The following is a 57,671-nucleotide window of genomic DNA, read 5'->3' on the forward strand; positions in this document are numbered from 1 at the left end:
GAGATCGTCGGGACCGCGGGTGAGCGGCGCCCCGCCACGGGCGCCGCTCACCCCCGCCCGGCACGTCGAGAACTCACCTCACGAGGGGAGCCCTCGCACGAGCGGGCGGCAGGGTCACGTCAGGAGACGGCGGGCCGTCACGGCATGAGGTGGTAGTCCGGGAAGTTGCCGGGCAGCCGCTCCCCCGCGGGTCCCTGCGTGACCGCGCGCACCAGCAGTTCGCCGCCCACGAACGCGCCGCGCCATGACGCCCCGAATCCGCCGAACAGCTCGTCCCGGTCACCGCGCGAGCGCGGCTTGCTCTGCCCGACCTTGAAGGCCCGGACCTGCGGCGCGAGCCGTTCGTACGTCGCCTCGTCGTCCGTCGACAGGGTGGCGACGAGCGCGCCGTTGGAGGCGTTCATGGCGGCGAGGAGTTCGGCCTCGGTGTCCACGAGGACGATGGTGTCGACCGGTCCGAAGGGCTCCGCGTGGTGCAGCGGCGAGGACGGCGGCGGGTTGAGGAGCGTGACCGGCTGGACATACGCCGAGGTGTCCTGGCCGGGCAGGAAGCGGGCGTCGGACAGGCTGCCGCGGTGCAGCGGGACGGCTCCCCGGTCGATGGCCTCGGCGACCTGGTCGTCGAGCTCCTTGGCCTTCGCCGCGTTGATGACGGGGCCGAAGTCCAGGGTGGGGTACGGGTCGTCGCGCTGCGCGACGGCGAGCGGGTGACCGACCCGCAGGGTACGGACGGCCGGCAGGTACGCGGCGAGGAACTCGTCGAACAGGGCGCGCTGGACGACGAAGCGCGGGTAGGCGGTGCAGCGCTGCTTGCCGTAGTCGAAGAGTTTGGGGACCACGGCCGCCAGCGCGTCCCAGTCGGTGTAGTTCCAGATTCCCCAGGTGTTGAGTCCTTCCTGTTCGAGCACGTGCCGCTTGCCGAGGTCGGCGACGGCGGTGGCCACGGCGGCGCCGGTGTCCCGGCCGCCGACGAAGGAGACGCAGCCGATCTCGGGTGCCCGCACCAGCGCCTCGGACAGCTCGCCTCCGCTGCCGCTGACGAGGATGACGGGGATCCCCTCCCGTGCCGCGAGCGCGCAGGCCAGGGTGAGGCAGGCGACACCGCCGTCGGTCGGGGTCTTGGCGATGACCGCGTTGCCCGCCAGTGCCTGCACCAGCATGGCGTGGACGAGCACGCTCATCGGGTAGTTCCAGCTGGCGATGTTGGAGACGGGGCCTTCGAGCGGGGCGCGGCCGGCCACCATGGGCTCGATGCCGTCGACGTACCAGCGCACGCCGTCGATCGCCCGGTCCACGTCCGCCTGGGCGAGCCGCCAGGGCTTGCCGATCTCCCAGACGAGCAGGAGGGCGAGCAGTTCCCGGTGTTCGGTGAGCGCGTCGAGGGTCGCCGCGACGCGGGCGCTCCGCTCGGCGAGCGGCACATGGCGCCAGGCGCGGTGCTGGTCGAGGGCGGCGCGCACCGCTCGCTGAGCCGTGGCGCCGTCCAGTCGCGGCGGGCCCGCGATGGGGCTCTGGTCCACGGGGCTGGAGGCGGGCAGCGCGCGGCCGTCCGCCTGCCATGCCGCGTTCCAGAGGTTGAGCACCCGGTCGTCGCGGAACGCCTCGGGGGCGACGGCGAGGCATCGCTGCCACGCGTCGGTCCAGGAGGTGCCGGACTTGAGGGTGAGGGTCTGGGGCGGGGAGGTGTCGTGGTGGATTGCCATGGGGTGTCTCCGCTCTCGGTGCACAGTCGGGGGCGGGGGGCGTGGCCGGCCCGGCGGGGCCGAAGAGGGTGGCTCGGCCCGTGGGTCGTGCCGGTCGGCGTACCGGACGGGCGCGCGTGGCTGTCGGTTCCGACGGTCCGGGTGGTCGCGCGGGCCGGTGCCGTACGGGCGATCGGTGACGCTCGTTGTTGTCGCGCGGGCGGGTGGTGACGCTCGTCGATGTCTTACGGACGTGTGGTCGTGGTCTTACGGACGTGTGGTCGTGTGCGTCGGCGCCGGACGGTTGTCGCCGTCGCGCGGGCCGGCGCCGGACGGTCGTCGTCGCGCGGTCGCGCGGGCCGACGTCCTGCGGGCCCGCGGTCGCGCACGACGACGACGTGCCCGGCTCGTTGTCGCACGGGGCGACGACGTACCTGGAGGTCGGTCACGCACGTCGCCCCGTACCGACGGTGGTCGGGTGCGCCGAGCCGTACGGGACGGTGGTCCCGTGCTCCGGCTCCGTGCGGGACGGTGGCCGCATGTCTGGTCGGGAGGGCGTGGTCGCGTACTTCTTCAGGACAGTAGATGAGACCGTCTGCTTCAGGACGGTAGTGACGCCGCCCCGTTTCCGACAGTCACCTCGCGTCGACTATGAGTGACGTCACGCGCTCTTCCAGGCGCGCCAGCACCAGGCGGGCGGTCTCGGTGGGTGTGCCCCCCACGCGCACCCCGGCCGCCTCCAGTGCCTCCTTCTTCGCCTGCGCGGTGCCCGACGAGCCGGACACGATCGCTCCCGCGTGGCCCATCGTCTTGCCCTCGGGCGCGGTGAATCCGGCGATGTAGCCGATGACGGGCTTGGTCACGTGGTCGCGGATGTACGCGGCGGCCCGTTCCTCGGCGTCGCCGCCGATCTCGCCGATGAGGACGACGAGTTCGGTGTCGGGGTCGTCCTGGAAGGCGGCGAGGCAGTCGATGTGGGTGGTGCCGACGACGGGATCGCCCCCGATGCCGACGCAGGTCGAGAACCCGATGTCGCGGAGCTCGTACATGAGCTGGTAGGTGAGGGTGCCCGACTTGGAGACCAGGCCGATCCGGCCGGGCTTGGTGATGTCGGAGGGGATGATGCCCGCGTTGGCCTGCCCCGGGGTGATCAGGCCGGGGCAGTTGGGGCCGACGACGCGGGTGCCGCGTACGGTGGCGTAGGCGTGGAAGGCCACGGAGTCGTGGACCGGGATGCCCTCGGTGATCACGACGGCGAGTCCGATGCCCGCGTCGGCCGCCTCCATGACGGCGGCCTTGGCGAAGGCGGGGGGCACGAAGACGACGCTGACGTCGGCGCCGGTCGCCTCGATGCCCTCGGACACCGAGCCGAAGACCGGTACGGCACGGCCGTCGAAGTCGACGGTCCGGCCCGCCTTGCGAGGGTTGACACCGCCGACCACGTCCGTGCCGGCCGCGAGCATCCGCCGGGTGTGCTTCATGCCCTCGCCGCCGGTCATGCCCTGGACGAGGACCTTGGACTCCTTGGTGAGAAAGATGGCCATGTCCGGCTCCTTCAGCTGGCGACGGCGAGTTGGGCGGCTCGGCGCGCGGCGCCGTCCATGGTGGTGGCCTGTTCGACCAGGGGATGTGCGCGTTCGTCGAGGACGGCCCTGCCGCGTACGGCGTTGTTGCCGTCGAGCCGCACCACGAGCGGTTTGGTCAACCGCACGCTCTCCAGGGCCTGCACGATGCCGTCGGCGACGGCGTCGCAGGCGGTGATGCCGCCGAAGACGTTGACGAAGACGGATTTCACCGAGGGGTCGGAGAGGACGACGGACAGGCCGTCCGCCATGACCCGGGCGGAGGCTCCGCCGCCGATGTCGAGGAAGTTGGCGGGACGGGCTCCGCAGCCGGCGACGACGTCCAGCGTCGACATGACCAGTCCCGCGCCGTTGCCGATGATGCCGACCTCGCCGTCCAGCTTCACGTAGTTGAGGCCCTTGGCTGCGGCTGCCGCCTCCAGCGGGTCGTCGTGCGCGGTGTCCTGCTCGCCCCAACGCGACTGCCTAAAGCGGGCGTTGTCGTCCAGCGTGACCTTGCCGTCCAGTGCGAGGATCTGTCCCTGGGCGGTCCGCACGAGCGGGTTGACCTCCACCAGGACGGCGTCCTCACGGGTGAGCACCTCCCAGAGCCGCACGAGGACGTCCACCGTCTGCGGTGGCAGACCGGCCGCCTGCGCGATGTGGGCGGCCTTGGCCGAGGTGACGCCCTCGGCGGGATCGATCGCGACGCGGGCCACGGCCTCGGGCCTGGTCGCGGCGACCTCCTCGATCTCCATGCCGCCCTCGGCGGAGGCGATCGCGAGGAAGCGCCCGGCGGCGCGGTCGAGGACGTAGCCGACGTAGAACTCGGTCTCGATGTCGACGGGTTGGGCCAGCATCACCTTGCGGACGGTGTGGCCCTTGATGTCCATGCCGAGGATCTGGCGTGCCGTCAGTTCGGCGGCCGCGGGGTCCGCGGCGAGTTTCACGCCGCCCGCCTTGCCGCGTCCTCCGGTCTTCACCTGAGCCTTGACGACCACGCGGCCGCCGAGCCTGCGGGCGATCTCGCGCGCCTCCTTGGGCGAGTCCGTGACCTCGGCCCTCGGTACCAAGATGCCGTATTCCTCGAAGAGTTCCCTTGCCTGGTGCTCGTACAGGTCCATTCCCGGCTCCTGTCTGCTGAGTCATCTGGGGAGCGACCCCCAGGCCTTCGAAAAGTGCCGCACGCCCCCTGGACACCACCCACCGGATGCGGGATAACAAGCTTCATACAGTATTCGTCGACTGTATGCAATGTACCGCGAGAGCGTTCCAACCCCCTACGAAGGGACAGGACTTCGCCATGCCCGACGGCAGCAGCGACACCAACACGACCTTCATCTCCGGTGGGCACCTGGTCGCCAAGGCACTCAAAGCCGAGGGTGTGGAGGTCATCTACACCCTCTGCGGCGGCCACATCATCGACATCTACGACGGCTGCGTCGACGAGGGCATCGAGGTCGTCGACGTACGCCACGAGCAGGTCGCCGCCCACGCCGCCGACGGTTACGCGCGCATCACCGGCAAGCCGGGATGCGCCGTGGTCACGGCGGGTCCCGGGACCACCGACGCGGTGACCGGCGTCGCCAACGCCTTCCGCGCCGAGTCCCCGATGCTCCTGATCGGCGGTCAGGGAGCCCACACCCAGCACAAGATGGGGTCCCTCCAGGACCTGCCGCACGTCGACATGATGACGCCGATCACCAAGTTCGCCGCGACGGTGCCGGACACCGCGCGCGCCGCCGACATGGTGTCGATGGCGTTCCGTGAGTGCTACCACGGGGCGCCCGGCCCTTCCTTCCTGGAGATCCCACGGGACGTCCTGGACGCGAAGGTGCCCCTGGAGAAGGCCCGTATCCCCGCGGCCGGCCGCTACCGTGCCTCGACCCGCTCGGCCGGCGAGCCCGAGGCGATCGAGAAGCTCGCCGATCTGCTCGTGCACGCCGAGAAGCCGGCGATCCTGCTGGGCGGTCAGGTCTGGACGACCCGCGGCACCGAGTCCGCGATCGACCTCGTGCGCACCCTGAACATCCCCGCCTACATGAACGGCGCCGGCCGCGGCACGCTGCCGCCCGGCGACCCGCACCACTTCCAGCTCTCCCGCCGCTACGCGTTCTCCAACGCCGACGTCATCGTCATCGTCGGCACGCCCTTCGACTTCCGCATGGGCTACGGCAAGCGGCTGTCGCCGGACGCGACCGTCGTGCAGATCGACCTCGACTACCGGACCGTCGGCAAGAACCGCGACGTCGACCTGGGCATCGTCGGCGACGCCGGACTGATCCTGAAGTCGGTGACCGAAGCGGCCTCCGGCCGGATCAACGGCGGGGCGTCCAAGCGCAAGGAGTGGCTGGACGAACTGCGGGCCGCCGAGCAGACCGCGATCGAGAAGCGGCTGCCCAGCCTGAAGTCCGACGCCTCACCCATCCACCCGTACCGGCTGGTGAGCGAGATCAACGACTTCCTCACCGAGGACTCGATCTACATCGGCGACGGCGGCGACATCGTCACCTTCTCCGGGCAGGTCGTACAGCCCAAGTCGCCGGGCCACTGGATGGATCCGGGACCGCTCGGCACGCTCGGCGTCGGCATCCCCTTCGTGCTCGCGGCCAAGAAGGCCCGGCCCGACAAGGAGGTCGTCGCCCTCTTCGGCGACGGCGCCTTCTCCCTGACCGGCTGGGACTTCGAGACCCTCGTCCGCTACGACCTCCCGTTCGTCGGCATCGTCGGCAACAACTCCTCGATGAACCAGATCCGCTACGGCCAGGCCCAGAAGTACGGCCTGGAGCGCGAACGGGTCGGCAACACCCTCGGCGACGTCCAGTACGACAAGTTCGCCCAGATGCTGGGCGGTCACGGCGAGGAGGTCCGCGACCCCGCCGACATCGGCCCCGCCCTGCGGCGCGCCCGCGAGTCGGGCAAGCCGTCGCTGATCAACGTCTGGGTCGACCCGGACGCGTACGCCCCCGGAACCATGAACCAGACGATGTACAAGTGAGGTGACCCGGCCATGACCAAGGCTCTCGAAGGCATCCGAGTCCTCGACATGACGCACGTCCAGTCCGGGCCCTCCGCGACCCAGCTCCTGGCCTGGCTGGGCGCGGACGTCGTCAAGCTGGAGGCGCCGACCGGCGACATCACGCGCAAACAGCTGCGCGACCTCCCGGACGTCGACTCCCTCTACTTCACGATGCTCAACTGCAACAAGCGGAGCATCACCCTCAACACCAAGACCGAGCGCGGCAAGGAGATCCTCACCGAACTGATCCGGCGCTCCGACGTCATGGTCGAGAACTTCGGCCCCGGCGCGGTCGACCGCATGGGCTTCACCTGGGACCGCATCCAGGAGATCAATCCCCGTATCGTCTATGCCTCCATCAAGGGGTTCGGGGACGGTCCGTACACCAACTTCAAGGCGTACGAGGTCGTCGCGCAGGCCATGGGCGGGTCGATGTCGACCACCGGTTTCGAGGACGGACCGCCGCTGGCGACGGGGGCCCAGATCGGTGACTCGGGCACGGGCGTCCACGCCGTGGCGGGGATTCTCGCGGCGCTGTTCCAGCGGGAGAACACCGGGCGTGGCCAGCGGGTCAACGTCGCCATGCAGCATGCCGTGCTCAACCTCTGCCGGGTGAAGCTGCGCGATCAGCAGCGCCTGACGCACGGCCCGCTCGCCGAATATCCCAACGAGGACTTCGGCGACGAGGTTCCCCGGTCCGGGAACGCGTCGGGCGGCGGGCAGCCGGGCTGGGCCGTCAAGTGCGCGCCGGGCGGGCCCAACGACTACGTGTACGTCATCGTGCAGCCCGTCGGCTGGAAGCCGATCAGCGAACTCATCGGACGCCCCGAGCTGGCGGACGACCCCGAGTGGGCCACCCCCGAGGCCCGGCTGCCCCAGCTGAACAAGATGTTCCAGCTCATCGAGGAGTGGTCGTCCACCCTCCCCAAGTGGGAGGTGCTGGAGAAGCTGAACGCCCACAACATCCCCTGCGGTCCGATCCTGTCGACCAGGGAGATCATCGAGGACGAGTCGCTGGTCGCCAACGAGATGGTCGTGACGGTGCCGCACCCGCAGCGCGGCGAGTTCACCACGGTGGGCAGCCCGCTGAAGCTCTCCGACTCCCCCGTGGACGTGACCAGTTCACCGCTGCTCGGCGAGCACAACGAAGAGGTCTACATCGGCGAGCTCGGTCTCGGCGACGAGGAACTGCGCCTGCTCAAGTCGAACGGAGTGATCTGATTGATGGCCGAAGACCGGGTGCTGAGGGTGCGCACGCTCCTCGACGCCGTGCGGGCCGAGGGCAGGAACGCGCTCACCGCGCCCGAGGGAAAGGTGATCGCCGACGCGTACGCGATCGCCGTCCCCGGCGAGGAGCTCGCGACGGACGTCGACGAGGCGGTGGCCTGCGCGGCGCGCTTCGGCGGGCCCGTCGTGATGAAGATCGTCTCCCCCGACATCCTGCACAAGACCGACGCCGGCGGCGTGATCGTCGGCGTGCAGGGCGCGGCGGACGTACGGGCGGCCTTCCACAGGATCGTCGAGAACGCGCGGGCGTACGACCCGCAGGCCCGTATCGACGGTGTCCAGGTGCAGGAACTGCTCCCGAAGGGCCAGGAGGTCATCGTCGGCGCGGTCACCGACCCGACGTTCGGGAAGGTCGTCGCCTTCGGGCTGGGCGGAGTGCTGGTCGAGGTCCTCAAGGACGTGACCTTCCGCCTCGCCCCCGTGGACGCCGACGAGGCGCTGTCGATGCTCGACTCCATCCGCTCGGCGGAGATCCTGCGCGGGGTGCGCGGCGCCCCGGCGGTGGACCGGTGGGCGATCGCGGAGCAGATCCGCCGGGTCTCCGAACTCGTGGCGGACTTCCCGGAGATAGCCGAGGTGGACCTCAACCCGGTGATCGCCACTCCGGAGGGTGCCGTCGCCGCGGACATCCGCGTGATCCTCGCGGACGGGGCTCCCAAGGAGCGCCGCAAGTACGGCCGCGAGGAGATCCTCACCTCGATGCGCCGGCTGATGCAGCCGTCGTCGGTCGCCGTGATCGGCGCCTCCAACGAACAAGGCAAGATCGGCAATTCGGTCATGCGCAACCTCGTCGACGGCGGCTTCTCCGGGGAGATCCATCCGGTGAACCCCAAGGCCGATGACATTCTGGGCCGCAAGGCGTACAAGAGTGTCACGGACGTTCCCGGTGAGGTGGATGTGGCGGTCTTCGCGATCCCCGCCAAGTTCGTGGCCTCGGCCCTGGAGGAGGTGGGACGCAAGGGGATCCCCAACGCCGTACTGATCCCCTCGGGCTTCGCGGAGACCGGCGAGCAGGAGCTCCAGGACGAGATCGTAGCCATCGCCGAACGGCACGGCATCCGGCTCCTCGGCCCCAACATCTACGGCTACTACTCGACGTGGCAGGACCTGTGCGCCACGTTCTGCACCCCCTACGACGTGAAGGGCGGCGTCGCGCTCACCTCGCAGTCCGGCGGCATCGGCATGGCCATCCTCGGGTTCGCCCGCACGACGAAGACCGGCGTCTCCGCGATCGTCGGGCTCGGCAACAAGTCGGACCTGGACGAGGACGACCTGCTCACCTGGTTCGGCGAGGATCCGCACACCGAGTGCATCGCGATGCACCTGGAGGACCTCAAGGACGGACGTGCCTTCGTGGAGGCCGCCCGCGCGACGGTCCCGAAGAAGCCGGTCGTGGTGCTCAAGGCGGGCCGTACCGCGGCCGGGGCGAAGGCGGCGGGCTCGCACACCGGGGCACTCGCCGGCGACGACGCCGTGTACGACGACATCCTGCGGCAGGCCGGCGTCATCCGGGCGCCCGGCCTGAACGACATGCTGGAGTACGCGCGCGCGTTGCCGGTGCTCCCCGCCCCCAAGGGCGACAACGTCGTGATCATCACCGGCGCGGGCGGCAGCGGTGTGCTGCTCTCGGACGCCGTCACCGACAACGGCCTGTCCCTGATGGAGATCCCGTCGGACCTCGACGCGGCGTTCCGGAAGTTCATCCCGCCGTTCGGAGCCGCGGGCAACCCCGTCGACATCACGGGCGGCGAGCCGCCGTCGACGTACGAGGCGACGATCCGCCTGGGCCTGGAGGACCCGCGCATCCACGCGCTCGTCCTCGGCTACTGGCACACCATCGTGACCCCGCCCATGGTGTTCGCCGAGCTCACCGCGCGCGTGGTGGCCGAATTCCGCGAGCGGGGCATCGAGAAGCCCGTCGTCGCGTCGCTCGCGGGCGACGTCGAGGTGGAGGAGGCCTGCCAGTACCTCTACGAGCGCGGGGTGGTGGCCTACCCGTACACGACCGAGAGGCCGGTGGCCGTCCTCGGCGCGAAGTACCGCTGGGCGCGCTCGGCGGGGCTGTTGGGGGGCGGTTCATGAGGTGACCGAGCGCGGGGGCGGTCGACGGTGCGCGTCGGCCGCCCCCAGGACCCGTGCGCACACGAAAGGCATTTGGACAGGGGGCGCTGGCCAGATCTTTCGACGCAAGGGGTGCTGATCCGACATGACTACCGCCGACCTATCTACGTCCGTCCCCTACAGGGAGGTGACGGATCGCAACGGCCGCCTTTACCGCATCGGTGAGACCGACCGCGACATCATGGGGCGACCACGCTGGACCATGGTGCTCTTCCCCTGGATGGGGATGCTGGGCATCAGTTCCTCGGAGTACGCGTTCACATCCGCCGAGGACACCCTGCACGACGCCCATCTGTGGAGCAGTGGGCACATCTTCTGGCTGATGGGCGTCTGGGTCTTCTTCCAGGCCGCCGTCGCCTTCCCCGCCGGGCAACTGCGCGAGAGCGGGCGGCTGCCCGCGCGGTACGCCATGTTCCTCGGCGCGCTCGGCACGATCCTGGGATATCTCTCGCTCGCGTTCGCACCGCATGTCACCGTCGCCTACATCGGCTTCGGCATGTTCAGCGGCATCGGCGCCGGCTTCGTCTACGCGACCTGCGTGAACATGGTCGGCAAGTGGTACCCGGAGCGCAAGGGCGGCAAGACCGGCCTGGTCAACGGCGGTTTCGCCTACGGCTCGGTGCCGTTCGTCTTCCTGTTCACCTCCTACATGGACCTCAGCAACTACCAGGGCGTCCTCATCTCGGTCGGCCTGATCTGCTGCGCCGTGGTCGCCTTCGCGGGCTGGTTCTTCAAGGATCCGCCCAAGGGCTGGTGGCCGCCGCACGTGGACCCGCTCAAGGTGTCCGACGACCCGAAGATCCGGCGGGCACTGGAGAAGAACCCGCCGGCCGTCAAGCAGTACACCCCGAGGGAGGCCGCCCGTACCCCCGTTCTGTGGATGATGTGGTTCTGTCTGCTGTGCACCGCGGGGATCAACATCTTCGGCATCGCCTTCCAGGTGCCGTTCGGCAAGGACATGGGTTTCGCCGGAGGGATCGTCGCCACGGCGATGTCCCTGAAGGCCATCGTCAACGGAACCGGTCGCGGCGTGATCGGCTGGATCTCCGACCGCTTCGGGCGCCGCAACACACTGATCATCGTGTGTCTGGTGCTCGGCTCCGCGCAGTTCGGTGTGCTCGTCTCCGGCCAGATGGGCAGCATGCCGTTCTTCCTGTTCTGCTCCATGGTCTCCGGCTTCGGCGGCGGGGCGATCTTCCCGCTGTTCGCGGCCATGACGGCGGACTACTTCGGCGAGAACAACAACGCCTCCAACTACGGCATGGTCTACAGCTCGAAGCTGATCTCGGGCCTCGTCGGCTCGGGCATGGGCGCGGTCGTCGTGGGCGCCTGGGACTACCACGGCGCGTTCGTGCTCGCGGGCTCCATCGGCCTGGCCTCCGCCGTGCTGGCGCTCTTCCTGAAGTCCCCGGGCCGCCCCAGGGCCCGCGGCATCGTCCCCAACCCGCAACCGCTCGGCGAGGAGATGGCGTGACATGACGACGGAACGCATCGCCGCACAGGGCTCACCGGCCGACGCCGGCGCCTCGAACCGCTCGTACCGTGAAGTCACCGACGCCCGGGGCCGCGTCTACCGGATCGGCGAGACGGACCGGGACATCCTCGGACACTCCCGCAAGTTCATGGTGTACCTCCCGTGGGTCGCCATGATGGCCATCAGCGTCTTCGAGTACGCGTACGGCTCCGCCGAGGACACCCTGTCCCACGCGCACGGCTGGACGCAGAGCAACACCTTCTGGATCCTCAGCGTCTGGGTCTTCTTCCAGGCGGGCGTCGCCTTCCCCGCGGGCTGGATGCGGGAGAAGGGGATCCTCACCGCCCGCAAGGCGATGTACCTCGGCGCCGGCATGTGCGTGATCGGCTTCCTCGCCCTCTCGCACCTGAGCAACGTCCTCCTGGCGATCCTCGGTTTCGGTGTCATCGGTGGCATCGGCTCCGGCCTCGTCTACGCGACCTGCATCAACATGGTCGGCAAGTGGTTCCCGGAGCGCCGGGGCGCCCGGACAGGCTTCGTCAACGGCGGATTCGCCTACGGCTCCCTGCCGTTCATCTTCATCTTCAACTACGCGTTCGACACCGGGAACTACCACCGCGTCCTGGACCTCATCGGGTGCTACGTGATGATCGTCGTGCTGTCCTGCGCGTTCTTCTTCAAGGACCCGCCGAAGAACTGGTGGCCCGACGACATCGACCCGCTGACCCACGGCGGCGACGCCAAGTCGGCCGCCAGCCTGGCCAAGAACCCTCCCGCGGTGAAGCAGTACACACCCAAGGAGGCCGTCAGGTCGGGGGTGCTCCCCTTGATGTGGATCACCCTGGTCATGACCGCGGGTGTGTCGATCTTCGGGATCTCCTTCCAGGTCGACTTCGCCAAGGAGGTCGGCTTCGGTCCACTGGTCGCGGCGTCCTCCATGGGCATCATGGCCGTCATCAACGGCATCGGGCGGGCCGTCGTGGGCTGGCTGTCCGACACCTGGGGCCGCAAGATGACCCTGGTGTTCGTCATCGTGGTCCTGGGGCTCGCGCAGTTCGGAGTGATCTGGGCGGGCGACGTCAAGAGCGAGTGGCTGTTCCTGTTCTTCGCCTTCCTCTCCGGTTTCGGCGGCGGCGCCTTCTACCCGATGTTCGCGGCGCTGACGCCGGACTACTTCGGCGAGAACTACAACGCCACCAACTACGGGCTGGTGTACAGCGGCAAGCTGATCAGCGGCCTGTTCGGCGGCGGGCTCGGCTCGATGGTGGTCGCCGCCTGGGGCTACAACGGCGCGTACGCGCTGGCCGGCGGCATCTCGATGGTGGCGGCGGCGATCGCGCTGCTGCTGAGGCAGCCCGGACGCGACAGCGACGTCCTGACGCCGACACCGCAGCCGGCGGGCTGACGGACCGTCTCCCGGCCGGCCTCGCCGGCGGGCGGGAGACGAGCACGGCAGCCGGTACCGATCAGGCGGCCCTCCCCACATGGTGCGTCGTGGGGAGGGCCGCCTGATGCGCTGCTCCTGGCTCAGTGGCGCCCGTCGCCGGGACGCCGGTGCGTCAGCGGCACTTGCGCAGGGCCGCGATGTTGTCGTACCCGATCTTCGCGTGGTTCAGCGACTGGGCCGGGTCGGTGCCGCTCGGGGCGTTGTCCTGCTCGACCATCGGGTTGTGGTAGTTGCGGGCCCCGACGCGTGAGAAGAACGTGGTGTAGTCGATGACGCCGGTGCCGAAGGGCACCATGTCGTAGCCCATGCCGTTCGTGGTGTTGACCGTGCCGTCCTTCGCGTGGAAGAGCGGGTAGCGCTTGTTGTTGCGCACGACGAGTCCCGCCGGGTCGAAGACCTTCTCCCTGGTGGAGCCGTCGAGGGCGGTGTAGGTGTGGAACTTGTACTGGGCGACGTGCGCCCAGAAGATGTCCATCTCCAGCCAGACCACCTTCGGGTCGGTGATCTTCAGGAAGTACTCCAGCTTGCGGATGCCGGAACTGCGGGTCGGGCGGCCCTGGGCGTCCAGCGGGCCCCCGTCGAGCAGGAAGCCGTAGGCCGCGTCGTGGTTGTGGGTGTACAGCTTGAGGCCGGCGCGGCGGGCGATCTCGCCGAGCGCGTTCCACTTGTCCGCGGCCACGTCCCAGTCTGCGCGGTAGGCGCTGCCGGTGGGGTCGCCGCCGGTGCCCATGTGGTCCATGCCGAGGATGTTGGCGATTTCCAGGTGCTTCTTGAAGGTGTCCAGGTCGGGCGTGGTGAAGGGCCAGGACGACGGTATGAAGCCGTGGTTGCCCTGGGCCCGCAGTCCGTACTCGTCGAGCCAGGAGCGCAGCAGCTTCGCGCCCTCCACGGACTCCAGGTTGGCGCCGCCGGGGGCGTTGGCGTGCTGGCCGTATCCGGCGAACTCCACCTGCCGGTAGCCGAAGCGCGAGAGCTGCGCGAAGACCTCGCGGAAGCCCGAGGGCAGGTCGGTGGAGAGCGGGTCGCGGCCCGTCGCGTCACGGACGGTGTAGAGGATGATGCCCCGCTTGTCCGCGGGCACGAGGACGTCGCCGCCCCGGTCTCCGCCTCTGCCCCGCTCCTGGGCGAGGGCCGGCGAGGCGCCGAGGACGGGGGCGGCGATCGCCGCGGTCGCGGCGGCGGTGCAGGTGCTGAGGAAGCGGCGGCGGCTGACGCCGAGGGTGCGGCGCAGGGCCTCGCCGGTTCCGGTTTCGTCGTTGAACGCGGTCACGGTGTCTCTCTTTCGGGTCGGTGTTCAGCTGGGTCGGGTGCCGGAGGTCTGCTGCTCGTGCGCGTGATCGCCGCGTTCCGCGGGCAGGGCGTGCCTGACGCACGGCGGTCGTGCGTCAGGAGTGCGCGGGACGCGTTGTCAGTGGCGCGTGGTTCACTTTCTGTAGTCGCTCGTCACGGCTCGTGAGGCCTCGTCAGGTGAGGCCGGCCAGGTCGAGCAGCAGGGATTTCACTTCGGTGGCCGCGACGCGGCCGGTGACTGCGCGGGGGGTGGAGCAGAGGATGAGCGGACCTTCGTCGTCGCTCAGGGGGAGGCGGCCGTGGCTGCCGCGAATAGGTGAGGGGTCCAGCGGCACGACCGCCATGCGGTAGCGCATGCCGAGCTTCTTGCGTGCCAGCGCCGTGGCCGCCTTCACCTTGACGTAGGGGTCGAGGGGATCCATGAAGAGCTCGACCGGGTCGTATCCGGGTTTGCGGTGGATCTCGACGAGCTGCGCGAAGTCGGGCGCGCGGGCGTCGTCGAGCCAGTAGTAGTACGTGAACCAGGCGTCCGGTTCCGCGACGGCGACGAGTTCCCCGGAGCGCGGATGGTCGAGGTGGTGGGCCTTCTTGCCCTCGTCGTCGAGGAGTCGCTCGATGCCGGGCAGACCGTCCAGCGCCGCCTTCGTGGCCTCCATGTCCTCTGGGCGCCGCACGTAGACATGGGCGATCTGGTGGTCGGCGACCGCGAAGGCACGGGATGCCATCGGGTCGAGGTACTCCATGCCGTCCTGGGTGTGCACTTCGAGGAGCCCTGCCCGGCGCAGGGCGCGGTTGATGTCGACGGGGCGGTCCGCGCGCGTGATCCCGTACTCGGAGAGCGCGACGACGGTGCGGCCCTCGGCCCTCGCGTCGTCGAGCAGGGGGGCCACGGCCGCGTCGAGGTCGGCGGCGGCCTTCAGGGAGCGCGGGTCGTCGGGTCCGAAGCGTTGCAGGTCGTAGTCGAGATGAGGGAGGTAGCACAGGGTCAGGTCCGGCCGCCGGGTGCGGTTGACGTGACGGGTCGCGTCGATGATCCAGCGGCTGGAGACGAGGTCGGCGCCGGGCCCCCAGAAGTGGAAGAGGGGAAAGGTGCCCAGTCGCTCGGTGAGTTCGTCGTGCAGGGCGGCCGGCCGGGTGTAGCAGTCGGGTTCCTTGCGGCCGTCGGCGTAGTAGACGGGACGGGGGGTGACGGTGATGTCGGTGTCGGCGCCCATGGCGTACCACCAGCAGATGTTGGCGACGGTGTAGCCGGGGTGTGCGCGCCGGGCGGCGTCCCACAGTTTGTCCCCGGACACCAGGCCGTTGTGCTGACGCCACAGGAGTACGTCGCCGAGCTCGCGGAAGTACCAGCCGTTGCCGACGATGCCGTGCTCGCTGGGATGGGCGCCGGTGAGGAAGGTGGACTGGGCCGCGCAGGTCACGGCGGGCAGCACGGTGCCCAGGTGGGCGCGGGAGCCGGACTGGCCGAGGGCCTTGAGGTGCGGCATGTGGTCGAGGAGACGGGGGGTGAGGCCCACGACGTCGAGGACGAGCAGCGGGGTGGGACGGGGCTGCTCGGCCACGTGCTCGGGCTGCGGTGTCGGTACCGACGGCTGGGTCACGGCAGCTCCTTGAGGCCGAGGTCCGTCAACAGATCGCGGGCGAGGGTGAGTTCGGCGGCGATGCCGTCGGCGAGCTGGGCGCGGGCACGGGGCCGCAGCTCGGGCGGGAGGGCCTGCCAGGTGTAGGTCTCGACCTCCAGGTGGTGGGTGAGTGGGTGCGGGCCGCCGACGAGGCGGGTCAGCGCGGCCCGGAGCACGGGGAGGGTGGAGGTGAGGGGTGCGGCGGGGGCCGCGTGCAGCGGGACGTGGAAGTGGGCGCGCCAGGGTGCGGCGTCGGGCAGGGCCTCGCCCGTCAGGGCTTCTCCGAGGTCGTCGGTGCCGCGCAGGCCGGCCGCCGTCCGCGTGCGGGTCTGGTGCAGGAAGCGGGGTTCGTCGAAGGCGGCGAGGGCGTTGCGGACTTCGGGGAGGTGGGGGTGTTCGGCGTGCAGGGCGGCCGAGAGCTGGGACTTGACGACGCGGACGCCGGCTCGGGCCAGCGTGTCCAGGGCGGTGTCCGGGTCTTCGAAGGAGGTGGCGAGGTGGCAGGTGTCGACGCAGATGCCGATGCGGTCGTGGCCGATCGCGGTGAGCGGGGCCACGGCGTCGGCGGTGGTCTCGACGGTGCAGCCCGGTTCGGGCTCCAGGCCGACGCGGATGGAGCGGCCGGTGAGTTCGTGCAGCGCGTCGAGGCGTTCGGCGAGCGTGGTGAGCGCGGTGCGGGCGGCCTGTGCGCGTTCGTCGTCGTACACGGTGCGCCAGGCGAGCGGCAGGGTGGAGACGCTGCCCTCGGTGACGTCGTCGGGCAGCAGCTGGGCGAGGACGCGGGCCAGGTCGGTGGTGTGGACCAGGCGCTCGGGGTCGGCCCAGTCCGGCCGGTAGACGCGGTACTTGACCTCCTCGGCGCCGAAGCCCTCGTACGGGAAGCCGTTGAGGGTGACGACCTCGAGGCCCCGGCGGTCGAGTTCGGTGCGCAGGCCGCGCAGTGCGGACGGGTCGGTGACCAGGGTGCGGGCGGCGTCCCTGGCCAGCCACAGGCCGATGCCGAGGCGGTCCCGGCCCAGGCGGCGGCGCACCGGCTCGCAGTGGTCGCGCAGCTGTGTCAGGACGCCGTCGAGGGTTTCGGCGGGGTGGACGTTGGTGCAGTAGGCGAGGTGGACGGTGGTGCCGTCCGGGTGGCGGAAGCGCATCGGTCACTCCCCGCCGCGGAGGATGGAGTTGCCTTCGTGGGTGGCGTCCGCGGCGGTCACGTCGAGGGACAGCCGCCCGCTGAGCCCGTAGAAGGCGACCGGGTTGCGCCACAGCACGCGGTCCACGTCGTCGTCGTCGAATCCGGCCCACAGCAGGGCCTCGCCGACCCGGCGGGTCTTGAGGGGATCGCTTCTCCCCCAGTCCGCGGCCGAGTTGACGAGCACCTTCTCCGGGCCGTAGGCGCGCAGGACGGCGACCATCCGTTCCTCGTCCATCTTGGTGTCGGGATAGACGGAGAAGCCCAGCCAGCAGCCGCTGTCCTTGGCCTCCTTGACGGTGGTCTCGTTGAGGTGGTCGACGAGGACCCGGTCCACCGGCAGGGCGGACTCGCGGACGGCGTCCAGGGTGCGGCGCAGGCCGGCCAGCTTGTCGCGGTGCGGGGTGTGGACGAGTGCGGGCAGCTCGTGGTCGGCGGCGAGCTGGAGCTGTGCCGCGAGCGCGGTGTCCTCCGCCGGGGTCATCGAGTCGTAGCCGATCTCGCCCACGGCCACGACCTGGTCCTTGACGAGATAGCGGGGCAGTTCGTCGAGGACGGGGACGCAGCGGGGATCGTTCGCCTCCTTGGGGTTGAGGGCGATGGTGCAGTGGTGGGCGATGCCGTACTGGGCCGCGCGGAAGGGCTCCCAGCCGAGGAGCGAGTCGAAGTAGTCGAGGAAGGAGGCCGGTGAGGTGCGGGGCTGGCCGAGCCAGAAGGCGGGCTCGACCACGGCGCGGACACCCGCCGCGTGCATCGCCTCGTAGTCGTCGGTGGTCCGTGACGTCATGTGGATGTGGGGGTCGAAGATGCGCATCAGGACTCCTTGCCGGACGTGCCGGTCGCACCGGAGGCGCCGGGGCCTCGGGACGTGCCGGTGGGGGTTGCCGTGGGCTCGGTCAGGGCCAGGACGCGGTACAGGTCTTCGGGCACGGGACGGCCCGCGGCGGTGCGTTCGTCGGCGTAGTCGCCGAGCATGCGGGCCAGTTCGGTGTCGGCGCGGGCACGCCGGGCCAGGTCCGCGACCTCGTCGACGGGTACGCCGGTGAACAGGCACTTGAGGACGGCATGGCGCCAGTGGTGTGCGGGCAGATGCCGTGCTGCGTACGGGCCGACGGCCGCCGCGAGCAGCCGGGTGTCGTTGGTGCGCAGGGCGTCCTCGACGAGGGGCAGCGTGTCGGGGCCGTCCACGAGATGGGGCAGCACGTGCAGGACGGCGAGGCGTTCGGCGGCGGTGCCCTGCCGGTAGACGCGCGTGAGGGCGTCCGGGTCGGCGCGGGCCGCGTACAGCAGGAGCACGCGGGCGTCGTCCGAGTGCTCGGGCCCGCACCGGCGTCCGGCCTCGGCTATCCGCAGCTCCCAGGTGGAGATGGGGCCGTGGGTGCCGGGGTGGTCCGCGGCTTCGCCGAGGGCACGGTCGAACCAGGCGCGGGCGTCCGGGCGCAGGCGGCTGTCGAGGCGGGCGTGCAGGGCGGTCAGGGCGGCGGGGGCGCCTCGCCCCGGGCGGGTGTCCCGGGCGTGCGGGCCGGACCGGCCGTCCTGGGTGCGGTTCGGGTGGTTCACGGAGTTCTCCCTTCGGGGCTCTCGGGGATCGCCCGGGCCGCGCGGTGGAGGAACGGGAGGGACTGCGCGGCGAAGTGCGGGCCCGCGTGGGAGTGGCGGGGCAGTTCGACGACGGTCAGGCCTTGGTAGCCGGTGGCGGCCAGTGCTTCGAGCACGGTCGGGAAGTCGATCTCCCCGTCTCCGAAGGGGAGGTGTTCATGGACGCCGCGGCGCATGTCCTCGATCTGGACGTGGCGCAGCCACGGGGCTGCGGCGCGCACGCAGTCGGCGGGTGGGAGGGGTTCGAGGCACTGGCAGTGGCCGATGTCGAGGGTGAGTCCGAGGGCGGCCGGGTCGCCGAGCGCGTCGCGCAGCCGGTGGAAGTCGGTGAGGGAGGAGAGCAGATGACCGGGTTCGGGTTCGACGGCGAGCGGCACACCCGCGCGGCCGGCCGTCTCGACGACTGGGGCGAGTGCTTCGGCGAGGCGCTTCCAGGCGGTGTCCTCGTCCGTGCCGGACGGGGTGACGCCGCTGAAGCAGTGCACGGCGTGGGCGCCGAGGTCGGCGGCGACGCGCACCGCCCGCAGGAGCAGGTCGACCCGGCGTGCGCGGTCGTCCGGGTCCGGATCGAGGAGCGAGGGCCCGTGTTTGCGCCGTGGGTCGAGGACGTAGCGCGCGCCGGTCTCGACGGTGACGGACAGGCCGTGCGCCGCGAGGGTGCGGGCCACGCGCGCGGTGCGGGCGGCCAGGTCCGGGGCGAGCGGGTCGAGATGCATGTGGTCGAGGGTCAGGCCCACGCCGTCGTAGCCCAGGTCGGCGAGGAGTGCGAGGGCGTCGTCGAGACGGAGGTCGGCGAGGCCGTTGGTGCCGTAGCCGAAGCGGAGGGCGGGGGCGGCGGGGGTGCCGGCCGGGCCGGGGCTCGATGTCATGTGACGCTCACCTTCCTCGCGAACCTGCGGGCCGCCGGTGCGAGGGCCGCGGTCAGCAGCGCGGTGACGGGCGCGCCCGCGCGGGCGGCGAGGGTGGCCTGGAGCGGGATCATGGCGCGGATGCCCCCGCCGACGGCTCGTTGGACGAGCGGGGGTGAAGGGTTCAGGGCGGCGTGGAGGAGAGGGCGGGCCGACGTCGCCGCGTAGGCGAGGGCGAGGGCCGTGCGCAGGGTGTCCGTCGGGGCGGACACCGCTCCGGCGGGCCACGGCGTCGCCCCCGCCGGGCCCTGGCCACCGCCTGCTCGTCCCGTTCCGGGAGCCGGGCGGCTCGTCAGGCTCCAGGCCAGCGCGCCCGTCGTGGCCAACGCGGCGAGCGGTGCCACCGGCGAACCCCCTTGTGTCTCCCCGCGGGACACCGTCGTCACGGCGAACGTGTGGGTGGCCAGGGCGAGGGCGGAGGGGACGGCGCGACGGGCCGCGGTGGAGCGGCGGCCGACGGCGCCGCGCGTGACGCCGGGCGTCCGGCCGGGCAGTGCGCCTCCTCGGGTCCCGCGGTCGGCCGGGCCGACGGGACCGGACGGTCCGGATCGTCCGGCGGGTCCGGCGAGTCCCGCCAGTTTGCTCAGTCCGGCCAGTCCCGTCAGTCCCGTCAGTCCGGTTCGTGTGGCGTGTCCGGTCGGTCCGACGGGTCCGACGGGTCCGGCGAGTCCGGTGAGTCCGGCGAGTCCGGCGTGTCCGGCGGGTCCGACAAGTTGGCTCAGCCCGGCCAGCCCGGCCAGTCCCGTTCGTCCAGCGGGTCCGGCAGGTCCGGCGGTTCTGGCCGGTTTCCCCGGTCCGGCCGGTCCCGCCGTCGCGGTTCGTCGGGCGGGGCCGGTCGGTCCGGCGGATTCGGCCGGTCCGGCGGTCGCCGACGCCCCGAGGAGGACGTCCAGTCCGCGGGCGGCGGCCATCGCTGCGGGCCCGGCGGGGGTGCGTTTGAGGAAGAGGTCGTAGGCCCAGACGGTGGCCGCGAGAGGAGCGGCGACCGCGAGGGAGGGACGGCCCGCGCGGGACGCCAGGGCGAGCCCCGCGGCCGTCAGGACTCCTGCCGCGGCGAGTGCCGCGGCCGGGCGTACGCGGCCGGAGGGCAGCGGGCGGTGCGGGCGTTCCACGGCGTCCTCGGCGCGGTCGGCCCAGTCGTTGAGGGCCATGCCCGCCTCGTACAGGCAGACGGAGGACCCGATGGCGAGCAGGGTGCGGGAGTTCGGGCGGGCGCCGATGGCGGCGGCGCCCGCGAGGGCGTCGCCGGGCACGGTGAACAGGGCGGGCAGACGCAGCAGTTCGGCCCAGGCACGCACCCGCGCGCGCCCGCTCGGCCGCGCCTGGTCGGGCCCCTCCGGCCGGGCTCCGCCGGGCCGCGTGCCCGCCCGTTCCTGTCGGCCGTCGCCGGCCCCTCGGCCATCGCCGGCCTCTCGGGCGCGGGCGGCCTCTCGGCCATCCCCCGCCTCCGGGTCATCCTCTGCCGAGCGGCTCCGCCCGGCCGACCGGGACTCGCCCGCTGACCGGGAGGCCTCTCCCGTCCGGGACTCACCTGCCGACGGCGACCGGCCTGCCGACTGGAACCCTTCGCCCCGCTGAGCCGTCTCGGCCGGCCCATGGCATCGGGGCGACCGCCGTGTTCCGAGTGCGCGGAGGTTCACCGGGTCTCCTCGGGGAGCGGGCGGAGGCGGGTGGCGAGGTCGGCCAGGGCCGCGTACTGCTCGCCCAGGGACGAAGGGCCGTCGCCGACCGGGTCCTTGAAGTAGAAGCCGAGTTCGCTCAGCGGGCCGGAGAGGCCGGCCTCGTGCGCGCGGGCCGTGATGCGGGCCAGGTCGAGGACCAGGGGCGCCGCGAGCGCCGAGTCGCAGCCCTGCCAGGTGGTCTGGAGGACCATCCGGGTGCCGAGGAAGCCGTCGAAGGCGATGTGGTCCCAGGCGGTCTTCCAGTCACCGAGGACGGGGACGTCGTCGATGTGGGTCTCGCCGTCGGGGGCCGCACCGAGGGTGTCCGCGAGCACCCGCTCCTTGCCGGCGTTCTTGGCCGCGGCGGCGGCCGGGTCGGCGAGGGCCGCTCCGTCGCCTCCGCCCAGGAGGTTCGTGCCGGACCAGGCACGGACCGACAGCGCGCGCTGGGCGAACATCGGGCCGAGCACCGAGCGCAGCAGCGTCTGGCCGGTCTTGCCGTCACGGCCCGCGTACGGCAGTCCGCTGGACTCGGCCGGCGCCGTCAGCTCCGGGTGGTGCAGGCCGGTGGAGGGGGTGAAGTTCACGTACGGGCAGCCGGCCCGCAGGGCTGCCGCCGCGTACAGCGAGCTCGGCGGCATGGCACCCGGTCGTACGGGCTCCGTGGAGGCCACGTTCACCACCACCGCCCGGTCCAGGCCGCGGCGGCGCACGAAGTCCCGCAGGTCCGCGGCGAAGGCGTCGATGAGCTCGTCCGGTGCGCGGGTGTCGCCGGGGGTGGGGCCGCCCGGGCGGATCTCCCGGTCGGCCGCCTCCAGTTCGGCGGCGATCGCCGAGGGCAGGCCGTGCGGGAGCACACCTCCGGCGGCGAGGGCCTCCGCCCGCTTCGGGAGCGGACAGTCCACCGTGTCGTGGCCGCCGAACACGAGGGACGACAGGGCGGGCAGGCCGCTGCCGGTGAAGACGTCGGTCTCGGTGACCATGCCCGTGGGGGCGTGCAGGCCGGCGGTCACGGCGGCGCAGCCCGCGATGACGGTGGTGGCGACGGAGCCGCGAGCTCCGACCAGCCACACCCCCACCCGTGGGGCGGAAAGGGACGCGGACATGGGCAGCCTCCTTGTCGTACGTCAGCCGGAAGAAGCCGGAGATCCCGGGAACGGACAGGGCCGGGAGGACCGGTAGAAGCCGATGGGGGACGGCGGGCGGGAGTACGGCGTCTCCCGCCCGCCGCCGCTCAGTCGCCCGGCGAAGCCCCTTGTGCGGAGGACTTCGTGGGCAGTTCCTTGATCCGTACGTCACGGAAGGACACCTGGTCGTCGGCTCCGTGGTTCTGGATGCCGACGTGCCCGTCGCGCAGGCTCCGTACCGGATCGGTGTTGGTGAAATCGTTGATCTTGACGCCGTTGAGCCAGACCCGGAGCCGTTCGCCCTCGACGCGGATCTCGTACGTGTTCCACTCCCCCGGCGGGTTCAGCGCGCGGTCGCGCTTGCCGAGATCGGCGGACTGGAAGCTGTACACGGCCCCGGTGGTGCGGTCGGGGGCGTCGGTCGCGTCGATCTGGACCTCGTAGCCGTTGTCGACGGCGGACCACGGGTCGTCGGAGGCCGGGAAGCCCACGAAGACACCGGAGTTGTCGTCCCCGGCCACCTTCCAGTCCAGTTTCAGCGAGTAGGACCGGAACGCGGACCCGGCGTACCAGAGCATCCCCAGCCCTCCGGACGACGTGAGTGTGCCGTCGTCCGAGAGGGAGAAGGAGCCCGGTCCCGCCTGTTTCCACGCCGACAGGGAGTCGGCCGTGCCGTCGAAGAGCGGCCGGTAGCCGTTCTCCGGGCGGCAGTCGGCCTGTGCGGCCCCGATGGCGTAGCGGATTCCGCCCAGCAGGTGGTGGCGGAAGGCGGGTTCGGCGTACGACTCCTTGGTGTGACCGCCGCCGGTGTAGAAGGCGCGGCCGCCCTGGTACTCCTGGCACCAGGCGATCGGATGGTCGCCGTTCATCGTGCCGCCGGTGTACGACGACTCGTCGAGCGAGGCCAGGATGTGCGCCCGGTCGCGCGGATCGGAGCGGTAGTTGTACCACTCGTCGGTGCGGTCCCAGGCCTGCGGCAGCTCCGAGGTGGCCGGGTGCGCCCGGTCCTCGACGTTCACCGTCGCCGGCTGGATCGCCGGGTGCGACTGGAAGTAGGCGCCCGCGAGGCCGCCGTAGAAGGCCCAGTCGTACTCGGTGTCGGCGGCCGCGTGGATGCCCACGTAACCGCCGCCCTTCTTGATGTACTTCTCGAAGGCGCTCTGCTGGGGGCCGTCGAGGACGTCGCCCGTCGTGGACAGGAACACCACGGCGTCGTACCGGGCGAGGTTGCGGGCGGTGAAGGCTCCCGCGTCCTCGGTGGCGTCGACGGCGAAGCCGCCCTCCGTGCCCAGTTCGCGTACGGCCGCGATCCCCTCGGGGATCGAGTCGTGCCGGAAGCCCGCCGTCTTGGAGAAGACGAGGACTCGTTTCGCGTCCGCGCCCTTGGACGCGGCGGGTCCCGACACACAGCCGAGCAGCAGGGCGGCAGCGGCGCCCGCGGTCAGCATCCGTGCGGATGCGCGCATGACCGTCACCCCTTCCGTCAGCTCGTCGTGAAGGTGAAGTCGTCCACGTCGTAGAGCGCGCCGGTGCCGCTCCCCTTGAAGACGAGGTACAGCGTGGTGGTGCCGCGTGGTGCGCCCGCGAGGTTCGCGGTGACGTCCTGGAAGGTGTCCCAGCTGCCGGTCACGGGCACGGTCGCGCTGCCCAGGAGCCGGCCGGTCGGGGAGCCCGCGCGGACCTGCAGGGTGCCGCCCGATCCGGCGGACGAGACACGTGCCGTGATCTTGGTGGCGTTGTCGAGGACGTACGGGGTGAAGGAGATCCAGTCGCCGTTGTTGATGTCGCCGACCGTGCGACCGCCGTGGGCGCTGGTCTTCGACTGGAGGGTGACACCGGAGAAGTCGTTGTAGTGCTCGGCCTGACGGTGCCTGGGCTGGAGCACGTTGCGGTCGTGGGTGGTCAGCGGGGCCTGGCCGCCGCCTCCTCCGTCGGTGTACTCGGCGTCGAGGACTCCGAAGATGTTGGCGTCCTCGTCATGGCCGCCGTCGGCGCTGGTCTGGAGGGTGCCGGAGCAGCCGTTCGCCGAGGTGAGCGGGTGACCGTGGCTGTCGTGGCCGAGGATGAAGGTGACCTTCACCTTGGAGCAGTCGATCGTGGTGCCGTCCTCGGGGTCGGTGACCTTCACCTTGAACGGCACGGGGTCGCCGAAGCTGAACAGCTGGCCGTCGCGCGGCAGTTCCACCGTCACCTTGGGCGCGGTGTTGCCGACGACGATCTGCACGCTCGCGCTTCCGGTGCGTCCGCCCGGGTCCTTGGCGGTCACGGTCGCCGTGTAGGTGCCGTTCTTCGTGTACTTGTGCGTCGGGTTCGCGGCGGTGGACTTGCCGCCGTCGCCGAAGTCCCAGCTGTAGGTGAGGGCGTCGCCGTCGGCGTCCGTCGAACCGGCCGAGGAGAAGCTCACCTTGAGCTTGGCCTGGCCGGAGGTGCGGTCGGCCGCGGCCTGCGCCACGGGCGAGTGTCCGTCGGTGGCGTTCTCTATGCGGTAGAGGCCGGAGTTCTCGTCGCCGCCGAACCAGGCGGTGCCGTAGTCCAGGACGTACAGGGCGCCGTCGGGTCCGAACGCCATGTCCATCACCTGGGTGCCGGTCCACGGCACGTCGTTGATGGACTGCACGGTGCCGTTGCCGTCCTCGACGATCCGCTTGATCCAGCGGCGGCCGAACTCACCGGCGAAGAAGTTGCCGTCGTAGGCCTCGGGGAACTTCACGGGCGAGTCGAGCGAGGCGTCGTAGTGGTAGACCGGGCCGCCCATCGGGGACTCCGAGCCGCTGCCGAACTCCGGGACGGACGCGCCGTCGTACGGGATCCAGGCGGGCTGCGCCGGGGGCAGGTCGGTGAGGCCGGTGTTGTGGGGCGAGTTGTTCTTCGGTGCGGCGCAGTCGAACGCAGCGCCGGAGGCCTTGGTCCCGAAGTCGTAGTCGACGTAGGCGTCGTTCTTGCCGGTGCAGTAGGGCCAGCCGAAGTTGCCGGCCTCGGTGACCCGTGCGAACTCGACCTGTCCGCCGGGTCCGCGCGCCGGGTCGGCCGCGCCCGCGTCCGGGCCGTAGTCACCGACGTAGACGATGCCCGTCTTCTTGTCGACGCTGAAGCGGAACGGGTTGCGGAAGCCCATCGCGTAGATCTCGGGGCGCGTCTTGTCCGTGCCCGGCGCGAAGAGATTGCCCTCGGGGATGGAGTAGGAGCCGTCGGCGTTCACCTTGATGCGCAGGATCTTGCCGCGCAGGTCGTTGGTGTTGCCGGCCGAGCGCTGGGCGTCGAACGCGGGGTTGCGGTCGGCACGCTCGTCGATGGGCGTGAAGCCGTCCGACTGGAAGGGGTTGGAGTCGTCGCCGGTCGACAGGTAGAGGTTGCCGGCCGCGTCGAAGTCGATGTCGCCGCCGACGTGGCAGCAGATGCCGCGGGAGGTCTGGACGTCGAGGATCTTCTTCTCGCTGGCCGAGTCGAGGGTTCCGTCGGTCTTGAGGACGAAGCGCGAGAGACGGTTGACGCCGTCGAAGGGGGCGAAGTCCGCGGCCGTGCCGGTCTCCGGGGCGTCGCCGGCGGGCGTGTCCAGGGGCGGGGCGTAGTAGAGGTAGATGAAGCGGTTGTCGCTGAAGCCGGGGTCGATGCCGACGCCCTGGAGGCCTTCCTCGTCGTGGCTGTACACGTCGAGCTTGCCCGCGATCTTGGTGTTGCCCGCCGCGTCGGTGAGGCGGAGTTCGCCGTCGCGCGAGGTGTGCAGGACGGAGCGGTCCGGGAGGACGGCGAGGGACATCGGTTCGCCGACCTCGGGCTCGCCCTTGGCGAGGGTGACTTGCTGGAAGTCCTCGGCGGCGGTCCCCGCGTCGGCGACGGCTGCGCCGGCCGGGGGTGTCGTGAGCGTGAGGGAGGCGGCGGCGAGGAGCGCGCCGCTCAGCAGGGCGAGCGTCCCGCGCAGTCTGGGACGCCTTGAGTGGCTCTTGTTCGCTCTGGTGCGTGTGTTCTTCCTGTTTCGGACGTTCGGGTGCACGAAATGCCTCCATGAAGGGGCCGGTCGTACGGGTGTGTGCGGGACGCCGGGGTGCGCCGTCACCCCGGAACTCTCTGGGCGGCCCCGTGCGGGGCCGGTCGGCCCGCAGCCGGACCGTCCGGGTCCGGGCCGGGCCTGGCGCTCCGGTCCCTGGCGGGGCCGGAACGGCCTGCTCTTCTCCGGTCCGCGCGGGGCCGGTGCGGCCGTTCGCTCCGGCCCGTGCGGGCCGGAATGCCTGGCCGTTCCCGGCCGGTCCGGGCCCGGGACGAGCCTGCTCACCTCGGCCCGTGCGGGCCGGTGCGATGCGGCCGGGTCGACCCGTGGCGGGCCGGTGCGGGCCTGGTCGTACCGTCCGCTGTGGGCCGGTGCGGGCCTGGTCACACCGTCCGCCGTGGGCCGTGCGGCCTGGTCGTTCACACCGGTCCGCCGTGGGCCGGTGCGAACCGGTCACGTCGGCCCGTGACGGGCCGGTGCGGCCTGGTCGTACCGGCCCCGCGCGGGCCGGCGCGGCTAGTCGTTGCCGCCGAACGCCGCGTCGAACGAGGCCGACGGCGGCTCGAAGTCGTACGCCTTGAGGCGCGCCAGGGCTTCGGGTGCGCCCTGGAGCCGGTCCATTCCGGCGTCCTCCCACTCGACCGAGACGGGGCCGGCGTAGTCGATGGAGCGCAGCATCCGGAAGACGTCCTCCCAGGGGACGTCCCCGTGCCCGGCGGACACGAAGTCCCAGCCGCGCCGCGGGTCTCCCCAGGGCAGGTGCGAGCCGAGACGGCCGTTGCGTCCGTCGAGCCGTTTGCGGGCCTCCTTGCAGTCGACGTGGTAGATCCGGTCGCGGAAGTCGTAGAGGAAGCCGACCGGGTCGAGGTCCTGCCACACGAAGTGGGAGGGATCGAAGTTCAGGCCGAAGGCCGGCCGGTTGCCGACGGCGGCCAGGGCCTTGTGGGTGGTCCAGTAGTCGTAGGCGATCTCGCTGGGGTGGACCTCGTGCGCGAACCGCACGCCCTGTGCGTCGAACACGTCGAGGATGGGGTTCCAGCGGGTCGCGAAGTCCTCGTAGCCGCGCTCGATCATCGACTCGGGTGCGGGCGGGAACATGGCGACGAGATGCCAGATCGCGGAGCCGGTGAAGCCGATCACGGTGTCGACGCCGAAGGCGGAGGCCGCCCGGGCGGTGTCGGCCATCTCGGCCGCGGCCCGCTGCCGCACACCCTCGGGTTCACCGTCGCCCCAGATCCGGGCGGGCAGGATGGCCTGGTGGCGTTCGTCGATGATGGCGTCGCAGACGGCCTGGCCCACCAGGTGGTTGGAGATCGCCCAGCACTTCAGGCCGTACTTGTCGAGGAGCGCGTGCCGGGAGTCGATGTACGCCGGGTCCGCGAGGGCCTTGTCGACCTCGAAGTGGTCTCCCCAGCAGGCGAGTTCGAGACCGTCGTAGCCGAACTCGCGGGCGAGGCGGCAGACCTCCTCGAGGGGCAGGTCCGCCCACTGGCCGGTGAAGAGCGTGAACGTGCGCGGCATGACCGGGGGCCTCCTCAGACCGCGATGGGTGTGTAGACGGAGTTCTTCTCGGCGCTCTCCTCCACCGCCGCGAGCACACGCTGCACCTGCAGCCCGTCGGCGAAGGACGGGGCCGGGGGGCGGCCCGCGGCGATGGCGTGCACGAGGTCGCGGGCCTGGTGCACGAACGTGTGCTCGTAGCCGAGGCCGTGGCCGGGCGGCCACCAGGCGTCCAGGTAGGGGTGTTCGGGTTCGGTGACGAGGATGCGGCGGAAGCCCGCGTGGGTGCCGGGTTCGGTGTGGTCGTGGTACGAGAGTTCGTTCAGCCGTTCCAGGTCGAAGGCCAGCGAGCCGTGTTCGCCGTTGAGTTCGATGCGCAGGGAGTTCTTGCGCCCGGTGGCGAAGCGGGAGGCCTCGAAGGAGGCGAGGGCACCGGAGGCGAAGCGCGCGGTGAACAGGGCGGCGTCGTCGACGGTGACGGTGCCGACGCCGCCCGTCTCCGTGACGGCGGCCAGCCCGCTGGAGGCCGCGGCCGGCAGCGGGCGCTGCCGTACGAAGGTCTCGGTGAGCGCGGAGACCCCGACGAGCGGCTCCCCCGCGAGGTACTGGGCGAGGTCCACGATGTGCGCGCCCAGGTCGCCGAGCGCCCCCGAACCGGCGTACTCCTTGCGCAGTCGCCAGGTGAGTGGGAACTGCGGGTCCACGAGCCAGTCCTGAAGGTACGTCACCCGGACGTGCCGCAGGGTGCCGAGCCGTCCCTCCGCGACCATCGAGCGGGCCAGCGAAGTGGCGGGCACCCGGCGGTAGTTGAAGCCGACCATGGACATCTGGCCGCGCTCGCGGGCCTCGGCCGCGGCGGCGGCCATCGTCTCGGCCTCCTCGACGGTGTTGGCGAGGGGCTTCTCGCAGAGCACGTGCTTACCGGCGGCGAGTGCGGCGACGGCGATCTCGGCGTGGCTGTCGCCGGGGGTGCAGATGTCGACGAGGTCGACGTCGTCCCGGGCGATCAGGGCGCGCCAGTCGGTCTCGGCCGCCGCCCAGCCGTGCCGGTCCGCCATGGCCCGCACGGCCTGCTCGTCACGGCCGCAGACGGCGGCGAGGACCGGGCGGCGCGGCAGGTCGAAGACACGGCCCACGGTGCGCCAGCCCTGTGAGTGGGCTGCGCCCATGAACGCGTATCCGACCATGCCGACGCCCAGGGCCGGTTTTCCGGACCCGGTCCCTGCCTCGTCGGGCTCGTGCGGCTGTCCCATGCGGATGTCCTCCTCGTCGTCGTGGCGCGGTGGGGGGTGGGGGCCCGGCCCGGGGGCCGGGCCCGTGGTGCTGGGCGCCTCACTTGAAGCCGGTGGCCATGTACTGCTTGACGTTGTCCTTGTCGACGACGGCCGAGTAGAGCGCGAGCGAGGCGGGGATCTCGAACTCGGCGAGTCCGCCGATGCCCTTGCCCTGGCCGAGCGCGCGGGCGAGGTCGATCGCGGAGGCGGCCATGGTCGGCGGGTACAGGACGGTGGCCTTCAGCACGCTGTCGTCGGCGTCGATGGCCTGGAAGGCGGAGAGCGCCCCGGCTCCGCCGACCATGAGGAAGTCGTCGCGTCCGGCCTGCTTGATGGCGCGCAGCGCGCCCACGCCCTGGTCGTCGTCGTGGTTCCACAGGGCGTCGAACTTGGACTGGGCCTGGAGGAGCTGGGCCATCTTGGCCTGCCCGGACTCGACGGTGAACTCGGCGGCCTGCCGGGCGACCTTCTTGATGTTCGGGTAGTTCTTGAGGGCGGCGTCGAAGCCCTGGGTGCGCTGTTTGGTCAGTTCCAGGTTGTCGAGCCCGGCGAGCTCGATGACGCGGGCGTCCTTCTTGTCCTTGAGCTTCTCGCCGATGTAGTGGCCGGCGTTGAGGCCCATGCCGTAGTTGTCGCCGCCGATCCAGCAGCGGTACGCCTGCGGGGAGTTGAAGATCCGGTCGAGGTTGATGACGGGGATGCCCGCCCGCATCGCCTTGAGGCCGACCTGGGTGAGGGCCTTGCCGTCGGCGGGCAGGACGACCAGGACGTCGACCTTCTTGTTGATCAATGTCTCGATCTGGCCGATCTGCGCGGCGGTGTCGTTGGAGCCCTCGGTGATCTCCAGGGTGACGTCCGAGTACTTCTTCGCCCGGCTCTTGGCGTTGTCGTTGATGGCGTTGAGCCAGCCGTGGTCGGCCTGCGGGCCGGCGAAGCCGACGGTGACGTGCTTGCCGGGCTTGTCGTCGGCGGCCGGCTGGCTGTTCGCGGCGGGCTTCTCGTCCTTGGTGTCGTTGCTGGTGCAACCGACGAGGAGGGCACCGGCCGAGGCGGCGGCGGTCCCGAAGAGAAGTCCTCTGCGGCTGGTGTGCCGGGTGGGTTCTGGCATGGCGGTGGACCCTTCTCGTGTCAGGTCGTGCTGGCTGTGCGCCGCTGGACCAGGACCGCGGCGACGATGATCGCGCCCTTGGCGATCTGCTGGACGTCGCTCTGGAGGTTGTTCAGCGCGAAGATGTTGGTGATCGTCGTGAAGATCAGCACGCCGAGCACGGAGCCGGTGATGGTGCCGCGGCCTCCGCTGAGCAGCGTGCCGCCGATGATCGCGGCCGCGATGGCGTCGAGTTCGTAGAGGTTGCCGTTGGTGTTCTGGCCGGACCCGGACAGGATGATCAGCAGGAACGCGGCGATGCCGCAGCACAGTCCGGACAGCAGGTAGAGGTACAGGCGCTGGCGTCGTACGTCGATGCCGGCGAGCCGTGCCGCCTCCGCGTTGCCGCCGACGGCGACCGTGCGGCGCCCGAAGGTGGTGCGGTTGAGGATCAGCCAGCCGATGACGGTGACCACGGCGAAGACCAGTACCAGCGGCGGTATGCCGAGCACGTACGAGTCGCGCTCGCCGAGTTTCAGGATCCCGTCGATGGTGACGATCTGCGTCTTGCCGTCCGTGATCTGGAGGGCCAGACCGCGTGCCGAGGCGAGCATGGCGAGCGTCGCGATGAAGGGGACCATCGCGCCGTAGGCGATGAGCAGTCCGTTGACCAGACCGCAGCCGACGCCGACGAGCACCGCGGTGAACAGGACGCCGGCGAAGCCGTACTCCTGGGTGGCGACGGTCGTCGCCCAGACCGAGGAGAGCGCGACGATCGCGCCGACCGACAGGTCGATGCCGCCGGAGGTGATCACGAAGGTCATGCCGACGGTGACGACGCCGATCACGGAGGCCTGGGTGAGGACGAGTTGGAGATTGCGGGTGTCGAGGAACTCGTCGGGCTTGGTGATGCCGCCGATGACGATCAGGGCGGCGAGCACTCCGAGGAGCGAGAGGGTGCGGACGTCGGCGCGGGCCGCGAGGGTCCGCCATGATGCGATGCCGTCGGGCGGCGATGTCTTCAGGGTTTCACCGGGCCGGGGCGGTGACGCGGGCTGCGTCATGATGTCCCTTCCATGACGAGGTCGAGTACGCGGTGTTCGTCGAGCTCCTGGGCGGGCGCCGTGTGCACGACGCGTCCCTCGCGGAGCACCAGCACACGGTCGGCGAGTCCCAGGACCTCGGGTACTTCGCTGGAGACCAGCAGGACGGCGAGGCCTTCGTCGGCGAGCCGGCGGATGACCGCGTACAGCTCGGCGCGGGCTCCGACGTCGACTCCCCGGGTGGGTTCGTCCAGCAGCAGCACGCGGCAGCCGCGCAGCAGCCAGCGCGCCAGGACCGCCTTCTGCTGGTTGCCGCCGGAGAGGGTCCGCACCGGCACCGAGGGGTTGTCGGGACGTAGCGACAGTTCGCGGGTCGCCGCCCGGGCCGCGCCGCGCTCGGCACGCCGGTCGATCCAGCCGCCGTGTGCGAAGCGGGACATGGAGGAGACCGAGACGTTGCGGGTGACGGACTCCAGCATCAGCAGGGCCTGTGCCTTGCGCTCCTCGGGGGCGAGACCGAGTCCGGCCCGGACGGCCGCGCGCACGCTGCCGGGACGCAGGGGCCGTCCGTCGACGCTGATCCGGCCGGCCGTCGGCTTGCGGGCTCCGTAGATCGTCTCCAGGATCTCGGAGCGTCCGGAGCCGACGAGTCCGGCCAGGCCGACGATCTCGCCTGGGCGCAGATCGAGGTCGAGCGATTCGAACTCCCCCTCGCGGGCGAGCCCTTGGACGGTGAGGACCGGGTCGCCGGGGGGCCGCGTGGAGGGCCGGTCGGGGAAGACGTACTCGACGTTGCGGCCCGTCATCAGGGCCACGACCTCGCTGGTCGGGGTCGACTTGGCGGGCAGTCCGCCGGCCACGGCACGTCCGTCCTTCAGGACGGTCACGCGGTCGCCGATGCGGCGGATCTCCTCCAGACGGTGCGAGATGTAGACGACGGCGACGCCTTCCGCGGTCAGGTCGCCGACGATGCGGAAGAGGTTGTCGACCTCGTCGGGGTCGAGCGCGGCGGACGGTTCGTCCATGACGATGAGCCGTACGTCGTGGGACAGGGCCCGGGCCATGGAGACGATCTGTTGCTGTGCCGCCGACAACTCGCCGACCAGCCGCGCCGGGTCGATCTCCGGGTGGCCGAGTCGCTTGAGCAGTGCGGCCGTCGACGTCCGTGCCGCCTTTCCCCGCACGACGAAGCCGGCGCTGGTGGGTTCGTGCCCGAGGTGGACGTTCTCGGCCACCGACAGGCCCTCCACCAGGTCGAGTTCCTGGTAGATGGTGGCGATGCCGAGGCGCATGGCCGCGATCGGGGACTTGAGGGTGACGGGTGCGCCGCGCCAGCCGATGGTGCCGTCGTCGGGCTGGTGGGCGCCTGCCAGCACCTTGATGAGGGTGGACTTCCCGGCACCGTTCTGGCCGAGCAGGCAGTGCACTTCGCCGGCCTGGACGTCGAGGTCGACTCCGTCGAGGGCCCGGACTCCGGGGAACGACTTGGTGATGCCGGACATGGTGAGCAGCGGTGGTTCTGGTGCCATGACGGTTCCCCTTGGCGGGCGTGCGGACCGGTTTCAGGGCGTGACGTGCGCGGGCAAGCGCTTTCAGGCAGGGCAGGGCGAAGCAGGGCGCTGTACTGGTGACACGTGCAGATGGTGCGGCCGATGATGCGTGCTGGTGTGGTGGGCTACGCGGGTGAGAACAGGTGGTCGCTGATGAGCCGGGCGGCGCCGATGACTCCGGCGGTGGGACCCAACTCCCCGAGGACGATGGGGAGGTTGCCGGTCGCGAGGGGCAGCGACTGGCGGTAGACCTGGGTGCGGATCGCGGCGAGCAGGGTGTGGCCGAGACCCGTCACCCCGCCGCCGATCACCACCAGGCCCGGGTTGAAGAAGCTGACCAGGCCGGCGATGACCTGGCCGGTGCGGTTGCCGCCCTCGCGGATCAGGTCGAGCGCGGTGGCGTCGCCCGCGGCGGCCGCGGCCGCGACGTCGACGGCGCTCAGGGCGCCGTTCGCCTCCAGCCGTGCGGCGAGCTCCGCCGAGAGACCCTGTTGGGCCGCCTCGACGGCGTCGCGGGCGAGCGCTGCGCCGCTGAAGTGCGCCTCCAGGCAACCGCGGTTGCCGCAGGCGCACGGGCGGCCGTCGGGTACGGCCTGGATGTGGCCGATGTCGCCGGCACTGCCCGTCGTACCGCGGTGGACCTCGCCGCCGACGACGATGCCGCAGCCGATGCCGGTACCGATCTTGACGCAGAGGAAGTCGCCCACGGAGCGTGCGACGCCCGCGTGCTGCTCCCCCATGGCCATCAGGTTCACGTCGTTGTCGACCATGACCGGGCAGCCGAGTTCCTGGCTGAGTGCCTCGCGGACCGGGAAGCCGTCCCAGCCGGGCATGATCGGCGGGGCGACCGGGACACCCTCGGGGAAGCGGACCGGTCCGGGGACGCCGATGCCGGCGCCGTCGAACCCTTCCGCGAGCCCCGAGGCGCGCAACTTGGCCGCCATGGACAGGACTTGCTCGAAGACCGCGACCGGGCCCTCGCGGACGTCCATGGGCTGGTTGATGTGGCCCAGGACCTCCAGCTCGGCGTTGGTGACGGCCACGTCGATCGAGGTGGCGCCGATGTCGACACCGAGGAAGCGCAGTGCCGGTGCGAGCCGGATGTTGTGGGAGCGGCGGCCACCGCGGGATGCGGCGAGTCCGTCGGCGACCACGAGCCCGGTCTCCAGGAGCCGTTCCACCTCGACGGCCAGCTTCGACCGGGAGAGGTCGATCTGATCCCCGAGCTGGGCGCGGGAGTTGGGCCCTCCGTCACGCAGCAGGCGCAACAAGCGAGCCTGGTGCGCGTTGGCAGGTCGTGCCGTCATACGTCTCACGAGCCCCTCCCCGCCTCGATCGGCCTGCGTCCGTCGCGTTCCGGCCAACTTCGCCGGTCTCGCTTTCGAGGGGAACGTAGCAGTGGCTGCCGGGAGTGGGAAGAAGTCGCGCACGAATTGCTCTCAACTTTTTCCACTGACAGGACAAAGCGAGGGCTGCCGACAGCGCAAGGGCGCGCCCCCTGGCCGGCACCGGGGGGTGCCCGACAGGGGGCGTTCAGGGGAACTCTGCCTGGTGGCAGGGGTGTTGGGGGCTGCCTGGTGTGACGACCCGGACGGGGGCGACGCGGCGCGGAACACCCCCGGGGCGGCGCGGGACCGTCAGGGCGGAAGCCAGGGGGTGCGCCGGCAGTTTTCAGCAGAGCGGCAGTGCACGGTTGTTGAGGCGGCCGGGCGGATCGGAGCCGGATGCCACGGGGACGGGTGCCCCGGGCGCGCCGATGAGCGCATGGCGGGAGCAAGCCGCTTTTCGGGCGGTGACCCATCACGACCCGGACCGTGCCTGACACAGCCCGCCGTCGCGCAGGCCATCACCTCGGCTGCGCCGTAAGGCCGTTGGGGCCGGACGGGCCACAGCCGACCGCCACGCGAGCCTCACCCCGGCTGCGGCACCCCGCTGTCGGTGCCGGCCGGGCCGGAGGTGCGGCCGGGCGGTGCGGCCGCCCCGAGGGCGTGGACCTCGCCCCGGCGGCGCCGAGCGGATCCGGGCGGGCGCCGAGGGGATCCGGGCGGGCGCCGAGCGGATCCGGGCGGCTTCCGTGGGGGCGGGGCTACTTCTCCCGCTCGTGGTACGTCTTGCGCGTGTGCTCCGTGTGCGCGCGCATGACCTGAGTGGCGCGCGGTTCGTCGCGGTCGGCGATCGCCGCGATGAGGTCACGGTGCTCGATCCAGGACTGCCGGCCGCGCTGCCGGGCGACCGGTGTGTAGTACCAGCGGACGCGCCGGTCGACCTGGGCGGCCAGCTCGGCGAGGACGGTGTTGCCGGCCAGCTCCATCACCTTCGCGTGGAAACGGGCGTTCATCGCGACCGCGCCGTCCACGTCGTCCGCGGAGACCGCGCGCTCGCCCTCGGCGCAGAGCTCCTCCAGGACGGCGATACCCGCGCTCCCGGCGTTGGCGGCGGCCAGGCGGGCCGCCTCGGCCTCCAGCAGCGTACGCACGGTGAGGAGTTGGTCGGCCTCCTCCTCCGTCGGTTCGTGCACGAACGCGCCCTGGGCGGGGCGCAGGTCGACCCACCCCTCGGTGTTCAGCCGCTGCAACGCCTCGCGCACCGGCTGGCGGGAGACACCGAGGTGCCCGGCGAGTTCGCTCTCGACCAGGTGCTGGCCCGGCTGGAGGGCACGGGTGGTGATGAGTTCGAGCAGCGCCTCGTAGACGCGGTCGCGCAGCGGGCCGGGCCGTTCCAGCTTGGGCACGGACCCTTGCGGCAGTCCGGTCGACAACATCACGGTCCCCCTCCTGAGGCAGCGGCGGGTGCGGCAGCCGAAAGCCGGTGCCACCGGTCGGCCGGAGCCGCTCGGGAGCCGACGCCGCCGGAAAGCCAGTATGAATTGTCTTTCGTCTACAGTCTACGGCGCACAACGGCCAGGGAGAACGGGAGTTGGACTCGTCACACCGGGATGGACGTGCACGTCAGGGGCAGCGCACGACCTGCCCGGCGTACGACAGGTTTCCGCCGAACCCGAAGAGCAGAACGGGATCGCCGCTGCGGATCTCGCCGCGTTCGACGAGCTTGGAGAAGGCGAGGGGGATGCTCGCGGCGGAGGTGTTGCCGGATTCGGTGACGTCGCGCGCGACGACCGCGTTCACGGCGCCGATCTTCTCGGCGAGGGGCTCGATGATGCGCAGGTTCGCCTGGTGCAGGACGACTCCGGCGAGGTCCTGCGGGGCGAGACCGGCCCGCTCGCACGCCTTGCGGGCGATCGGCGGCAGCTGGGTGGTGGCCCAGCGGTAGACGCTCTGCCCCTCCTGGGCGAACCGGGCGGGCGTGCCCTCGATGCGTACCGCGTGCCCCATCTCGGGCACCGATCCCCACAGCACCGGCCCGATGCCGCCCTCGTCGGAGGCCTCGACGACCGCGGCACCGGCACCGTCCCCGACCAGCACGCACGTCGTGCGGTCGGTCCAGTCCGTCACGTCGGTCATCTTGTCGGCGCCGATGACCAGCGCCCGGGTCGCGGCACCGGCACGCACGGCGTGGTCGGCGGTGGCGAGGGCGTGCGTGAAGCCGGCGCAGACGACGTTCACGTCCATGGCGGCCGGGGACGGCACGCCGAGGCGGGCGGCGACGCGGGCCGCCATGTTCGGGGAGCGGTCGACGGCCGTGGACGTGGCGACGAGGACCAGGTCGATGTCGCCGGGGGTCAGGCCGGCCGCCGCGAGCGCCTTGGCCGCGGCGTGCGCGGCCAGCTCGTCGACGGGTTCGTCGGGGCCCGCGACATGGCGTGTGCGGATGCCCACCCGGCTCCTGATCCACTCGTCGCTGGTGTCGACCATGCCCGCCAGGTCCTCGTTGGTGAGCACCTTGGCGGGCTGGTAGTGGCCGACGGCGGCGATCCGTGAGCCGTTCATGGGTGGTCCCCCTCGTTGCCTTGGGTAGCGGGATCCACCAGTCTGATCAGTGACTCACGGGTACGAGGGCAGGTGATGCCACAGGAATGCGGCGCCAGGCTTGTCGGCTTCTGTCAGCACTCCCGCACAGCGTCGGTGCCGACAAGCCCCACACAGGGTCACCGGGCAGAAGGGAGTCCGGCGCTCACCCCGTGAACAGCTGGGTCGCCTTCTGGGTCAGTTCGTACAGCCCGTAGCCGAACGGGATCCCCACCCACAGCCAGGCGAGGGCGATCAGCGCGCGGCGGCTAGGCGGACTGCTGGGGCTGGACGGAGTCGTCATCGGCGGCCTCCCTCGGTGCGGGGATGTGATGGCGGGCGTGCACGGGGCGGACCAGCTCGTTGGCGACGAAACCGACGGCCAGCAGCCCGATCATGATCAGGAACGAGGTGCCGTAGAGCGACGAGCCGTGCTTGCCGGCCTCCTCCTGACGGTCCGCGATCCAGTTGACGATCAGCGGGCCGAGGACACCCGCCGTGGACCACGCGGTGAGCAGCCGGCCGTGGATCGCCCCGACCTGGTAGGTGCCGAAGAGATCCTTCAAGTAGGCGGGGACGGTCGCGAAGCCGCCGCCGTAGAAGGAGAGGATCACCAGGGCACAGAGGATGAACAGCGGCTTGGAGGAGTCCCCGAACCAGGCGATGAGCGCGTACATCAGCGCTCCCACGCCGAGGTAGAGGCGGTAGATGTTCTTGCGCCCGATGAGGTCGGACGTCGAGGACCAGCCGATGCGGCCCGCCATGTTCGCCGCCGAGAGCAGCGCGACGAATCCCGCGGCCGCGGACGCGGACACCGGGGTGGACGTGTCCGCGAAGAAGTCCGTGATCATCGGGGCGGCCTTCTCCAGGATGCCGATGCCGGCGGTCACGTTCATGCACAGCACGAGCCACAGGCACCAGAACTGCGGGGTGCGCACCGCGTTGCGGGCCGAGACCTGCACACCGTCGAGCGCGCTCGGACCGGACGCGGCGGGCTTCTCACCGCGCGGGACCCGCACCAGCAGGACGCCGAGCGACATGAAGACGGCGTACGCCAGCCCGTGCACGAGGAAGGCGAGCGCGATCCCGGAGGAGTCGGAGCCGAACGACTTGAGCATCTGCGTGGACCACGGCGAGGCGATCAGCGCGCCGCCGCCGAAGCCCATGATGGCGATGCCGGTGGCCATGCCGGGCCTGTCCGGGAACCACTTGATCAGGGTCGAGACGGGCGAGATGTAGCCGATGCCGAGGCCGATGCCGCCGACGAAGCCGTAGCCGAGCACGATCAGCCAGTACTGCTCGGTGGCGGCGCCCAGCGCCGAGATCAGGAACCCGGAGGAGAAGCAGACGAGGGCGACCGTCATGGCCCAGCGCGGCCCGTTGCGCTCGACCAGCGTGCCGCCGAACGCGGCCGACAGGCCCAGCATGACGATGCCGAGCTGGAAGGGGAGCGCGCTCTGGGTGCCGCTGAGGCCGAGCGCGGATTCGAGCGGCGGCTTGTAGACGCTCCAGGCGTACGCCTGGCCGATGGAGAGGTGGACCGACAGTGCGGCGGGCGGGACGAGCCAGCGGCTCCAACCGGGCGGTGCGACAGGGGGACTCATGATCCGGGACGATAGAAAGCGGTACCGGAGTTGGGAACCCGCGCGGCGTGAATCGGTCGACCGTATGCGGTGAGCGGTATGCCACGCGCGACGAGCGGTCGTCCGCGCCGGACGAACGGCTTCCGCCCGGCCGGATCCCGTTTCCTAGCTCCCCCGCGAACGCGGGCCCGATCACCGCCGGCGGAAGGCCACCGGCACGCCGCGCGGCGGACGCCGGCTCGCGAGGGACGTCGCCTCGCGCATGGCGCCGGTGCCCCGATTCCGGGGCGAAGTGCCCTTGACGGACGGCCCCGAGCGCGGACGGCCCGCGTCCGCGCCGCGGCGTGTCCGCTCCGCCCGCCGGCGGGATGCCCCGTGACCCGGCGGTGCCGCCCGCGCCGTCGCGGGCGGACGCGCGCGGCAGAACGGCGGCTCAGCCGGGGCGGAACACCTGGGCCGGCCCCTCAGCGGTGTCGATCACTTCCGGTTGCGTCGTCCTCGCCGGCTCATAGTGCGTGCCGAGGACGGTGATCCCGTCGCGCACGACCGTGAGGGGCAGCGGTCGCGTACGGCCGTCGGCGGGACCGCCGACGAAGGTGACCAGGACGGTGATCGAGGCGGGATCCATGGACGGTTGCGACTCGGGCGTCTTCACCGGCACACGGGGTACGGGGCTCGTGGCGTCACGCGGTGCCGGACTCGTGGCCTCGTGGGGCCCCGCGGTCGCGGCGTCGCGCGGCACCGGGCTCGCGACGTCGGTGGTGCCGGCCCGGGCGCCCGCGGCGCCGCACCCCGTCACGGCCAGCAGCACCGCGACACTTCCAAGGACCCTCAGTGATCGCACCCGGACAGTGTGCCGTCCCCTGCACCTGGCACCAAGCGATGTCACGATCTTGAGATGGGGGCGGTTCCGCACCCCGCGCCTTCGCCAGGGCGAAGGCATCCCCGGACGTCGCGATCTGCTCGCCGCGGCACCGCGCCTCCGAACCACGCCCGGCCGCCCCGCCCTTGGCCCCTCGGCCAAGTCCTGCCCAGGTGCTGCGCGAAGTCTTGCTGCCCCAACCTCCATACTGTAGACAATATTTCGTCGACAGAGTTCGGCAGTTCCTCGGTACCCTCGACCGAACGGAGCGAGCCACCGTGAAAGTCGCAGTTCTCGGCGCCGGTGCGATCGGCGCCTACGTCGGCGCCGCGCTGCACCGTGCGGGCGCCGACGTGCATCTCATCGCCCGTGGACCGCACCTTGCGGCCATGAGGCAGCACGGCGTCCAAGTCCTCAGCCCGCGCGGGGACTTCACCGCGCGTGCCCACGCCACCGACGACCCGGCCCAGGTGGGACCGGTCGACTACGTCCTGCTGGGTCTGAAGGCGAACTCGTACGCGGCGTGCGGGCCGCTGATCGAGCCGCTGCTGCACGACACCACGGCGGTCATCGCCGCCCAGAACGGCATCCCCTGGTGGTACTTCCACCGGCACGGCGGCCCGCACGACGGCCACCGCGTCGAGAGCGTGGATCCCGGCGGCGCGGTCAGTGCGGTGCTCGCGCCCGAACGGGCCATCGGCTGCGTGGTGTACGCGGCGACCGAACTCGCGGGCCCGGGTGTCGTACGCCACCTCGAAGGCACCCGGTTCTCCATCGGTGAGCCCGACCGGTCGGTCTCCGACCGGTGCACGGCGTTCAGCGAGGCCATGCAGGCGGGCGGTCTCAAGTGCCCCGTCGAACAGGACCTGCGCAACGACATCTGGCTCAAGCTGCTGGGCAACATCTCCTTCAACCCGATCAGCGCACTGGCCCGCGCCACGATGCGGCAGATGTGCCTGCACGGCGGCACCCGCAAGGTCATCGAGATCATGATGACCGAGACGCTCGCCGTCGCCGAGGCCCTCGGCTGCAAGGTCGGCGTCTCCATCGAACGGCGCCTCGCCGGCGCCGAGCGGGTGGGCGACCACCGCACGTCCACGCTCCAGGACCTGGAGCGCGGCAAGCCGCTCGAACTCGACGTACTCCTCGCGGCCGTCGTCGAGTTGGCGGAGATCACCGATGTCCCGGTGCCCACGCTGCGCACCGTCCACGCCATTTCGGACCTGCTCGCATTGAGGACCGCCGCATGAGGAAACGACAGCCGAAGACGTATGCCCGGCTCACGCATCCGCTGGTGAGGGACTCACGCGACGAGCCCTTCCGGCGGGCCACCTGGGACGAGGCGCTGACCCGCGCGGCCGCAGGACTGGGGGCCGCACGCGGCGCCTTCGGCATGTTCTCCTGCGCCCGCGCGACCAACGAGATGAACTATGTGGCGCAGAAGTTCGCCCGGGTCGTCATGGGCACGAACAACGTGGACTCCTGCAACCGCACCTGTCACGCCCCGAGTGTCGCCGGACTCTCGGCGGCCTTCGGCTCGGGCGGCGGGACGTCGTCGTACGAGGAGGTCGAGCACACCGACCTCATCGTGATGTGGGGCTCCAACGCGCGGTTCGCGCACCCGATCTTCTTCCAGCACGTCCTGAGGGGGATCAGGAACGGCGCCCGCATGTACGCGGTCGATCCGCGCCGCACCTCGACGGCCGAGTGGGCGGAGAGCTGGCTCGGGCTGAACGTGGGCACGGACATCCCGATGGCGCACGCGATCGGGAGGGAGATCATCCACGCCGGCCTCGTCAACCGGGCGTTCGTCGAGCGGGCGACGAGCGGCTTCGAGGAGTACCGGCAGCTCGTCGAGCCGTGGACGCTGTCGCTCGCCGAGAAGGTGACCGGTGTACCGGCGGCGGCCATAAGGGAGTTGGCACACGTCTACGCCCGCGCCGAGCGGGCCCAGCTGTGCTGGACGCTCGGCATCACCGAGCACCACAACGGCACGGACAACGTGCGCGCGCTGATCAACCTGTCGCTGCTGACCGGGCACGTGGGCCGGTACGGCTCCGGGCTCCAGCCGCTGCGCGGCCAGAACAACGTGCAGGGCGGCGGCGACATGGGCGCCATCCCCAACCGGCTGCCCGGCTTCCAGGACATCCTCGACCCGCCGACGCGGCTGAAGTTCGAGACGGCCTGGGACACCGTCATCCAGCCGCACTACGGGCTGAACCTGACGGAGATGTTCGAGGCGATGGAGGAGCGCACACTCAGGGCCGTCTACTGCATCGGCGAGAACCCCGCGCAGTCGGAGGCCGACAGCGAACAGGCGGTGCGCCGGCTGCGCGCCCTCGACTTCCTCGTCGTCCAGGACATCTTCCTCACGAAGACGGCCCAGTTGGCGGACGTGGTGCTGCCCGCGACCGCCGGCTGGGCGGAGACCGACGGCACGACCACCAACAGCGAGCGGCGGGTCCAGCGGGTCCGCGCGGCGGTCACCCCGCCCGGTGAGGCCCGCGAGGACATCGACATCATCTGCGACCTCGCCGCCCGCCTCGGGCACGACTGGAAGTACGCCGACGCGGAGGCCGTCTGGAACGAGCTGCGGTCGGTGTCACCGGACCACTACGGGATGACGTACGAGCGGCTGGAGGAGCACCAGGGCATCCAGTGGCCCTGCCCGGACGTCGCGCGGCTCGAACCGACCTATCTGCACGGCCGGTTGTGGGAGTCCGACCCGGCCGACCGCGGGCGCCTCGCGCCGTTCGGGCTGGTGCAGCACGACCCGCCGGTGGACCTGACGGACGAGGAGTACCCGATCCGGCTCACCACCGGGCGACGGCTCGACTCGTACAACACCGGTGTGCAGAGCGGTGGTTTCGCCTCACCGCTGCGGCGCGGCGAGTACGTGGAGCTGTGCCCGGAGGACGCCGAGCGCTACGGGGTCGTGGTGGGCGAGGAGGTCCGGGTCTCCTCACGCCGCGGGACGGTGCTGGCACCGGTGTGGATCGACACTGCGCTGCGGCCCGGTCTCGCCTTCATGACCATGCATTTCCCGGACGAGGTGGACACCAACCAGTTGACGATCGAGGCGAACTGCCCGATCGCCGGCACCGCGGAGTTCAAGGCCTCGGCGATCCGGATCGAGAAGCTGCCGGCCCCGATTCAAGTGAGGTGACGAGGTGGACCTGCACTTCGGCGACAGCAAGCCGACGGACGAGGAACGGGCGGCCATCGACGCGCTGCTCGGCCCTCCGCGGTCCTCGTGGGAGGGCGCCGACCGCAGCGACGCCGATCTGAGGTGGGCGCGCGGCGGCCGGGAGGCCAGGGAGCGCCGCGACCTGCTGTTGCCGGGGCTGCACGCCCTGAACGACCGGATCGGCTGGATCAGCGAGGGCGCGCTCGACTACCTGTGCCGCCGGCTGACCGTGCCGCCCGCGGAGGCGTACGGGGTCGCGACGTTCTACGCGATGTTCTCGGTGCGTCCGCGGCCCGCGACCGTACTGCACGTGTGCACGGACCTCGCGTGCGCGGCGGCCGGCGCCGCGGACCTGTGCGCCGGGGTCGAGGCCCGGCTCGGGGCCGGCAGCGGTGTGTCGGTGGAGCGCAGTCCCTGCCTCGGCCTGTGCGAGCGCGCTCCTGCCGCGCTCGCGATCAGGGCCGGGGACCCGGTCCGCACGGCGGTGTCGGCGCCGGCCACCGTCGAGCGGGCGGTGGCCGCGGGCGGCGCGCCCGGCTCGGCGGACGACGAGCCGCCCGCGGTCATGGCCGTCCCCCAGGCGGGCGACCCGTCACTGGTGCTCCTGAGCCGGGTCGGTGTGGTGGACCCGGCCGACCTCGACGACTACCGGGCGCACGGCGGGTACACCGCGCTGCGCCGGGCGTTCGCGATCGGCCCCGCCGCGGTGATCCGCGAGGTGACCGACGCGAGCCTGGTCGGGCGCGGCGGCGCCGCCTTCCCCACCGGCCGCAAGTGGCAGGCCACGGCGTCGCAGCCCGACCATCCGCACTACCTGGTGTGCAACGCGGACGAGTCCGAGCCCGGCACCTTCAAGGACCGGGTGCTCATCGAGGGCGACCCGTACGCGCTCGTGGAGGCGATGACCGTCGCGGCGTACGCGGTCGGCGCGCACCAGGGCTATCTGTACCTGCGCGGCGAGTACCCGCGCGCGCTGCGCCGGATGGAGCACGCCATCGGGCAGGCACGCGCCCGGGGTCTGCTCGGCGACGACGTCCTCGGGCAGGGCTACGCCTTCGACATCGAGATCCGGCGGGGCGCGGGCGCGTACATCTGCGGTGAGGAGACCGCCCTGTTCAACTCGATCGAGGGGTACCGGGGAGAGCCCCGGTCCAAGCCGCCGTTCCCGGTGGAGAAGGGGCTGTTCGGCAAGCCGACGGTGGAGAACAACGTCGAGACGCTGGTGAACGTGCTGCCCGTCCTCACGATGGGGGCTCCCGCGTACGCGGCGATCGGCACGGCCGGTTCCACCGGCCCGAAGCTGTACTGCGTGTCGGGCAGCGTGGACCGGCCCGGCGTCTACGAACTGCCGTTCGGTGCCACGTTGGGCGAGCTGCTCGAACGGGCCGGGGTGCGCGAGCGACTGCGGGCGGTCCTGCTGGGTGGTGCGGCGGGCGGCTTCGTACGGCCGGACGAGCTCGACATCCCGCTCACCTTCGAGGGCACCCGGGAGGCGGGCACCACCCTCGGCTCGGGCGTGGTCATGGCGTTCGACGACACGGTCCCGCTGCCCCGGCTGCTGCTGCGGATCGCCGAGTTCTTCCGTGACGAGTCGTGCGGGCAGTGCGTGCCCTGCCGGGTGGGGACCGTACGCCAGGAGGAGGCGCTGCACCGGATCGCGGAGCGCACCGGAGCGGCGGCCGCCGACGACATCGCCCTGCTGCGCGAGGTGGGCCGCGCCATGCGGGACGCCTCGATCTGTGGTCTGGGACAGACCGCGTGGAACGCCGTGGAATCCGCCATCGACCGTCTGGGGGCGTACGAATGACCGCAATCGACCGGACGGGGGTCGCCGCATGATGACCGCAGTCGACCGGACGGAGGCCGCCGCATGACCGTGGTACCGCTGGGAGTGCCCCGCCGGCTGATCGAGTTCACCCTGGACGGGCAGGAGGCCCGGGTGCCGGAGGGCTCGACGATCCTCGACGCCTGCCGGGCCGCGGGCAAGGACGTACCGACGCTGTGCCAGGGCGACACGCTGACACCCAAGAACGCGTGCCGGGTGTGCGTCGTCGAGGTGGAGGGCGCACGCACGCTCGTCCCGGCCTGCTCGCGCCGGGCGGAGGCGGGCATGGAGGTGCGCACGGACACCGAGCGCGCCCGGCACAGCCGCAAGGTGGTCCTGGAGCTGCTCGCCTCCTCGGTCGACCTGTCGACCACTCCGCACGCCGCCGAGTGGATCAAGGAGTACGAGGCGAAGCCGGACCGCTTCGGCCCGGACGCGGCCCGGGTGAACGAGGAACCGAAGGTCGACAACGACCTGTACGTCCGGGACTACGACAAGTGCATCCTCTGCTACAAGTGCGTGGACGCCTGCGGCGACCAGTGGCAGAACACCTTCGCCATCTCCGTCGCCGGCCGCGGCTTCGACGCCCGGATCGCCGTGGAGCACGACGCGCCGCTCACGGATTCGGCCTGCGTGTACTGCGGCAACTGCATCGAGGTGTGCCCCACGGGGGCGCTGTCCTTCAAGTCCGAGTTCGACATGCGCGCGGCGGGTACGTGGGACGAGTCGGCGCAGACCGAGACGACCACGGTGTGCGCCTACTGCGGAGTGGGCTGCAACCTCACCCTGCACGTGCAGGACAATGAGATCGTGAAGGTCACCTCCCCGCACGACAACCCGGTGACCCACGGCAACCTCTGCATCAAGGGCCGCTTCGGCTACCAGCACGTACAGAACCGGGACTGATCAGGACATGGGACGAGTCACGGAACGACGCAAGGTGATCCGCATCCGGGACGGGGCCGTGAGCACCCGCCCGGACACCCTCGTGGCGGAGGAACCCCTGGAGATCCGCCTCAACGGCAAGCCGCTCGCCATCACCATGCGCACCCCGGGCGACGACTTCGCCCTGGCGGCGGGCTTCCTCGTCAGTGAGGGGGTGCTGGGCGGCGCGGACGAGCTCCAGAACATCGTGTACTGCGCGGGCGCGACCGTGGACGGCTCCAACAGTTACAACGTGGTCGACGTGCGGACGGCGCCCGGCGTCGTCCTCCCGGACATCACGCTCGAACGGAACGTCTACACGACGTCCTCCTGCGGCCTGTGCGGCAAGGCCAGCCTGGACGCGGTCCGCACGACGGCCCGCTGGACGATCGATGACACTCCCCCGGTGCGGCTGGAGCCCGAGCTGCTCGCGAGCCTCCCCGACCGGCTGCGGGCGGCGCAGCGGGTCTTCGACCGGACCGGGGGCCTGCACGCGGCGGCGCTGTTCTCGCCGGAGGGCGAGCTGCTCGACGTGCGCGAGGACGTCGGCCGGCACAACGCGGTCGACAAGCTGGTGGGGCGCGCCCTGCAGAGCGGCTCACTGCCGCTGTCCCGGACGGTCCTGCTGGTGTCGGGACGGGCGTCGTTCGAGCTGGCGCAGAAGGCCGTGATGGCGGGCATTCCGGTGCTCGCGGCGGTGTCGGCGCCGTCGTCCCTGGCGGTCGACCTGGCAACGGAGACGGGCCTGACCCTGATCGGCTTCCTGCGCGGCCCCTCCATGAACGTGTACGCGGGCGAGCACCGCATCGCCCTGCGGGCCGCGGCCGCCCAGGGCTGACCGGCTCCCCGCGACACGGCGGCGGGGCCCCGAACGGCGGGGAGCGCCCCCTGCGCCGGAGGGGCCCCGTCTTTCCGCTTCTCCGCGCCGCCGTGTCGTGGGGCCCACCGCTTCCGCGCCCAGCGCCGGAGGGCCCGGGGCGTCCGGGCCGCAGGGGCCGTGCCGGCCACGCCGGCGTGGCCCCCGGTGTGCCCGGCCGGTGCCGGGAGGCATGGCCCGGCCCACCGCCGCCGGGCCTCAGCTCTTCGCGAAGCGGACCTCGGCCGCCGTCACGACCGTGCCGAGGCGCGGGAAGTCGAGACGCACGGAGGCGTCGTGCTCGGGGGCGGTGAACGCGGCCATCGCGTCCTCGACGAAGACGAGGTCGTAGCCGAGGTCCCCGGCGGCCCGGGCGGTCGACTCGACACCGAGGTTGGTGGCGATGCCCCCGAACACCAGCGTGGAGACGCCGTGGGCCCGCAGCCGCTCGTCGAGGCCGGTGCCCTGGAAGCCGCCGATGGTCCGCTTCACGATCTCGATGTCGCCCGGTGCCGCGAGGCCCGCCACGAGTCCGCTGCCCGGCGGCTGTTCGGGGACCCCGGGCCGCTCGACGCGGATCAGCACGACGGGTGCCCCCACCGCGCGGAAGGTGGCCGCCATTTCCTCGGACGTGGTGAGCACGTCGGTGCCCTTGTGGGGTTCCAGGGGCAGCGCCACGATGCGGTCCATCAGGTCGACGAGGACGAGGGCGGTGCGCGCCGGGTCGAGGGCGAGACGGGGTTCGGCTTCGGGTGCGGTCATGACGGAACGTTAGCCCGCGTCACCCGTCCGTACCGGAAATCCGGATCAACAGGCCCATGAACTGCTCCCGTTCGGACGCGGACAAGGGGGCCATCAGGACGTCGTTCGCCTCCAGGGCCGCCGCCTCGCAGCTGCGGAGCACCCGCTCCCCCTCGACGGTGAGGGAGACCGCGTTCTTGCGACGGTCCCCGGGGTCGGGCGCGCGGACGACCAGGCCGGCCGTCTGAAGGTCGTTCAGGACACCGACCAGGTCCTTGGGGTCGAGGCCGATCGAGCGGCCGAGCTCGGCCTGGGCGACGGGGCCGAGGTCGGCGACGGCGGACAGCACCACGTGGTGCCACATCTTCACGCCTTCGGCGGCCAGCGCCTCCGAGACGAGGGCGCGGCCACGGGCGGCGGCGCGGCCGAGGAGCCAGCTGGGGAGCGCGCGGATCGCGGGCAGAGGGGCGGACATGCGGCCAGGTTAGCGAGAAAGCCGTTGGACTTCCCAACGAATGCCGCTATACCGTTGGGACTCCCAACGATTCTCGTGGGTGCTCCTCGATGTCCCACGACCGCTCCGATCCCTGGAGGTGCGATGCGTCGCGTCCGCTACGAGCACACCGGTGGCCCGCTGTTCCTGGAGGAGGCCCCCGAGCCCGTCGCCGGACCGGGCGAACTGCTGGTGCGCCCCGAGGCCATCGGGGTGACCCTGCCGGTGGTGCGCAAGGTGACCGAGGCCGCCGAGCCGATCCCGCTCGGCGGCGAGGTCGCCGGCGAAGTGGTCGCCGTCGGCGAGGGCGTCACCCGCTTCCGGGCGGGCGACCGCGTCACCGGGCTCGCCTTCGGGCACGCCTACGCCGATCTCGCCCTCCTGCACGAGTCGATGGCCTCGCCGATACCCGACGGCGCGGGCGCCGTCGACGCCGTGGCGCTCGTCCGCAGCGGCCTGGTCGCGCTGGGCGCCCTGGAGGCGGCGCGCCCCGTCCCGGGCGAGTCGGCACTCGTCACGGCGGCGGCGAGCGGTATCGGCCATTTGGCGGTACAGCTGGCCCGGCTGCGCGGGGCCTCGCGCGTCGTCGGAGCGGTGTCCGGGTCCGGCAAGACGGCGTTCGTGCGCGCGCTCGGCGCCGACGAGGTGGTCACGTACGACACCGACGGCTGGGGCACCCCCGTCGACTACGCGCTCGACGCCGTCGGCGGGGATCTGCTGACCCCGGCGATCGGGGCCCTCGCCCCGGGTGGACGCCTCGTCGCGTACAGCTCGGGCGGCGGAACCGTGCGCGCCTACGACCTGCTGGTGGGCGCAAGGTCGGTGACCGGCTTTCAGATGGCGAGAGTCGCCCGCGAGGATCCCGAGCGGTACGAGCGGTGGCGCCAGGAGTTGTGGCGACTGTTCACGCAGGGTGCTCTCCGGCCCGCCGTGCACGGGGAGTTCGCACTGGAGGACGCCGCGTCGGCGCACGCGGCGATCGAGTCCCGCGGCAACCTCGGCAAGGTGGTCCTGCGTCCCTGACCTGCACAGGACGGAGCCGCCCCGGCGGCCCCGCGTCCGCACCGGCGTGGGTCCGGTGGGCACACCGGGCGCACGGCGGCACGGACGGGTTCGGTGACGTTCCGTCACCACCCGTCCGAGGTATCGGACTCCGTACGCACATCCTCGTACGCCCGTGCTCGTTACTCCTGGCGAATTCCATCGGGCCCCGTCCGCGCGGCCCGTCGTCCAGGTAGGAGGCGTTTACTTGGATGCCGGCACCACCCTGTTCGGCTCGCTGCTCGCCTGCGCGGGCGCGCTGGGCGCGGCGCTCGTGGCGTACCTGGGAAAGCGGGGCGAGAACGCCCTGAGCGGCTACTCCAGCCTGACCGAGCGGTTGCAGTCCGAGCGCGACCGCCTGGAGCGCCAGGTCGCCGAGCGTGACTCGCGCATCGACGAACTGGCCACGCTCCGCGCGGCGGACCAGACGGAGATCGCGCGGCTGCGCCTCGACATCCATCGCCTGGGAGGGGCGCCGTGACCCGATTCCAGCAGGTGCTAGCCGTGCGGTGGCGCACCGTCTTCCTCGTCTGCGTCCTGGTCGCGCTGTCCGGTGTCGCGGTGGTCCTCTGGGCGCGCATCGACGCCGGGGACCGCAAGGCGGACGCGCTGCGCTCGGAGGCGGACCGGCGCGGCAAGGCCCTGTCGACCCTGGCGCAGGACGTGCGCGATCTGCGCGCCCAGGTCGAGGCGGGCGGCGGCACGCCGGCGGCGCCGGACCCCGCCGAGGCGATCGACGGTCTGATGGACCGGGTACGTGTGCCCGCCGGAGCGCCCGGCGCGCCCGGCGCCAAGGGCGAGCGGGGCGCGGGCGGGAAGCCGGGCGCCGCCGGGCAGCGCGGCGAGCCCGGCATGCCCGGCGCCGCGGGCGAGGACGGCGGGCCCGGCCCCGCTGACCCGCCCGGCGCGGAGGGTTCACCGGGCCCGGCGGGACCGCCCGGCCCGCAGGGCGATCCGGGCTACCAGGGGCTGCCCGGGGCCCCCGGGAACTCGGGCACGAAGGGCGACAAGGGCGACAAGGGCGACCGGGGCGACCTGGGGCCGCCCGGCCCCAAGGGCGACCCCGGGCCGGTGTGCCCCGACGGGTACACGCTCCAGGCGCCGTCCGGCGACCCGGACGCGCTCGTCTGCCGCAGGAGCGCGCCGGAGCCGACTCCGCAGTCGGCGGCCGTACTTCCGCTCGTCCCCCTGCCACGGCGGCGGCGCAATCGGACGTGAACATGACCGGTGCACGCTTCTTGTGGGGTGCCTGAGGGCCCAAGTAGCGTCTGTGCCGCGAACGTTGGACGTGGGATGTCCAGAGAATCCGGATTGCCCGGACGGATGAAGGGCAGGTCGCACCATGCCGTCACATCTCCGCGCACGCCTCAGATCCACCGTCGGAGCCACCCTCACGGCCGCGCTCACCGCAGCCGCACTCCTCGCGCTGCCGGCCCCCGCCGGCGCCGAACAGACGTCCGCGAAAGGCGAGTTCGAACAACAGGTGCTGTTCAAGGCATCCCAGGACCCGGGTTACGCCTGCTTCCGCATCCCCGCCGTCGTGCGGACGACCGAGGGGACCCTGCTGGCGTTCGCCGAGGGCCGCGTCCTCAACTGCGGTGACGCCGCCGACATAGACATCGTCGTCAAGCGCTCCACCGACGGCGGGCGCACCTGGGGTCCCCTTCAGGTGGTCAACGACGGCGGCGGCGACACCCACGGCAACCCTGCACCCGTCGTGGACCGGGAGACGGGCCGCATCCTCCTCGCCGAGACCTACAACACGGGCCGCACGGACAGCGCGAGCTGCTCCGTGCCCTGCGACCGCACACCGCACCTCCAGTACAGCGACGACGACGGCCGGACCTGGTCGCCGCCGCGCGATCTGAGCGACGAGATCCTCCCGCCCCAGTGGAACTCCTGGTACGCCACCGGCCCCGTCCACGGCATCCAGCTGACGCGCGGAAAGCACGCGGGACGGCTCGTCTTCGGCGTCAACACCGAGACGTGGAACGGAAGTCGGGTGACCGCCAACCACGCGGCCCTCATCACCAGCGACGACGGCGGCGACAGCTGGGACGTCGGGGCGACGGACTCGTGGCCGATCGCAGACGACGGCACCTTCCGACAGAAGCCGTCCGAGATGACCCTCGCCGAACGCGCCGACGGTTCGGTCCTGGTGAGCGGCAGGGAACAGGACGGCACCGACCTCGGCCACCGCACCCAGGCCGTCAGCCGCGACGGCGGCGACAGCTTCGTGGCCCCCTTCCGCGACCTCCCGGACCTCTACGCCCCGCAGGTGCAGTGCTCGTCCCTGTCCCTCGGCAAGCGGCTGCTGCTGGCCTGCCCCGGAGACCCGGACCGCCGTCGCACCATGATGATCCGCTCCTCGTACGACGGCGGACGCACCTGGGACAGCGTGGACCGCGGCACGGTCGTCACCACCGACTGGTCCGGCTACTCGGACCTGGTGCGCGCCGACGCCGGCACCGTGGGACTGCTGTACGAGGGCGGCGCGGTCGACGCCCGCGACGAGATCCGCTTCGCCCGCTTCACCGAGGACTGGCTCACCCCGCGGCGCGGCCCGGACCCGACGACGGCCGACCTCGCCCCGCACGCCCGGCGCGCCGCGGTCCTCGGCGGAGCCCAGGAGACCGACGGCGTGTTCGGCGGCGCCCTCGCCTTCGACGGCACGGACGACGCCGTCCGGCTGCCGTACCAGGACCGGCTGCCGCTCGGGACGAAGGACTTCACCGCCACGCTGTGGTTCCGCTACACCGCCACCACCGGCGAGCAACCGCTGCTGTGGATGGGCGGCATCGGCACGACGCAGCCGCAGGTGTGGCTGCGCGGCGAACCCGCCTCCGACCGGATCACCGGGCTGATCACCACCCGCAACGGCGCGTCGGCCCCCACCACGGCCTCCGTCCGCACGACGGGTGCCTACAACGACGGCCAGTGGCATCTCCTGGCGCTGCGCCGCGGGCAGGGGCAGCTGACGCTGTTCGTCGACGGGACCGCCGTCAGCACGGCGGACGTGCCCGGATCGGTCAGCCGCAACTCGCCGTTCGGCGTGCACATCGGCCAACGGATGGACAGTCGCGCGTACTTCACGGGCGCCATCGACGACGTCCGCGTCCACGACCGGGCGTTGAGCGACGCCGAGCTGGCCGGGCTGCGCACCCACCAGGAAGCCGTGACCCGGGACACCGTCCTGTGGCTGCCCATGGACCATGTGAGCGGAGCCCACTAACGTCCCGTCCGTGCCCGACGACGCACGAGCACGACGGCGGAACGCGACCGGGGCCGGCCTCCTGCTGGCCCTGGTCTGCACGGCCGTGCTGCTCACCGCCCTCCCGAACCGCGACCGGGAGGGCGGCGGCACGTGCGCGCCCCGCACACCGCGGTCCTGGAGCGCGGACACCGCGCTCACGGGCGAGTTCGCCCGGTACGGGGACGACCCGACACGCACCGACGACTGGACCGGCGGCGACGGCACCCATTCGGTGCGGCTGCCCGACGGGCGGGTGCTGTGGCTCTTCTCGGACACCTACCTCGGCCAGGTGCACGGGCCTCCGAACCCCGTCGGCGAGTCGTACGCCTGGCGCGACACGAACACTCCGCTCGTACGCAACTCCGCCGTCGTGATGTCCCGCGGCGGACGGCTGCGGACGACCCTGCCGGCCCCGGTCTTCCCCGACCCGGCGCCGCAGCAGTGGCGCTGGCCGGTCGCCGCCCGTGTGGAGCCCCGCTCCCCCGGCTCCGCGGACCGGGTCGTCCGCGTCCTGCTGTGGACCCGCACGGCCGGTCAGGCGCCCTGGATCTACGGCGTGCCGACCGCCACCGAGGTCGCCACGCTCTCGCTGCCGGATCTGCGCCTGGAGGGCATCACCACCGTCCTGGACCAGCGTGCGGTCGCCGACGCCTCCCGGCGGGTGCTGTTCGGCACCTCGGCACTCGACGCGGGCGAGTGGACGTACGTCTTCGGCGGCGACGACGGGCAGGCCGCCGCACGCCCGATCTCGCGGGCCTACGTCGCGCGGGTGCCGCGCGGCCGCCTCGCGGAGCCGGGCGCCTGGGAGTACTGGGACGGCTCGGCCTGGACGGTACGGGGACGCCCGGCGCCGGTCCTCGGGGACGGGCGGCGCACGGGGGTGGGCAGCGCGTTCACGGTGCTGCGCGACGGCGGCACGTACGTCCTGTTCACCATGGCGGCCGGGGCCGCGGGGCTGACGACGATCACGTCGTACTGGGCGTGTTCGCCGACCGGCCCCTGGCACGGGCCCGTCCGGGGCTTCAGCCCCGCGCTCCCCCGCGGTGACGTGGCCGCGTACAACCCGCAGGTCCATCCGGAGCTGGGCGACGGCGACCGGATCGTGCTCAGCTACGACGTGAACTGGCTGACCTCGGCGGGGGCCACCGCGCAGGCGAACATCAGCCGGAACGTGTCCCTGTACCGACCGCGATTCGTGACGCTCCGGCTGACCGGCGCGGGGGCGTAGCGGCCTCGGGGTCGCGGGCCCGGCGTTTGGCGATCACCGCGCACACCATGAGCTGCATCTGATGGAAGAGCATCAGCGGCAGCACGGCCAGCGAGGCGTGCGCGCCGAAGAGCACGCCGGCCATGGGGAGTCCGGAGGCGAGCGACTTCTTCGACCCGGCGAACTGGATCGCGATCCTGTCCTCCCGGCCGAAGCGGAGCGCCTTCGTGCCGTACCAGGTGAGCGTGAGCATCACGGCGAGCAGCACGGCCTCCACGAGCAGCAGTCCCGCCAGCCGCACGGGGCTCACCTGGTGCCAGATGCCCTGCACCATGCCCTCGCTGAACGCGGTGTAGACGACGAGCAGGATCGATCCGCGGTCGACGTATCCGAGCACCTTCTTGTGCCGGGTGATGAACCCGCCGATCCAGCGGCGCAGCACCTGCCCCGCGAGGAACGGCACCAGCAGTTGCAGCACGATCTTGACGAGCGAGTCGGTGGAGAACCCGCCGCCGCTGTTGCCGAGCAGGGCCGCGGCGAGCAGCGGGGTGATGACGATGCCCGCCAGCGAGGAGAAGGATCCCGCGCAGATCGCGGCGGGCACGTTGCCGCGCGCGATGGAGGTGAACGCGATCGACGACTGGATGGTCGACGGCACCAGGGTGAGGAAGAGCAGTCCGGTGTAGAGGTCGTGCGTCAGGAACACCGGCTCCAGCCCGCGGGCGGCCAGGCCGAGCAGCGGGAAGACGACGAAGGTGCAGGCCAGGACCGTGCCGTGGAGCCGCCAGTGCTTGAGCCCCTCCAGCGCCTCACGGGTCGACAGACGCGCCCCGTAGAGGAAGAAGAGGAAGGCGATGGCGGCCGTGGACGCGCCCGACGCGACGTCGGCGGCCGTACCCCGCGCGGGGAGGAGGGCCGCGAGGCCCACCGTCCCCAGCAACAGCAGGATGTACGGGTCGATCGGCAGCCGGCTCGGCCACTTCAGGCGTTTCACGGTGCTCCACTGCTCGGTTCTGTACGTAGGTCGTGTCGGTCGCACGAGGTCGAGTCGTGCCCTCTCCATCGTCCTCTCCCGGACCGCGATCGGGAATCCGTCATACCGTTCTGACTGTCATCACGATTCGCGATAACGTGGCGCCGTGTACGACCCCTCCCAGCTGCGTACGTTCCTGGCGGTGGCCCAGACGCTCAGCTTCACGCAGGCCGCCCGTCGGCTCGGCCTGCGGCAGTCCACGGTCAGCCAGCACGTGCGCCGCCTGGAGGACGCCGCCGGACGCCAGCTGTTCTCCCGCGACACGCACTCCGTGGAGCTCACGGAGGACGGCGAGGCGATGCTCGGCTTCGCCCGCCGGATCCTGGCCGTGCACGAGCAGGCCTCGGCCTTCTTCACCGGGACCCGGCTGCGTGGCAGGCTGCGGTTCGGCGCCTCCGAGGACTTCGTCCTCACCCGGCTCCCGGAGATCCTGGAGGGCTTCCGGTACGACCATCCCGAGGTGGACCTGGAGCTGACGGTCGAACTGTCGGGCACGCTCCACGAGCAACTCGCCGCGGGCAAGCTCGACCTGGTGCTGGCGAAGCGACGGCCCGAGGACCCACGCGGCGAACTCGTCTGGCACGACGGACTGGTGTGGATCGGTGCCGAGCGGCTGCGTCTCGACCCCGACCGGCCCGTCCCGCTGATCGTGTACCCGCCGCCGGGCATCACCCGCGCGCTGGCCCTGGAGGCCCTGGAGCGCCAGGGACGCCCCTGGCGGATCGCCTGCACCAGCGGCAGCCTCAACGGCCTGATCGCGGCGGCCCGCGCGGGCCTCGGCGTGATGGCGCACTCCCGGGGGCTGATCCCGCCGGGCCTGGTCCGCGTACCGGAACGGGCGGGGCTGCCTGAGCTCGGCGAGGTCGACTTCGTGCTGGTGCACGGGCGGCGGCGCACGTCCGCGCAGGGCGCCGCCGACGCGCTGGCGGCGGCGATCCTGGCCGGCGGCGACCGGCTGCACCGCGGACGGCGCGTGTGACACGGCCGCCCGGCCGCGGTCAGAGCGCCTTCGCGTAGGTGAGCTGCTTGACCCGGCGCAGGAACGGCGTCGTCTCGACGTACTGGACGCCGTCGAGACGGCCGATGCCCTCGCTGAGATAGCCGTAGAGGCCGGCCGTGTCGCGGGTGACGGCGGTGACGACGATGTTGGAGGGCCCCGCGGTCGCGGAGGCGAAGGCGACCTCGTCGTGGGTGGCGAGGGCCTCTCCGACGGACTGCAGGGCCGCGGGGGCCGCCGTGATCCACAGGCAGGCGGCGAGGGGGTGGCCGAGCAGCTCGGAGTGGTACTCGATGTCGATGTACACGGCTCCGGAGGCGAGCAGTCCGGCCAGGCGGCGCTTGACCGCGGACTCCGACCGGCCGGTGGCCCGCTGGAGCTCGGGGTAGGTCGCGCGCCCGTCCCGCTCCAGGGCGGCGACCAGCGGCTCGTCCTCGGGGTGGATCAGGACGGTGCCGGCCGTGCCGTCGGCCTCGGGCACGTCGCGGCGCAGCGCGGCGATCTGGTCGTCCGCCAGTACGGCGAACTTGCCGAGCCAGCCGTTGGGGCCGCCGTAGAAGCGGTGGAGCAGTTGGTGGGCGCGGATCTCCATGATGCTCGGGGTGCGCGGCAGTTTCCCGAGCAGCAGGTCGTCGTGGTCACCGGGGCTGCGCGGACGCGTCATGCAGACGACCTCGGTGCCGCCCGAGGCGAGCCCGATCCACGCCGTGTCGGGGCGCTTGGCCAGCGCGTCGGCGATGGCGTGCGCGCTGTCGGGGGCGCAGCGCAGCCGCAGCATCCAGTGGTCCTGGCCGAGCCGCTGGGCGTCGCGGACGGCGACGACGCGCAGCCCGCCCTCCGCGCACAGCCTCCGGTAGCGCCGTGCGACGGTCTGGTCGGAGACGCCGAGCACCTCGGCGATGCGGCTGAACGGCGCCCTGCCGTTGACCTCCAGCGCGGCGAGCAGCCGCAGGTCGAGCTCGTCGCCGGCGTGGGATTCCATCTCTGCGAGGCCTTCCTCCGTCGGATTCCGTCGATCCGATGCCCGCGACGACCGCGATCATCCGCCCGGAGCTCATCGTACGGAGGCATACGCATCCGTGGCACGAGGAGTTGAGGACATGCGTACATGGGGGCCGCTCACGGCGATATGCCTGGGCACGTTCATGTTGCTGCTGGACGTGACGATCGCCGTCGTCGCGCTGCCGGACATGGCGCGGGCGCTGGACGCGTCGCTGAGCGATCTGCAATGGGTGATCGACGGGTACGCGCTCGCACTTGCCGCGCTGCTGCTGGGAGTCGGGGCGGCGGCCGACATCCTCGGAAGGCGCCGGGTGCACGTGGCGGGCGTCGTGCTCTTCGCGGTGGCGTCGCTGCTGTGCGGGCTGGCGTCGGGGCCGGGGATGCTGGTGGCCGCGCGCGGTCTGCAGGGTGTGGGCGCGGCGGCGATGTTCGCGACGACGCTGCCGCTGCTCGGCTCCGTCTACCGGGGGCGGCAGCGGTCGGCGGCGCTCGGCGTGTGGGGCGCGGTCAGCGGCGGCGCCGCGGCGGTCGGGCCGGTGCTGGGCGGTCTGCTCACCGAGGGGCCCGGCTGGCGCTGGATCTTCTTCGTGAACCTGCCGGTCAGCGTGGCGTCGGTGTGGCTGACGCTGCGCGTGGTGCCGGAGTCGCGCGGTCCGCGCGGGATGCGCATCGACTGGGCGGGCACGGCGGCGTTCGCGTGCTTCGCCGGAGCGACGACGTACGGGGTGGTGCGGGCCTGTTCCGACGGCTGGACGGCGGCGGTCACCACGGGTTCGTTCGCCGTCGCGGCGCTGGCCGCCGTCGGGTTCGTCCTCGTCGAGCAGCGAGCGGCTCACCCGCTGCTCGACCTGTCCCTGCTGCGCAAGCCCTCGTTCGTGGGAGTGATGGCGGGTGCGCTCGCCTTCAACGGGGTGGCGTTCGGGGTCGTCCCGTACCTGTCGATCTGGATGCAGACGGTGCTGGACATGAGTCCGGTGCGCGGCGGGCTCACGCTGCTGCCCATGACGGGCGCGTCCGTGGTGGTCGCGATCCTCGCGGGCAAACTGCTGCACGGGGTTCCGGCCCGGCTGACGATCGGCGGCGGGCTGCTGCTGGTCGGCTCGGGCGCGATCTGCCAGGCCGTCCTGGACGCGGGCAGCGCGTGGACGGCACTGGTGCCGGGTCTGGTGCTGGTGGGCACCGGCACCGGCTTCGTCTCCCCCGCGATCGCGGGCGCGGCGCTCGCGGCGGTGCCGCCCGAGCGGGCGGGCATGGCGGGCGGCGCGGTCAACACGGTCCGGCAGCTCGGCTACGCCCTCGGCGTCGCGGTCTTCGGCACGGTCCTGACGTCCCGGATGCGGGACACGCTGCCGCACGACGCGGCGCACACGCTCGCGGGCGGCGGCGCGGGAGCCCTGCGCGGCGCGTACCCCGAGCACACGCTGCGGGCGGCCTTCGCCGCCGGACTCGACACGGCGTCGGTGGCCGCGGGAGTGACGGGAATGGCCGCCGGAGCGCTGGTACTGATGCTGGTGCGGACACCGCGCCCCGTGGCGGTTCCGGTCGAGGCACCGGGCGAGACGGTGGCGGCACCGCGCGGGTGACACGGGCGGTGCGGTGACGGCGCCGCGCGGTGTCATCCGGCTGGGACGGGGGCTGTTTCCGGGGCGGTCGCCCCGGAAACAGCCCCCGTCCCGCGGTCGACGGCCATCCCATCCGCCGCACCCCGCACAGCCCGCTGCCCGCTGCCCGCTGCCCGCTGCCCGCTGCCCGCTGCCAACGACGGGGCCCTGCCCGGAAGTACGCGGCAGGAACCGGCCGGGCTGCTCCGGGCGCACGGCCGCGCGAGTCGGCCGGCCCCGCGCGGCCGCACGACCCGGCCGACTCCGCACGCACGCGGCACGGGCAGCCGGTCCTGGGCCGCGCTGAGGCAGAGGGGCAGTTCGCACAGGATGGAGGCAGGGCTTCCGGATCTTCGGGCAGCGGATCCGTCGAGGACTCACCCCTACGGAACCGGATGCTCCACATCCGGTTTACAAGTCGCCGTCCACCGTAATCGGGTCGTACAGATTCCGTGGAGATTGCGGGCCAGAAACTTACGGAACCGTAAGGGATTCTGTCCGGCCCTTCCCCTTGTGAGGGCATTTCCGCGGCTGACCTGTGCGTTCGCCGGGACGGCCGGTGGTTCGAGCCCTCTCCCGCCCGGCGGCCGGGTGGGGTAGCTTTCACGGCGCTGTGCGGAGCGCCACAAGGAGCGGGATTGCGCGAGTTCACCAACCCCCCATTGGCGTCGGCGCCGCCGGTGGGCGGCCTGGCTGACGTCGTCTTCGACCATGCCCAGGAGGACCCTCTCCACGTCGCA

General features: G+C 71.9%; 46 protein-coding genes (1 of these 46 running past the window's edge). 18 read left to right on the forward strand and 28 right to left on the reverse strand.

Features of this window, described 5'->3' with window-relative positions:
- Positions 1-137: 137 nt before the first annotated feature.
- The 3 genes from ABEB03_RS16840 to sucC form a co-directional block, all read right to left on the reverse strand.
- A complete protein-coding gene (locus ABEB03_RS16840) occupies positions 138-1,703 on the reverse strand; it encodes an aldehyde dehydrogenase family protein (RefSeq protein ID WP_345648887.1) in 1,566 nt (521 codons plus the stop codon).
- Between the two features lie 614 nt (positions 1,704-2,317).
- Positions 2,318-3,226, reverse strand: coding sequence for a succinate--CoA ligase subunit alpha (gene sucD, locus ABEB03_RS16845; protein WP_345648890.1), 909 nt, complete (start codon positions 3,224-3,226; stop codon positions 2,318-2,320).
- Between the two features lie 11 nt (positions 3,227-3,237).
- Entirely contained in the window at positions 3,238-4,368 is a 1,131-nt protein-coding gene (gene sucC, locus ABEB03_RS16850; protein WP_345648893.1) for an ADP-forming succinate--CoA ligase subunit beta, read from the reverse strand.
- 179 nt (positions 4,369-4,547) lie between these two features.
- On the opposite strand from sucC, the gene ABEB03_RS16855 reads away from it, so the two are divergent.
- The 5 genes from ABEB03_RS16855 to ABEB03_RS16875 all read left to right on the forward strand — a co-directional run bounded on the left by ABEB03_RS16855 (position 4,548) and on the right by ABEB03_RS16875 (position 12,550).
- Positions 4,548-6,242: a thiamine pyrophosphate-binding protein gene (locus ABEB03_RS16855; protein WP_345648897.1), complete on the forward strand. Its 1,695-nt coding sequence runs from the start codon at positions 4,548-4,550 to the stop codon at positions 6,240-6,242.
- 12 nt (positions 6,243-6,254) lie between these two features.
- A complete protein-coding gene (gene frc, locus ABEB03_RS16860) occupies positions 6,255-7,484 on the forward strand; it encodes a formyl-CoA transferase (RefSeq protein WP_345648900.1) in 1,230 nt (409 codons plus the stop codon).
- A gap of 3 nt (positions 7,485-7,487) precedes the next feature.
- Positions 7,488-9,632, forward strand: a complete 2,145-nt coding sequence (locus ABEB03_RS16865; RefSeq protein WP_345648903.1) for an acetate--CoA ligase family protein — start codon at positions 7,488-7,490, stop codon at positions 9,630-9,632.
- 124 nt (positions 9,633-9,756) lie between these two features.
- Complete coding sequence (locus tag ABEB03_RS16870) at positions 9,757-11,145, forward strand: OFA family MFS transporter (RefSeq protein ID WP_095937706.1); 1,389 nt, start codon at positions 9,757-9,759, stop codon at positions 11,143-11,145.
- Position 11,146: 1 nt separating this feature from the next.
- Positions 11,147-12,550 (forward strand): OFA family MFS transporter, encoded by a 1,404-nt coding sequence (locus ABEB03_RS16875; RefSeq protein ID WP_345648908.1) that lies wholly within the window; start codon positions 11,147-11,149, stop codon positions 12,548-12,550.
- A gap of 154 nt (positions 12,551-12,704) precedes the next feature.
- Here ABEB03_RS16875 and ABEB03_RS16880 read toward each other — a convergent pair whose 3' ends face one another.
- From ABEB03_RS16880 to ABEB03_RS16980, 21 genes are all read right to left on the reverse strand, one after another.
- Positions 12,705-13,862 carry a sugar phosphate isomerase/epimerase family protein gene (locus ABEB03_RS16880; RefSeq protein ID WP_345648911.1) on the reverse strand — a complete coding sequence of 386 codons (1,158 nt, stop codon included), beginning with the start codon at positions 13,860-13,862 and terminating at the stop codon, positions 12,705-12,707.
- Between the two features lie 193 nt (positions 13,863-14,055).
- Positions 14,056-15,483 (reverse strand): nucleotide pyrophosphatase/phosphodiesterase family protein, encoded by a 1,428-nt coding sequence (locus ABEB03_RS16885; RefSeq protein WP_345648915.1) that lies wholly within the window; start codon positions 15,481-15,483, stop codon positions 14,056-14,058.
- Positions 15,480-16,649 (reverse strand): metabolite traffic protein EboE, encoded by a 1,170-nt coding sequence (gene eboE / locus ABEB03_RS16890; RefSeq protein WP_345648920.1) that lies wholly within the window; start codon positions 16,647-16,649, stop codon positions 15,480-15,482. Before eboE ends, ABEB03_RS16885 begins: the two co-directional genes overlap by 4 nt.
- A 3-nt stretch (positions 16,650-16,652) precedes the next feature.
- A complete protein-coding gene (locus ABEB03_RS16895; protein WP_345648922.1) occupies positions 16,653-17,501 on the reverse strand; it encodes a TatD family hydrolase in 849 nt (282 codons plus the stop codon).
- Positions 17,501-18,247 (reverse strand): EboA domain-containing protein, encoded by a 747-nt coding sequence (locus tag ABEB03_RS16900; protein WP_425589251.1) that lies wholly within the window; start codon positions 18,245-18,247, stop codon positions 17,501-17,503. The genes ABEB03_RS16895 and ABEB03_RS16900 overlap by 1 nt, the downstream gene beginning before the upstream one ends.
- Positions 18,244-19,155, reverse strand: coding sequence for a sugar phosphate isomerase/epimerase family protein (locus ABEB03_RS16905; protein WP_345648925.1), 912 nt, complete (start codon positions 19,153-19,155; stop codon positions 18,244-18,246). Before ABEB03_RS16905 ends, ABEB03_RS16900 begins: the two co-directional genes overlap by 4 nt.
- The gene (locus tag ABEB03_RS16910; RefSeq protein ID WP_345648928.1) at positions 19,152-20,492 is read right to left on the reverse strand and encodes a UbiA family prenyltransferase; all 1,341 of its coding nucleotides are present in this window, start codon (positions 20,490-20,492) and stop codon (positions 19,152-19,154) included. The genes ABEB03_RS16905 and ABEB03_RS16910 overlap by 4 nt, the downstream gene beginning before the upstream one ends.
- Positions 20,493-20,830: 338 nt before the next feature.
- Entirely contained in the window at positions 20,831-21,961 is a 1,131-nt protein-coding gene (locus ABEB03_RS16915) for an inositol-3-phosphate synthase (protein ID WP_345648932.1), read from the reverse strand.
- 128 nt (positions 21,962-22,089) lie between these two features.
- Entirely contained in the window at positions 22,090-23,448 is a 1,359-nt protein-coding gene (locus ABEB03_RS16920) for a ThuA domain-containing protein (RefSeq protein ID WP_345648935.1), read from the reverse strand.
- A 17-nt stretch (positions 23,449-23,465) separates the two neighbouring features.
- A complete protein-coding gene (locus ABEB03_RS16925) occupies positions 23,466-25,973 on the reverse strand; it encodes a PQQ-dependent sugar dehydrogenase (RefSeq protein ID WP_425589252.1) in 2,508 nt (835 codons plus the stop codon).
- A gap of 510 nt (positions 25,974-26,483) precedes the next feature.
- Positions 26,484-27,488 (reverse strand): sugar phosphate isomerase/epimerase family protein, encoded by a 1,005-nt coding sequence (locus ABEB03_RS16930; protein ID WP_345648938.1) that lies wholly within the window; start codon positions 27,486-27,488, stop codon positions 26,484-26,486.
- A 14-nt stretch (positions 27,489-27,502) separates the two neighbouring features.
- Positions 27,503-28,720 carry a Gfo/Idh/MocA family protein gene (locus tag ABEB03_RS16935; protein WP_345648941.1) on the reverse strand — a complete coding sequence of 406 codons (1,218 nt, stop codon included), beginning with the start codon at positions 28,718-28,720 and terminating at the stop codon, positions 27,503-27,505.
- 79 nt (positions 28,721-28,799) lie between these two features.
- The gene (locus ABEB03_RS16940; RefSeq protein ID WP_345648944.1) at positions 28,800-29,849 is read right to left on the reverse strand and encodes a substrate-binding domain-containing protein; all 1,050 of its coding nucleotides are present in this window, start codon (positions 29,847-29,849) and stop codon (positions 28,800-28,802) included.
- A gap of 20 nt (positions 29,850-29,869) precedes the next feature.
- Positions 29,870-30,892 (reverse strand): ABC transporter permease, encoded by a 1,023-nt coding sequence (locus ABEB03_RS16945; protein WP_028801782.1) that lies wholly within the window; start codon positions 30,890-30,892, stop codon positions 29,870-29,872.
- On the reverse strand, positions 30,889-32,400 hold the full coding sequence (locus ABEB03_RS16950) for a sugar ABC transporter ATP-binding protein (RefSeq protein WP_345648953.1): 1,512 nt from the start codon (positions 32,398-32,400) through the stop codon (positions 30,889-30,891). Before ABEB03_RS16950 ends, ABEB03_RS16945 begins: the two co-directional genes overlap by 4 nt.
- A gap of 146 nt (positions 32,401-32,546) precedes the next feature.
- Positions 32,547-33,728, reverse strand: coding sequence for an ROK family transcriptional regulator (locus tag ABEB03_RS16955; protein ID WP_345648956.1), 1,182 nt, complete (start codon positions 33,726-33,728; stop codon positions 32,547-32,549).
- Positions 33,729-34,507: 779 nt separating this feature from the next.
- Positions 34,508-35,182 (reverse strand): GntR family transcriptional regulator, encoded by a 675-nt coding sequence (locus tag ABEB03_RS16960; protein ID WP_345649523.1) that lies wholly within the window; start codon positions 35,180-35,182, stop codon positions 34,508-34,510.
- A 187-nt stretch (positions 35,183-35,369) separates the two neighbouring features.
- Positions 35,370-36,308, reverse strand: a complete 939-nt coding sequence (locus ABEB03_RS16965; protein WP_095937683.1) for a beta-ketoacyl-ACP synthase III — start codon at positions 36,306-36,308, stop codon at positions 35,370-35,372.
- A gap of 184 nt (positions 36,309-36,492) precedes the next feature.
- Entirely contained in the window at positions 36,493-36,630 is a 138-nt protein-coding gene (locus ABEB03_RS16970; protein ID WP_199791429.1) for an MFS transporter small subunit, read from the reverse strand.
- Positions 36,596-37,930: an OFA family MFS transporter gene (locus ABEB03_RS16975; RefSeq protein ID WP_345648963.1), complete on the reverse strand. Its 1,335-nt coding sequence runs from the start codon at positions 37,928-37,930 to the stop codon at positions 36,596-36,598. Before ABEB03_RS16975 ends, ABEB03_RS16970 begins: the two co-directional genes overlap by 35 nt.
- 412 nt (positions 37,931-38,342) lie before the next feature.
- Positions 38,343-38,753, reverse strand: coding sequence for a hypothetical protein (locus tag ABEB03_RS16980; protein ID WP_345648967.1), 411 nt, complete (start codon positions 38,751-38,753; stop codon positions 38,343-38,345).
- A gap of 296 nt (positions 38,754-39,049) precedes the next feature.
- Here ABEB03_RS16980 and ABEB03_RS16985 point away from each other — a divergent pair, with 296 nt between their 5' ends.
- The 5 genes from ABEB03_RS16985 (at position 39,050) to fdhD (ending at position 45,545) form a co-directional block, all read left to right on the forward strand.
- Entirely contained in the window at positions 39,050-40,021 is a 972-nt protein-coding gene (locus ABEB03_RS16985; protein ID WP_345648971.1) for a 2-dehydropantoate 2-reductase, read from the forward strand.
- Positions 40,018-41,937, forward strand: a complete 1,920-nt coding sequence (locus ABEB03_RS16990; RefSeq protein WP_345648974.1) for a molybdopterin oxidoreductase family protein — start codon at positions 40,018-40,020, stop codon at positions 41,935-41,937. Before ABEB03_RS16985 ends, ABEB03_RS16990 begins: the two co-directional genes overlap by 4 nt.
- Positions 41,938-41,941: 4 nt before the next feature.
- Positions 41,942-43,765 carry an NADH-ubiquinone oxidoreductase-F iron-sulfur binding region domain-containing protein gene (locus ABEB03_RS16995; protein ID WP_345648977.1) on the forward strand — a complete coding sequence of 608 codons (1,824 nt, stop codon included), beginning with the start codon at positions 41,942-41,944 and terminating at the stop codon, positions 43,763-43,765.
- 63 nt (positions 43,766-43,828) lie between these two features.
- On the forward strand, positions 43,829-44,689 hold the full coding sequence (locus ABEB03_RS17000; protein ID WP_345648979.1) for a 2Fe-2S iron-sulfur cluster-binding protein: 861 nt from the start codon (positions 43,829-43,831) through the stop codon (positions 44,687-44,689).
- 7 nt (positions 44,690-44,696) lie between these two features.
- Entirely contained in the window at positions 44,697-45,545 is an 849-nt protein-coding gene (gene fdhD / locus ABEB03_RS17005; protein WP_345648982.1) for a formate dehydrogenase accessory sulfurtransferase FdhD, read from the forward strand.
- Between the two features lie 237 nt (positions 45,546-45,782).
- Here the strand turns inward: fdhD and ABEB03_RS17010 are convergent, their stop codons facing one another.
- Together ABEB03_RS17010 and ABEB03_RS17015 are read right to left on the reverse strand one after the other, a co-directional pair.
- Positions 45,783-46,325: an isochorismatase family protein gene (locus tag ABEB03_RS17010; RefSeq protein WP_345648987.1), complete on the reverse strand. Its 543-nt coding sequence runs from the start codon at positions 46,323-46,325 to the stop codon at positions 45,783-45,785.
- A 19-nt stretch (positions 46,326-46,344) separates the two neighbouring features.
- Positions 46,345-46,779, reverse strand: a complete 435-nt coding sequence (locus ABEB03_RS17015) for a MarR family winged helix-turn-helix transcriptional regulator (RefSeq protein WP_345648990.1) — start codon at positions 46,777-46,779, stop codon at positions 46,345-46,347.
- Between the two features lie 123 nt (positions 46,780-46,902).
- On the opposite strand from ABEB03_RS17015, the gene ABEB03_RS17020 reads away from it, so the two are divergent.
- The 5 genes from ABEB03_RS17020 to ABEB03_RS17040 all read left to right on the forward strand — a co-directional run bounded on the left by ABEB03_RS17020 (position 46,903) and on the right by ABEB03_RS17040 (position 52,319).
- A complete protein-coding gene (locus ABEB03_RS17020; RefSeq protein WP_345648993.1) occupies positions 46,903-47,820 on the forward strand; it encodes a quinone oxidoreductase family protein in 918 nt (305 codons plus the stop codon).
- A 226-nt stretch (positions 47,821-48,046) separates the two neighbouring features.
- Complete coding sequence (locus ABEB03_RS17025; protein ID WP_028801797.1) at positions 48,047-48,319, forward strand: hypothetical protein; 273 nt, start codon at positions 48,047-48,049, stop codon at positions 48,317-48,319.
- On the forward strand, positions 48,316-49,056 hold the full coding sequence (locus tag ABEB03_RS17030; protein ID WP_345648996.1) for a collagen-like protein: 741 nt from the start codon (positions 48,316-48,318) through the stop codon (positions 49,054-49,056). The genes ABEB03_RS17025 and ABEB03_RS17030 overlap by 4 nt, the downstream gene beginning before the upstream one ends.
- 124 nt (positions 49,057-49,180) lie before the next feature.
- Entirely contained in the window at positions 49,181-51,070 is a 1,890-nt protein-coding gene (locus ABEB03_RS17035; protein ID WP_345648999.1) for a sialidase family protein, read from the forward strand.
- Positions 51,071-51,080: 10 nt separating this feature from the next.
- Entirely contained in the window at positions 51,081-52,319 is a 1,239-nt protein-coding gene (locus ABEB03_RS17040) for a DUF4185 domain-containing protein (RefSeq protein WP_345649002.1), read from the forward strand.
- Here ABEB03_RS17040 and ABEB03_RS17045 read toward each other — a convergent pair.
- A complete protein-coding gene (locus ABEB03_RS17045) occupies positions 52,252-53,292 on the reverse strand; it encodes a bile acid:sodium symporter family protein (protein ID WP_345649006.1) in 1,041 nt (346 codons plus the stop codon). The genes ABEB03_RS17040 and ABEB03_RS17045 overlap by 68 nt on opposite strands.
- 145 nt (positions 53,293-53,437) lie before the next feature.
- Between ABEB03_RS17045 and ABEB03_RS17050 the strand changes: the two genes are divergently transcribed.
- Positions 53,438-54,310 carry a LysR substrate-binding domain-containing protein gene (locus tag ABEB03_RS17050; RefSeq protein WP_345649009.1) on the forward strand — a complete coding sequence of 291 codons (873 nt, stop codon included), beginning with the start codon at positions 53,438-53,440 and terminating at the stop codon, positions 54,308-54,310.
- Positions 54,311-54,329: 19 nt separating this feature from the next.
- Here ABEB03_RS17050 and ABEB03_RS17055 read toward each other — a convergent pair whose 3' ends face one another.
- On the reverse strand, positions 54,330-55,310 hold the full coding sequence (locus tag ABEB03_RS17055; RefSeq protein WP_345649012.1) for an Lrp/AsnC family transcriptional regulator: 981 nt from the start codon (positions 55,308-55,310) through the stop codon (positions 54,330-54,332).
- A 118-nt stretch (positions 55,311-55,428) separates the two neighbouring features.
- On the opposite strand from ABEB03_RS17055, the gene ABEB03_RS17060 reads away from it, so the two are divergent.
- Both ABEB03_RS17060 and ABEB03_RS17065 read left to right on the forward strand, forming a co-directional pair.
- The gene (locus ABEB03_RS17060) at positions 55,429-56,913 is read left to right on the forward strand and encodes an MFS transporter (RefSeq protein ID WP_345649015.1); all 1,485 of its coding nucleotides are present in this window, start codon (positions 55,429-55,431) and stop codon (positions 56,911-56,913) included.
- 656 nt (positions 56,914-57,569) lie between these two features.
- Positions 57,570-57,671 carry the start of an AMP-dependent synthetase/ligase gene (locus ABEB03_RS17065; protein WP_345649018.1) on the forward strand. It continues 1,725 nt past the right edge of the window, so 102 of the gene's 1,827 nt are visible here — the first part of the coding sequence; its start codon is at positions 57,570-57,572; its stop codon lies off the right edge, out of view.

It is taken from the genome of Streptomyces siamensis, from assembly GCF_039543605.1.
Lineage (GTDB): Bacteria > Actinomycetota > Actinomycetes > Streptomycetales > Streptomycetaceae > Streptomyces > Streptomyces siamensis.

What these genes read in the sequence shown, in the direction of transcription:
- ABEB03_RS16840 (WP_345648887.1), bottom strand. Translation starts at nt 1,703, where the DNA reads ATGGCAATCCACCACGACACCTCCCCGCCCCAGACCCTCACCCTCAAG.
- sucD (WP_345648890.1), bottom strand. Translation starts at nt 3,226, where the DNA reads ATGGCCATCTTTCTCACCAAGGAGTCCAAGGTCCTCGTCCAGGGCATG.
- sucC (WP_345648893.1), bottom strand. Translation starts at nt 4,368, where the DNA reads ATGGACCTGTACGAGCACCAGGCAAGGGAACTCTTCGAGGAATACGGC.
- ABEB03_RS16855 (WP_345648897.1), top strand. Translation starts at nt 4,548, where the DNA reads ATGCCCGACGGCAGCAGCGACACCAACACGACCTTCATCTCCGGTGGG.
- frc (WP_345648900.1), top strand. Translation starts at nt 6,255, where the DNA reads ATGACCAAGGCTCTCGAAGGCATCCGAGTCCTCGACATGACGCACGTC.
- ABEB03_RS16865 (WP_345648903.1), top strand. Translation starts at nt 7,488, where the DNA reads ATGGCCGAAGACCGGGTGCTGAGGGTGCGCACGCTCCTCGACGCCGTG.
- ABEB03_RS16870 (WP_095937706.1), top strand. Translation starts at nt 9,757, where the DNA reads ATGACTACCGCCGACCTATCTACGTCCGTCCCCTACAGGGAGGTGACG.
- ABEB03_RS16875 (WP_345648908.1), top strand. Translation starts at nt 11,147, where the DNA reads ATGACGACGGAACGCATCGCCGCACAGGGCTCACCGGCCGACGCCGGC.
- eboE (WP_345648920.1), bottom strand. Translation starts at nt 16,649, where the DNA reads ATGCGCTTCCGCCACCCGGACGGCACCACCGTCCACCTCGCCTACTGC.
- ABEB03_RS16895 (WP_345648922.1), bottom strand. Translation starts at nt 17,501, where the DNA reads ATGCGCATCTTCGACCCCCACATCCACATGACGTCACGGACCACCGAC.
- ABEB03_RS16905 (WP_345648925.1), bottom strand. Translation starts at nt 19,155, where the DNA reads ATGACATCGAGCCCCGGCCCGGCCGGCACCCCCGCCGCCCCCGCCCTC.
- ABEB03_RS16915 (WP_345648932.1), bottom strand. Translation starts at nt 21,961, where the DNA reads ATGTCCGCGTCCCTTTCCGCCCCACGGGTGGGGGTGTGGCTGGTCGGA.
- ABEB03_RS16920 (WP_345648935.1), bottom strand. Translation starts at nt 23,448, where the DNA reads ATGCGCGCATCCGCACGGATGCTGACCGCGGGCGCCGCTGCCGCCCTG.
- ABEB03_RS16930 (WP_345648938.1), bottom strand. Translation starts at nt 27,488, where the DNA reads ATGCCGCGCACGTTCACGCTCTTCACCGGCCAGTGGGCGGACCTGCCC.
- ABEB03_RS16935 (WP_345648941.1), bottom strand. Translation starts at nt 28,720, where the DNA reads ATGGGACAGCCGCACGAGCCCGACGAGGCAGGGACCGGGTCCGGAAAA.
- ABEB03_RS16940 (WP_345648944.1), bottom strand. Translation starts at nt 29,849, where the DNA reads ATGCCAGAACCCACCCGGCACACCAGCCGCAGAGGACTTCTCTTCGGG.
- ABEB03_RS16945 (WP_028801782.1), bottom strand. Translation starts at nt 30,892, where the DNA reads ATGACGCAGCCCGCGTCACCGCCCCGGCCCGGTGAAACCCTGAAGACA.
- ABEB03_RS16950 (WP_345648953.1), bottom strand. Translation starts at nt 32,400, where the DNA reads ATGGCACCAGAACCACCGCTGCTCACCATGTCCGGCATCACCAAGTCG.
- ABEB03_RS16955 (WP_345648956.1), bottom strand. Translation starts at nt 33,728, where the DNA reads ATGACGGCACGACCTGCCAACGCGCACCAGGCTCGCTTGTTGCGCCTG.
- ABEB03_RS16960 (WP_345649523.1), bottom strand. Translation starts at nt 35,182, where the DNA reads ATGTTGTCGACCGGACTGCCGCAAGGGTCCGTGCCCAAGCTGGAACGG.
- ABEB03_RS16965 (WP_095937683.1), bottom strand. Translation starts at nt 36,308, where the DNA reads ATGAACGGCTCACGGATCGCCGCCGTCGGCCACTACCAGCCCGCCAAG.
- ABEB03_RS16970 (WP_199791429.1), bottom strand. Translation starts at nt 36,630, where the DNA reads ATGACGACTCCGTCCAGCCCCAGCAGTCCGCCTAGCCGCCGCGCGCTG.
- ABEB03_RS16975 (WP_345648963.1), bottom strand. Translation starts at nt 37,930, where the DNA reads ATGAGTCCCCCTGTCGCACCGCCCGGTTGGAGCCGCTGGCTCGTCCCG.
- ABEB03_RS16990 (WP_345648974.1), top strand. Translation starts at nt 40,018, where the DNA reads ATGAGGAAACGACAGCCGAAGACGTATGCCCGGCTCACGCATCCGCTG.
- ABEB03_RS17000 (WP_345648979.1), top strand. Translation starts at nt 43,829, where the DNA reads ATGACCGTGGTACCGCTGGGAGTGCCCCGCCGGCTGATCGAGTTCACC.
- fdhD (WP_345648982.1), top strand. Translation starts at nt 44,697, where the DNA reads ATGGGACGAGTCACGGAACGACGCAAGGTGATCCGCATCCGGGACGGG.
- ABEB03_RS17010 (WP_345648987.1), bottom strand. Translation starts at nt 46,325, where the DNA reads ATGACCGCACCCGAAGCCGAACCCCGTCTCGCCCTCGACCCGGCGCGC.
- ABEB03_RS17015 (WP_345648990.1), bottom strand. Translation starts at nt 46,779, where the DNA reads ATGTCCGCCCCTCTGCCCGCGATCCGCGCGCTCCCCAGCTGGCTCCTC.
- ABEB03_RS17020 (WP_345648993.1), top strand. Translation starts at nt 46,903, where the DNA reads ATGCGTCGCGTCCGCTACGAGCACACCGGTGGCCCGCTGTTCCTGGAG.
- ABEB03_RS17035 (WP_345648999.1), top strand. Translation starts at nt 49,181, where the DNA reads ATGCCGTCACATCTCCGCGCACGCCTCAGATCCACCGTCGGAGCCACC.
- ABEB03_RS17055 (WP_345649012.1), bottom strand. Translation starts at nt 55,310, where the DNA reads ATGGAATCCCACGCCGGCGACGAGCTCGACCTGCGGCTGCTCGCCGCG.
- ABEB03_RS17060 (WP_345649015.1), top strand. Translation starts at nt 55,429, where the DNA reads ATGCGTACATGGGGGCCGCTCACGGCGATATGCCTGGGCACGTTCATG.